This window comes from Sphingobium cupriresistens LL01 (assembly GCF_001046645.1).
Taxonomy (GTDB): domain Bacteria; phylum Pseudomonadota; class Alphaproteobacteria; order Sphingomonadales; family Sphingomonadaceae; genus Sphingobium; species Sphingobium cupriresistens.
The window spans coordinates 2160933-2217507 of sequence record NZ_KQ130434.1; the positions used below are offsets into that span (position 1 = coordinate 2160933).

The window sequence follows — 56575 nt, forward strand, 5'->3', positions numbered from 1 at the left end:
GCTTGCCGCCGATATAACCGGCAGCAGGCGCGACGGGATTGATTTTTTCAAGTGACATGTAGGAAATTCGCTCACAGATGAACCACCGCCCTGGCGAGGGCGGGGCGGCCAGGGTGGCCGGTTGGTTGTGGCGAGATGCATCCTCGTCGGTGGCCGCGTTGCAGCGCGATCATCCCCGCTTAAATTCAATTCGAAAGGTCCGGCACGAAATTTCTCGATATACCGGGCACATCTTCTTACTTAAAATGCAATCAAATCGGAATCCAATATCGTCATATTCGATATTTTCGATGATATTTGAATCATGAACTTATAGTTCATTCCGATATCAAATGACATTTCTTCTATTCTTCCACAGACAAAATGATTTCCATCCTGAATTTTTTCCTCGAATAAAAACTCTTTATCTATCTTATACGCAGATTTTGTTTCAGAACCAACAATTGCTATCCAATCCAGCTTGTTGCCATATGGTATAGCGCCATCAGTAATCAGATTAAATTTCAAACTACGCGGGCTTTTCGCCAATTCTTCTGTCACGACGATATCTTGCGCAACGCGGATCCTTTCAATATCTGAAGGCCACGACATTTCAAGCCACCCATGTCTTGACACTAAAACCTCTCCACCCTGCGTATAACCTTTAACGGAAATCTCCCAACATGATGCGATCAATCCATCTTCCAGCAAGAAACGTTGGTCATGGTGATCAGTCGATACACCTTTAATCAGATTTATAGCGCTCATAACGGCATTTTCACCCAAGGCATTCAAGTAAGCATCTGAATTTTTTCAGTATTACTTTCTCATTAGCTTAACCCACTATGCCCGTCAAACGGTTGCGTAATCATTCCCTCAATTCGAATCTGACCGCCTCCTCCCCCAGTTCGTCATTCACCTCCAGAAACTTCGCCTGGATCGGCTCGATCTCCAGTTCGTGGAACCCGTCACGCGCGTCGGCCGGGCTGCCAAAGCCGCCGGCATTTTGCGGCACGATGCCGAGCAGCTGCGGCGGCACGCGATGCGCGGCCAGCACATCGTCACGCGTCGTGTTCTTGATCCCCAGAAATTCGTCCTTCGCGCCCACCTCGGCGATCGGCAGCAACTTGATGCCGCCTTCCTTGCCGCTGGGCGCATGGACGAACAGATTGCGGAAATTGCCCGGCCCCTTGGATTTTTTGAGCGCGTCACGCATCGCATCCACGTCGCCCTCGGCAAAATCACCGGTGGCATAGAGGATGTAGCCGGCATGGCTGCCATTCAGATAATAGCGCCGACGGAACAGCGTCGCGCTCTCATTGAGCAGGGCCGACTGCAGGGCCGAAAGATATTCAGGGATTCCATAGATCTCCTGATTGACGTCGGGCGCCATGATCTGCAGCACGCTCCCTGCCGCAAACTCGCTTTCATTTCCAAAGCCCGGCACCCACCAGAAGCTGCCCGGCTTCACGCCCCGCCGCGTATATTTGGCCAGGCTGTGATCCAGACGTAGCAATCCGCCCAGGCGGTTCTGCCGGCCCTCGAAATAGGCGTTTCCAAATACGAGATAGTCTTGGACCGCCGCCGTGAAGGCCTTGCGCGACAGAAGCTGCGTCGGCTTGAAGCTAGCCTCTCTTATTCACGACGCTCGGTTTCGGGTCCGCTCTGGGCATTTGCTGCGGCTGGCTGTATTGCGCGGACGACCGGCATCGCTGGCGTTTGTTTCACCGCATTCGGATTGATGGGCTTTTCGGGTTGAAGGGCTGGGCTCGGAGTTCTGCGGCGCTGCCGCATGGGCTACGTCGGCGCAGGCTTCAGCCGGAGAACGAGGGCGCGGAACAGGTCGGCATCCGGACAGGCGGAAGCGAAGGCAATGCGGATGCGGCTAGCACTTTCTACGACGCGCGCAGCGACCTTGAGCAGCCGCAGGCGCAAGGTGGTAAACTCCGCGCTTGCCAGAGCAGCGGTCCTGGGCATCGCCTGCTGGATGCGCCATAGCAGCCAGTATGCGGCAGTGTGCAGTATCAGGCGCATCTGATTGGCATTGGCCGAGCGGCACGAGGTTCGGTCGCTGGCGAGCTGGGACTTGTGGCGCTTGATCAGGTTCTCGGCCTGACCACGCGCGCAGTAGAGCGTGTCGTAGATGTGCTCGGCCGATCCTGTTGCCAACGAGGTGACGACATAGCGGATGTCCATGCCCAGCGTGCTGGCCTCGATCCGTGCAACGACGCGACGCTGGCACTTCCAGGTCTTTGCCCCATAGCGGGTCTCGGCATAGTTGCGCAGGACGGGACACTGACGCTGGGCGCGCTTGACCGCGCAGGCATCGGCGACCGCAACAATGGCGGGATCGGCGCGCAGCGCTGAATTGGTGGGCAGGCCGAACACGTAATCGACGCGGGCCGCATCGCAGTAGGCCATGACCTCGGGTCGACCATAGTGCCCGTCGCCGCGGATAGTGATGTGGGTATCGGGCCAATTACGGCGCAGGTGACGCACCAGGCGTCGGATGTGCCCCGCCGCCTCCTTTCCAGAAGGCGTCTTGCCTGTGCGCAGCAGCATGGCCACCGGCCTGCCGGTCGCGGTGTCGTAGATATGGATCGGTAGGAAGCAGCGCTCCCCATGATGCCCGTTCCAGAACGAGAGCTGTTGATAGCCATGCACGACGTCGCACGTGTCGTCGATATCCAGCGTGACCGCTGTCGGAGGGGCGGGATAGCTGGCGCAGTAGATGTCGATCATCGCGGCCATCATGCTGGCCAGTTCGCGCGTAGTCGGTGCATTTTCCCACCGGCTCATCGTCGGTTGGCTGGCCAGCCCCGCGCCCGATTCCGGCAGCTTGCCGAGCGCCAGGCGGAAGCCTGGATCGTCGCGCAGAGCATCGAGATCATCGGCATCCTCATAGCCGCACGCAATCGCGAACACACGGGCACGCAGAATGTCATCCAGGCGATGGATCACCCGCGCTGGATCGCGCGGATCGGCAATACAAGCCGCCAGGCGCTGGCAAATCCCCATCGCGCGCTCGGCCTGTGCAAGCAGTAGAACACCGCCATCCGAGGTAAGCCGGCCACCGTCGAACGCAGCTGTGATTTTCTTGCGGCCGACTGCTGGGAATCCAAATGAGCTTGCGATATCATCGTTCATGGCGGGTGTGGCCCGTGGCATTTTCTGCCCTGCGGCAGGTTCGGCTTAGACACCCAGTTCCTAATTCAGATCAGAGGCTTACGCCACTCCCGCCAACCCTTCAGGACACTTTTGGTGAATAAGGCGGGCTAGCCGCCAGGATGTTGCGCTTGAGGATGATCGCGCTGCTATGGTGCGGACTGGCCCGAAACGCCCGCGCCAGGCCGTCCAGCGGCAAGGGCGGCTCGTACCAGCGCTGATTGTGCCAGCACTCGACCATATCCATCAATGTCGCCCGGTCCATCACCGGTTCGGGGTCGCCAAAGGCGAAGGCTTCCACGCCGGCCTTCTGGCTGCTGGCGACGATCACCCCCTGCGCGGCGCGCTGCGCCTCCGCCCTGTTCATGCGGCGCGCGCGCTTGCTCATAGGATCTCCATTGTTGCTTTGGGGGCTTCTTTGCCGTCGAGCGGCTCATTCATCAGGACGTGCATGACCGCCCAGGCGAGGTCGGCATGGCCATCGCCGCCGCCGCGACCCGCCTTGAAGGTGACGTTGCGGCCGCTGGTGGTCAGCGTCTTCTTGATGCTGATGAAGGATGAGACGATGTCGATCCAACCGGCCTCGAAAGACAGGCGACCCCGGCGCACGACATTCTGCGCCTTCATGACCATGCCCGCCTTCACCTCCAGCGAATATTCGATCTTCACCACGCCCTTTTCGGTCTTGGCGAGCAGCTGATAGACGCCGGCGCCAACGCCGGTGGCATCGACGCCGACATAGGTGCAATTGTAACGGGACAGCACGGCGCGGATAAATTCGGCCTGTTGTTCGAAGTCCAAGCCGCGCAGCTGATGCTTTTCAAGGATGCGGAACGTGCCGCCCTCGCGATCGGGCGGCGCCATGATGACCAGGGCTGCATTGTCGCCGCTCTCGCTGTCCTGCGGATCATAACCAGCCCAGACCGCGCGATAGCTGAACGGCCGCGCGGCTTCTGGATTGAAGTCCGCCCATTCGACCAGGCTGTCGCAACCGCATTTGACCAGGTCGTTGAAGCGGAAGGCCGACAGGCTGTCGTCCACGAAATCGCACAGGAACAGATTGGCGAATTCGTCGGGCGCATATTCGTCTTCCAGTTCCTCGATATCGAACAAGTCGCACCCGCCCGCCTCGGCATCGCGGATGTTGACGATATGGCGCCAGATGCGATCCGGGCCGACCGACCCGATCGCCAGCGCATTATGGCTGACGTCGATTTCGATCCGGTCGGCCTTCTTGCGCCGCCGGTTGCGACGCTCGCCCGTCCAGTATGGATAGGCCGGATGGGCGACGGTCGATGGCGTCGAAAAGTAGGTTTTGCGCCATTTCTTGTGGGTCGCCATGCCAGAGGCGACCTTGTTCAGTTCCTCGAACGAATGGACCCAGAAAAATTCGTCGAAATAGAAATTGCCATGGCGACCCTGGGCGGTGCGGAAATTGGTGCCCAGGAAATGCAGTTCGGCCGCCGCTTCTTCTGCCGGGCGCAGATCCGACGTGATCAGCATCGGATCGCCGGTCAGCGCCACACCAACCAGCTTGGCGAAGCTGACGATATAGGACCGGAACTGGTGGGCCTGCGCCTTGGACGCGGACAGGAATATCTGGTTGCGGCCCGTCTCGATCGCGTCGATCAGCGCTTCGAAGGCAAAATAATAGGTCGCGCCGATCTGGCGCGACTTGAGGATCATGCGGGTGCGTTGATCCTTCGCCTGCCACCAGCGATGCTGATAATCATAGAGGCCGTCGAGGAAGATGCGCTTGAGTTCGGCTGCCTGATCGGCGGTGAAGTGGTTCTTCTTCGCCTTCTTGCGCGGCCCGGCGTTGCGATTGCGGACCTTGTCGTTGAGATCGCCGGCATGGCCGCCAGGCGCATCATGGCGGCGGACACGCGCCAGGCTCTCGACCTGGCGGCGCAGCGCGTCCAGTTCGACATAATCGGCGCTGGTCTTTTTTTCCTTGGCGATCAGCGTCAGGAGGCGGATTTCTAATCCGTCCTCGATTTTGCGGATCGACGGCGCATCATCCCAGCGGTCGCGTTGCTTCCACGCCTCGATCGTCGCGCGCGGGATCGGCCCGCCCTTGTCATTGACGACAGCATGCAGCGCGAATTCCTCCGCGATCTGCGTCACGCCCCACCCGCGCCAATACAGGCTGCGCGCATGACGACGCGGATCGAACTGCCATAGGGCAGATGGCGCGCCGGGCTGGGGGGATGCTTGTGTCATCGCGGCGGACCATGCCGCGCGCATCCGCCGGGAAGCACCGGACTCCATTTGTAGAGGCCGCCTCTACAAATGCAACATCTTGAGCCGATGCCTCTTTGCGTCCCTTTCTGCGCTCAACAGGGGCTTGCCGCCCCGCCAGCACGGGAACCTGGACCAACCATGGCCAAGAGCAAATTTTTCCGCGTCTTCGTCGAAGGCTTCACCGTCAGCGACGGCCGCAAGATCGAGGCCTCGTGGATTGACGATATCGTCGCGACCTTCAACACCGCCAACTATACGCCGCGCATCAACGTCGAGCATATCAAGGGCTACAGCCCGGAGCCGCCGTTCAACGGCTATGGCGATGTCGTCGCGGTCAAGGCCCAGACCGACGAATTCACCATCGACGGTCAGACGCAGCGCCGTCGCGCCCTCTATGCCCAGGTTGAACCCAATGACCAGCTGATCGCCATGCGCGCCAAAGGTCAGAAGCCCTATCCCTCGTTGGAAATCTCCCCCGACTTCGCGGGCACCGGCAAGATCGGCATGACCGGCCTTGGTCTGACCGACAATCCCGCCTCGCTCGGTGTCGAAGCGTTCAACTTTGCAGCTTTCAAGCCCATGTTCGACGCGCGCAAGTCCGCGCCGGGCAATCTCTTCTCCGAGGCTTTCGAGGCCGTCGATATCGACATGGAGAGTGACCAGGTCAGTTCGACCAGCATCAAGGATGCCATTATTGCCGGCTTCTCGGCGATGGCGGCCAAGTTCGCGCCCTCTGAACACAAGTTGAAGGAAGAACCCAAGACGCCCCCGCCCGCGAACGACAACAGCTTCGACGTCGCGGCCTTCAGCACGGCGCTGGGCGAACAGGTTGCCGCCGCCATCAAGCCGTCCACCGACGCGCTGGCGGCCCTGCAGGGCGAATTCACGACGCTCAAGACCAAACTGGAAACGACCGAGCAGACGAACAGCTTCCACCGGCAGCCTGCCACCGGCGGCGGCGCCACGGTCCAGACCGACTGCTGATCAGACCGCAACTCTCGCCCGCTGCCCTTTCCGCCCAGGAGCCTCCCCATGCATCGTGACACTCGCATCGCCTTCAACGCCTATCTGGCCCAGATCGCCCGTCTGAGCGGCGTCCCCAATGCGACCGACAGCTTCTCGGTCGCCCCGTCCGTCCAGCAAAAGATGGTGGAGCTGATCCAGAAGTCGAGCGCCTTCCTCCAGAAGATCGCGTTCGAAACCGTCGTCAATCAGGAAGGCGACAAGGTCGGCGTCGGCGTCACCCGCCCGCTGGCGGGCCGCGTCAACACGCGCGGCGGCACGCGCCGCACGCCCACCGATCCGACCGATACCAGCGATGGCGGCCGCTATCGGTGCGAACAGACCTTCTACGACCATGCCATTTCGTGGGAACGGCTCGACGCCTGGCGCCATAAGCCCGAATTCCAGCAGTTGGTCCGCGACGTCATCCTCAAGCGCCAGGCGCTCGATCGCATCACTATCGGCTTCCACGGCACCTCGGTCGCCGCTGCGACCGATCTGGTTGCCAATCCCCGCCTGCAGGACGTCAACAAGGGCTGGCTGCACAAGATCCGCACCTTTGCCCCGGCGCGCGTACTGGACGATGGCGCGCTGTCGGGTGCCGGCAAGGCGATCTATGTCGCCGACAGCAGCGACGCCACCAAGCGCGACTATGTCAATCTGGACGCACTGGTGAAGGACGCCAGCACCCTGCTCGATGACTGGCATCAGGATGCCGATGATCTGGTGGTGATGATCAGCCGCGACCTGGTCCACGACAAATATATGCCGATCATCAACAAGGCGGGCGACACCGCGACCGAGCAACTGGCGCGCGACGCCATCCTGCGGGCGGCCAATCAGGTCGGCGGCTTCCCTGCCGAGCGCGTGCCCGACTTCCCCACCTCGTCCATCCTCATCACCAGCTACAAGAATCTGGCGATCTACGAACAGGAGGAATCGCGCCGTCGCTACCTCAAGGACGAACCGGAACTGACCCAGATAGCCAACTATGAAAGCGTCAATGAGGCTTTCGTGGTCGAGGATTACGGCAAGACCGTCCTTATCGAAAACATCGTCATGGGGCCGAAGCCGGCCTGATCGCCGGCAGCCGCCCCCACGCCAAACCGCCCCAATTGACAGGACACGCAATGAGCCTCGCTCGTCGTCACCGGGAAAAAATTCTCGCTGCCCAACATGCTGCGGCCGTCCTCGATTTTGTGGCGGCCGTCCCCGATGCCGCTCCTCTCCCGGCATCGGGGATCAACGTCTCCAGCGCGGCCGATCGCGCCGCCGCGCAGATCGCGCTGCGCCTCACCCATGATCTGCGGCGCTTGAAGGAAATTAAGTCGATCGACCTCAAGATCGCGGCCAAGCGCGAGATGCTGCCTGAATATCGGGACTGGGTCGCGGGTCTGATCGCGGCCGACGCCGGCGTAGGCACCGGCACGGCCGCCGAAGTGCTGCCCACCGTCATGGTCTGGCTGATCGACACTGCCTCTTATGCGGATGCGCTCGACCTGGTCCCCTTCATGTTCGCTCATCGGGTCGCCATGCCGTCGCGCTATCAGCGCGACCCTGCCACGATTGTGGTCGAGGAAATCGCGGACGCCGCCAACAAGGCTCAGGGCGCCGGGGCATCCTTCCCGCTCGACATCCTCGATCGTGTCGCGGACCTGACCGAAGCGCATGACATCCATGACGAGGTGCGCGCCAAGCTGTTCAAGGCGATCGGCACCGAGGAACTGACCATCGCCGAGGATATGGAAGCCGGGCCGGCGGCGCGCGCCCGCCTGACGGTTGCCCGCAACAGCCTGCGTGAAGCGCATCGCCTGCACAGCCGCATCGGCGTCAACACCAGGATCAAAAAGGCGGAAAAGCTGATCGCGGCCAATCTGGCCGCCTTCCCGCCCGAATACGAACAACGCGGCGACGATGCCGCCTGACAAGCTCGCCCCCGGCGCTCAGGGGCGGATCGTGCAGAGCGGGAGGCCTTCGGGCCATAGGGCCGCTCTCTGACCCGATCCCCACCCCTGTAAGCCGGCGCGAGGATTGGAGACAACATGACCATCGCTCTCGCTATCTGGCTCATTTTCAAGACGATCGCGCTTTCGCTCGCGAGCCTGATTTTCGCAGTCATCGCTGCATGCCTGCTGATCGGCGGCGCCTTGGCTGCGCATGAAGATGTGCGCCCCCGCTGGCTTCCCGCCACCTTGCTCGCCTTTGGCCTGGTCTTTGTAGGCGGCGGCATTCTCACCATGAACAAGCTGGCGCAGGTCATTCTGGCATGAGTTTCGTCGCGCGCCCGCCATCGTCGGAGATAGAAGCACCGCCGGCGGCGGAAGCCATCGTCGTTAATGACGGCTTCTTTCCTGATATCGGTCCGGCCCATGTGCGGGACGTCGCGCGCATCCCGACCAGTATCAGCGCGCCCCGCCTGCGCGGCGCGATCGTCGGCGCGATCATGACGGCGCGCAACGATCTGCTGGCCTTCGCCACCGCCTCGATCGCCGCCGGCCATGTCACCCTTGCGGCCGTACCGGCGGCGCAGATCGATGGCGTCAGCGTCCGCGTCCAGGGCTATCAGCGCGCCGTCGCTTTGTTCGCCAAGGCCGAACTGATCGAGCGCCACCGCGATTTCGATACCACGGCCGCCGGCGCCAACCAGGCCAGCGAACTGGAAGGCTCGATCAACGATCTGCGCCGCGACGCGCAGCATGCGATCCGCGATATTCTTGGCCGTACCCGCACCACGGTCGATCTGATTTGATGGCGGCGGCGCAGCGCCTGGTCGCCAAACAAGGGGACACGCTGGATCTGCTGATCTGGCGCGAGGCCGGCCTTGGCCCCAGCGAACTGACGCGCATTCTCGATGCCAATCCCGGCCTGGTCGATGACGGCTCCATATTGCCGCTCGGCGCCGCCGTCATCATCGCCGCCACCACTGCCGCCGCCGATGCCGCTAATACGCGCGTCCTCCCCCTCATCCAACTCTGGGACTGACATCCATGGATCTGCGCACCCTCATCCCCTCGGTTGCCGAAGTCGTCGCCTCGCTCACCCCTTCGCTGATCGGTTCGGCGGTCGCCCAGGCCTGGAAGCCCGCTTTGCCCTTCAGGCAGCGCTTCGTGCAATGGATCGTCGGCTCCACGGTCAGCTATTATGCGACGGTCGGGATTATCGCCGTGACCGGCTGGAATGGCTTTGTCGCCCAGTCGATCGCCTTTGCCATCGCCCTGATCGCCTTCGACGCCACGCCCCGCCTGATGCGCTCCGCCGGCGACTCGCTGGCCACGTTGCCCGCGCGCGTGATGGATCGCTATTTCCCGAAGAAGGACTAAGCCCCATGCGGCTATCGCCCAATTTCACCCTGGCCGAATTCACCGCATCGGCGACCGCGATTGCCCAGCGGATCGGCAATACGCCCAACGCCGCGCAGATCGCGTCGATGAAGATGCTATGCATCAAGGTGCTGGAACCGCTGCGCGCGCAATTCGGTCGCCCTGTCCATCTGTCGTCGGGCTTCCGTACCCCCAAATTATGCCTGGCGGTAGGATCGAGCGTCGATAGCCAGCATGCCAGGGGCGAAGCGGCGGATATCGAGATCCCCGGCATCGACAATGTCACGGTCGCCCGCTTCATCCGCGACCGCATGGCCTTTGACCAGCTGATCCTTGAAAACCATGTGCGGGGTCAGCCCAACAGCGGGTGGATACATGTCAGCTATCGCGACGGGCGACTGCGCAAAGATGTGCTGACCTATTCGCGCCGGACCTATTTCAAAGGGTTGCTGGTATGAAGCTGCGCATTATGCATGTCGCGGCCGTCGGCGCGCTGATCGCCTGTGCCGCTGGCATCGGCGGCTATGCCCATGGCGTCGGCGTGGGCCGCGCTCAGGAACAGGCGGGCCAGCATCGCGCGGACCAGGCAGCCGACAAGGCGCATCGCCAGCTACAGGAGAAGATCGACCATGCGGCCCAAGCCTCTCAGCAGCGCGAATATTCCCGCCAGTCCATTGTCAGGGAAATCCACCATGAAAGCCAGAAAGTCATTGAGCGCCCGGTCTATCGCAATGTCTGCGTTGATGCTGATGGCGTCGGCCTGCTCGACCGCGCAGCCGCCACGGCCAATGCCGACGATCTCTGGGGCATATCTGGCGACACCCGCCCGATTGCCGATGGTCCGGCGGACTGATGCTGGCCAGATGACCGGCGCGCAGTGCCTGGGCAGCCTGGGCAGCCTCTATGATGTCGCCGGCCAGATTCGCGCGACCCTGATCGCATTGCAGGACCAGGTCCGCTTGGCGCGGGGCGGCAACTGAGATGCGCAAGGCCGACAGTCTGCGGCAATGGCTTACGGCCTATCTGCCCGATCTGAAAATACATCCCGATCGCCTGCAAATCTATGTTGAGGGCGGCCGCGTCGCGGCCCGCCGATCGCGCACCTTGTCCTTCGTCTACCGCTATACGCTCAAGGTCGGGATCTGGGATTTTGCGGGCGACCCCGATCATATCACGGTCCCCATGCTGGCCTGGATCGAGAAGGAACAGCGTGAGTTGCTACGCCGGGAGGATAGCGACCCGTTCGAGTTCGAGGCGGAACTGCTCGATGGTGACGTGTCGGACATCCTGCTGTCAATCGACCTGATCGAACCTGTCCTGGTCCTGCCCCGCGACGATGGCAGCGGTTATGACATCCAGCATCCGCCCGAACCGGATATGACGGATGCCTTTGCCGGCGTCTCCGCCTCGTTCCAGCAGGCCTTCGCCAATGATGAACAGCTTTTGCCGTGAGCGATGACCTGGCCGAACTGGAGCGGATCGCCGGCACCCTGATCCGCAACCTGTCTTCGGCCCAGCGTCGCACCCTGATGCGTCGGATGGCGCGCGACCTTGCCTTGTCTCAGCGCCAGCGCATTGCCGGCCAGAAACAGCCGGACGGATCGGGCTTCGCCCCGCGCAAACAGAAGAAAGCGCCCATATCGGGGCGCGGCGCGACATGCTTCCTCTATCCTTCGGGTGGCGGCGGCGAACCGCGCCGCGTCATCATGAAAAGCTTCACCTGGGCGACCGGCAGGATAATGACCGGCTTCGATATCGAGGCCGGCGCCATCCGCTCCTTCGACTTCGACAAGATCATCAAATGGATGCCGGTGCCCGATGAATATCGCAACACTGGTGGTGGCACGCTCCGCCGACGCGGCGGCCTGCGGCGCAAGGCGATGTTTCGGCGCCTGGCCTCTGCGCGCTATCTGCGGTCGCAGGCAACCGACCAGGACTTCTGGGTTGGATTTTCGGGCAAGGCGGCCGCCGTCGCAAATGTCCATCATTATGGCCTGCGGGATAAGCCATCGCTGCGCTCCACAGCCGTGCCCTATCCCGAACGCCAGTTGATCGGTGCGACCGCCATCGATCGCGAAGCGATGCTGGATCTGCTCTACAACCATATGGCCGAAGATTGAGGCTAACCGTCCATTTGTAGAGGCGGCCTCTACAAATGCAGTCGATGGCGCGGGCCCGTCCGACCGGATGACAAGGCCGCGATGGCCGATACCACCTTCACCGCTGTAGATCTTTCGCGTCTGCCCGCGCCCGACGTGGTCGAGGCGCTCGATTTCGACACCATCCTGGCTGACGCCATCGCGAAGATGAAGGCGGAAATGCCGACCTTCCAAGAGCGTGAAAGCGACCCCGCGACAAAGGTTTTGCGCGTCGTCTCCTATATGGTCCAGCTGATCCGGCAGCGCATCAATGAAGCGGCGCGCGCGGTGATGGTCGCCTATGCCAATGGCGCGGATCTGGACAATCTGGGTGCCCTGTTCGGCGTCACCCGCTTCACCGTCACGCCGGCGGACGACGGTCTGGGCATCGCCGCCGTCATGGAAAGCGATACCGACTTTCGCCGCCGCATGGTGCTGGCTCCCGAAGGCTATTCGGTCGCCGGTCCCGAAGGTGCCTATATCTTCCATGCCTTGTCGGCCGATGCCGACGTTCTGGACGCCAGCGCCACAACGCCCAAGCCCGACAGCATCCGCCAGTTGGTCCAATCCGTGCTGATCTCGCATGGCGCCTCGGCCGAACTGCGGAACGCCATGGCCGCTGCACTCAATGCGGCCGTTTGGCCTGGCCAAGTCATTCTGTCCGTCCTGTCGCGCACAGGCGATGGCGTGGCGCCGCCGGATCTGGTCGAAAAGGTCGAAACATATTTGTCGGACGAAACGCGCCGCCCGCTGACGGACGATGTGACGGCTCAGTCCGCCACTGTCGTCCCCTATGCTGTCGTCGCCAACGTCACCACCTTTCGCGGACCGGATGCGTCTCTGGTCCTTGCAACGGCGCGCGCCAGGCTCGACGCTTATGTGGCCGACAGCCATCGCCTGGGCCGCGACATCACGCGATCGGCCATTCTGGCCGCCCTGCATGTCGAAGGCGTTCAGAACGTGGCCCTGACCAGCCCCGCAACCGACATCATTATCACTCGCCAGCAGGCGCCATGGTGCATCGACATCATGGTCACCCACACGGGCGATGGCGAATGACCTATCCCACCTTGCTCCCCTCCGGATCGACCCCGCTGCAGAAGGCGCTGGAGCAGACCGCCGCCGGCCTGCTCGATATCGATGTGCCGCTGCGCGATGAATGGTCGCCGGAAAATTGTCCGATCGAGGATCTGCCGTGGCTGGTCTGGGGCCTGTCGATCGACATTTGGAAATCGTCCTGGTCTGAACAGCAAAAGCGCGATGCTGCGGCCGACGCCATCGCCTCTCAGCGTAGCAAGGGCACCCGCGCCTCGCTCCGCACCGTCCTCGATCGCTTCGACCAGTTGATCGAGATTGTGGAATGGCATCAGGATCGCGAGACACTGGACCCATTCAGTTTCCGCCTGGAACTGCCGCTGCTGGCACAGAGCGACGTCTTCTATGACGAAGCCCTGGTCGGTGAGATCATGCGCGATATCGCCCAGGTAAAACCCGCGCGTGCGCACATGCTAGCAGTCTACCGCGTCCGCGCCGAAGCGCAGGCCTGGCTGGTGTCCGCCGCCCAGGCCGGCGGCCTCGCCCGCCTCGACAGCCTGGCCGACCAGACCAGCGCGCTCGATCCTGTATGGGACAGTTTTCTGCAGACGCGAGATGGCGAGCCGATCCTTGCGAGGGAGGGCGACTATCTTGTGGTGAACCCCGGCCCCCTCAATCGCACAGCCATTCAGCGCGTCGAGCGGGTCGCATGATCCCCCGCGCTCCCTTTCATTTCTGAACCCGGAGGCCAGCCATGGACCCCATCATTTTCATGATTACGACCGCCGGGCTGGATGCGCTGGTCAACGCCCAGGGCGGATCGACCGAGCCGATCGAGGTCGTTTCGGTGGGCATCACGGCGAACGCCTTCACCATGGCGCCCACCATCTCCAGCCTGCCTGGCGAATTGAAGCGCATTGAAGCCGTGTCGGGTCAGGCTGTTAGCGAAACCGTCATCCATATGACGGCGCAGGATGCCAGCACGGACATTTACGAACTGCGCGGGCTTGGCCTCTATCTGGCCGATGGCACGCTGTTTGCCGTCTACAGCCAGCCCACGCCGCTCTTCCGCAAAGTCTCGATCAGCTTCTTCCTGCTGGCGCTGGACATCGGCTTTTCGAGTGGCGTCGCCGGTGCCATCACCTTTGGCGATACGACCTTCCTGCTGCCGCCCGCGTCGGAAACGGTCAAGGGTGTGGCCGAGATCGCTGATGCAGCGGAAGCCGCCGCCGGTGCGGACGATCAGCGCATCATCTCGCCCAAGAAGCTGCGCCAGGTGCTTGACGCGCTGGGCGAACTGATCGCGCCGGGCAGCCCCAATTTCTCGGCCGCCTTCACCGCGTTGCTCGCCCGCACCATCACCGGCGCCGGGTTGGCCAGCGGCGGCGGCAATCTCACCGCGAGCCGCGTCATCAGCGTGCTGGCCGCCAGCGCGGCCGACGTCGTAACCGGCACGGCTGCTGACAAGGCAGTGACGCCGGCGGCGCTGTCAGGTCTGGCGCGCAGCCTGGCGCAAAATGGCTATGTCACGCTGCCCGGTTGCGGTGGCCTGATCCTGCAATGGGGACGCTTCAGCGCCGCCAGCAACGCCACGTCCAGCACGCTCTTTCCGACAGCCTTTCCCAACGCCTGCTTTTCCGTCGCGTCCGCCGGCGGCGCGAGCGGCGGCGCGGACAGCCAAGACAATCCGCCCGTGCTGGTCACCAGTAGCATCAGCCAGACCGGCTTTTCCGTCTTCTCGGCCGACGACAGCAGCGCCGGCCACGCCTATCTTGCGATCGGAAACTGACCATGGCGATCTATTATTCCGCCCTCGCCCATGGCTTTTTCGACGATGCCATGCACCACACGCTGCCGGCGGACGCCGTGCAGATTTCCGACGATCGTCATCGCGAACTGCTGGCCGCCCAGGGGGACGGCGCCACGATCGATGCAGACAGCGACGGCATCCCCCGCGCCAGGCGCCCCAGCCTCACCATCATCGCGCGTCGCGCCATGGCGGTTCGCCAGGTGAAGCGCGAAGCCGCACGCCGGATCGAGGCGATAGCGCCGGTCTGGCGTCAGCTGAATGACCAGCGCGCGCCCTCCGATGCCAGCGTCGCGCGCTTTGCAGCGATCGACGCGGTGCGCGCCGCCTCCGACGCGATCGAGGCGGAAATCTCCGCCGCCGCCAAGGGCGTGCTGGTTGGCCTCGACATCCCCCATCATCCCCTCTGGCCTGCGGAGTAACCCATGCCCAAGATCGCAGACCTTCCCGAACTTGAAGGCGAATTGACCGGCGCCGAATCGATCATCGTCGAAGATGAAGAAGGGACGAAGGTCGCCCCGGTATCGGTGCTGGCCACGCGCGCCCAGCTGCTCAGCGTCGCGCTGGCCGGTGAAAACGCACGCGCGGACGCGGTACGGCAGGCCGTGGGCACGATCGATGGCACCGGCGCGCGCATCGGAACCCGGCTCAAATCCGGCAATTTCGCCAGCATCGCCGCCGCGCTGATGCAGGCGACCTTGCTGGCCAGCCCCGGCGACATGGCCGCCGTCATCGTGCCTGAAGGCGATTTTGCGGAAAACTCGCTGGGCCTGACGGGCAGCGGCACCGATGGCGATCACATCGCCCTGCGCGGCGCGGGCATCGGCCGCACGAACATCATCGCCCGTCTGCCCGCCACGACGGACCAGGCGACGATCGTCCAGACCAGCGCCCTGGACTTTAATGCGACGCAGGAGATCGAGGGTCTGACCGCGATCGTCCGCAACGGCCGTTATGCGATCCATGTCGATGCTGTGCAGTTCGAGCCGGATAGCCGGCTTGTCTTCCGCAACGTGGAGGGCATCCACGAAGGCAATGACGAGGCTGATGCCCACCACGCCACGTCCGTCTGGCTGTCGCAGCACGCCTTTGCGGTCGGCACCTGTTCGGGTTCCCACTATCTGTTCGATGGCTGTCGCGGCACCGCGCCACGCGCCGCCTTCTCGGCGCACAACCAAGTGGACTTTGCCGATCCGTCCGTCGTTGAACTGGCCAACGGTCGATGGACCGCGACGAAGGCCGGTGGTTGGTCGGTGCGGCTTGAATCGATCGGCTCGCGCGTCATGGATCGCTGCATCCTGCGCGGCAACATGTTGTCGGGCGAAATCAGCCTGGCCGTCACGCCTTGGTATCCGACCGCCCTGACGGACCAGCCCGCCGATCGACGCGAATGGGAAATTGTCGGTTTCGGCAACAGCCCTGCCGTCTTCCGCCCCGAAAGCTGGAGCCGCGCGCTCCGCATCGTCTCCGCCACCACGGGCCTTGCTTCCAAGGTCGAGATCAGCGGCACGGCCGAACTGATCCTGTTCACCCGCCAGGCGATCGAGCGGGCGGGTGACGTCGGCCTTGCCGGCGATGCGTACAGCTGGGGGTGTATCCAGGACCAGGTCGGCGTCGGCCCGGCGCGCGACCTGTTCATAACCGGGCTGGGAAAGCGGCTGGGCAATCGCACCGGCGCGCCTGTCACTCTGACGGTGCGCGTCAATGGCGGCGCGGCGATCAACATTGTCTTCAACCAGGACTTCACCACCTGGACGAACGCGCAGGTGCTGGACTTCATCAATGCGGCGCTGGGCGGCGCGGCCGTCGCCAGCGAATATGATGTCGAAGGTCTGTATCGGCCCTTCCTGATGGACGAAGAGTCCAGCCTCCAGAACACGTCCGGCACCGCGATCCTTATGGGGATGGCGCTCGCCTATGATGAAGGCGGCAAGCGCACCGTTCGCGCCATGACGTCCACCGACAGCTATTCCGCCTTCGCCGGCGTCGCCTGGGAAACCATCCGCCCCGGTGCCTATGGCCGGGTGAAGACCAAGGGCTGGCTTCCCATCACCGACATGCTGCGCGGCGATGGAGCGGGCGTTGCGGTGGGCGAGCGGTTCGGCATCGATCCCGCCCAGCCCGGCTATATCCGCGCGGGCAGGCTCGACGGGACCGGTATCCTGCGCGTGGCGCGGCCGTCGCTATCTGCTGGTCTGTGGACGCTGGAGGTCGGCGCTGGCGTCGATGTGCCGGAGCGTTTGGCGATCGTCCAGGGCGCCCGCATGCCGGTGACTGGCGGCGCTTTGCCTCTCCAGACCGATGAAACCGGCCTGGCTTCGCTTATCATGACGCCTGACGGTCTGGACGGGCATTTCGCGCGCCCCGGCTCGCAGCGCACGCCCGTCACCAACGGCATCCGCCCGGTGATGATCGATCAGGATGGAGCCATGCCGCTCGCCACAGACGAAAATGGCAGGATGATCCTTGGCCCGCTGGCGTCAGAGCCGGTTGTGCGGACGCCCATAACCAGCGGCATCCGCCCGATGATGATCGACCAGGATGGCGCCATGCCGTTCGGCGCCGATGAAAATGGCAGGATGATCCTTGGCCCGCTGGCGTCGGAGCCAACGGTGCGCATGCCGGTGACCGGCGGTATCCGCCCACGACGCCAGACGGACGATGGCGAAGTGCACAGCGCCGACTATGACGGCGTCGGCTATGATCCCGGCGCCATCGCCCGTTCGGTCGCCGATCCCGCCGGCGAAGCGCAGCTCGGCCGCAAGCAGCTCGCGGTCTATGACGTAGCGCCGGGCACGATGATGCCGACGCGACGTGTTATCAGTTTGTCGCAGCAGGGCGATCTGGAAGCGTTGGCTGTCGTCGCCCCCGGCATGCTGCGGGTGAAGGGCCTGGATGCGCTCTATCCAATCGGTGTGGTGACCTGGCGGCGGCTGATGTCCACGACTGCGCTGTCCGCGCAATTTCTGGATATCATCATCAAGGTGGGGCAATCCAACGCCGGCGGCTTTGACGGGGATGCCCTGGGCGGTTCTACCAATTCGAAATTCACGCTGTTGCCCCCGCTGCCCGGCATCTGCCTGACCTTCAATGGTGGCGCGCACCCTCACCAGTCGGCAGGCGGGTCAAGCGATGCCAGCACGCCGATCACGGCAGACCGCTACACCAGCTTCGTGGACATGGTGGTGGGCGAGCGCGAAGGGCAAGGGCTGGGCGCGGCTGAGGCCTATGCGATGGCCATGGGCCTGTCGTCCAAGGTGCTGCTCATCAACCAGTCCTTTTCCGGCAACAGCTTCACCAACCTTGTGGGTGCATCGGTTGGGAGCGATGCGCAGCCGTGGGCAGATTTCCGCACGATGATTTCCGCAGCGGCAAGCCTCGCGACCGCGCTCGGCATGACCCCCCGCGTGCGCGGTATAATCTGGAACCAGGGCGAGAATAACGACAGCGATACCGTCGCCCAATATCAGGCGCGGCTCGATATCCTGCGCGCCAAGACGGATGCGCTGATGGCGCTGACTGGCCAGACCGAGGCCATTCCGATCGTCCTGTGTCAGCCGGCGTCCACGAAGGATTTGAACAGCGGCCTGCCTCAACCCGCAGCGCTGGCCATGAGCAATTGGGCGGCGATCAAATCCAATTTCGCCGACGCCATGCCGCTCTACTGGAGCACCACCAACGACGTGCCGACAGTCCATCATCTGGCGCAGGCCCACCGCTATTTTGACGAACTGGCGGGCCACATCATCTGGGAAATGGTGACCTATGGCCGTTTCCGCTGGCCCTCGGTCATCTCGGCCAAACGGGTCGGGCGCGTGGTGACCGCGATCCTGTCCGAACCGTGGACGATCGACACCGATGGCGTGTTGGATCCCGGCGCATATGGCATCAGCTATCGCGACAGCACCGCGTCCCGCGCGGTGTCCGGCGTTCGCGTCGATGGCAATATCATGACCTTCCTCGTTTCCGCCGACGCGACTGGCGCGGGTGAGGTCATGTCGGTCGGGTGCCATGGTGCCAAGGTCTACAGCGAAGCCGCGACCGACACGCCGAACCGCAACGGCATGGGGCGTCAATATGGCCTGCGCGCCTGCCTCCGATCGCTGCGCTTCTTTGGCTCTCACACCACCGGCCGCCCGCTTTTCCTGTGGGCGCAGCAGCAAGAACTCTCCGTCACCGTCTCAGCTTAACGAAAGGAATTAATCATGGCACTTCCCCCCACTCGCGGCAGCACCCTCATCTCCCGCTCGTCCGGCGCCAAGGGCGGCCAGTATCTCGACATTACCCAGCCGGAAATCGACTTGGTCAATTTCGAGGGCCTCGATCTGTGGGTCGATGGCAAGAGCCTGGTCGTCGGCAGCGCCACGGATATGCGCGACCGATGCAACGGCGTTCCCGGCACTGTGGACAACGGCGTCACCCGCGCGCCCTCGGGCGGATCGAAGGACAATATCGGCTATGTCTGGTCGGCGGCGGAAAACCAGCAGCGTCTGGCTTTCCCGACCTATGCGGTGCCGGCAACCTACACCTTCATCTTCGCGCTCAACCCCGCCAACGTTGCCAATGGCTCCAGCACCATCCGTGCGCTCGCCTATGAAATGCCGGCGACCGAATCGCTCGCGAGCTGGCTGGAGCAGACCAACCTTAATGAGGGGCTGGATCTGCGCTGGCGCCATGGCAGCACTGGCGGCTTCAACGTCGACCAGGCTGTGCCGCACAGCACGCGCTCGATCCTGACCGTCCACTATGATGCGGAGGCGGGCCGCATGGCCGCGTTCCTGGGCAAGACGATGATCGGCGCTGCGCTGCTGGAGAATGTGAAGGAAGCGGGCGTTGGAATCTGGTTCGGCGGTCGCCCCGGCAACACCAATGCCGCGCATAAATTCGTCGGCATGATGGAGGGCGTGGCCATGGTGCGCGATCTGAAAATGTATTCGTCCGATCCGGCCTCCGCCGCCAACGTTCGCCGCAACGCCTTCATCGATACCTTCGCGGCGGTCTACGGCATCTTGGCTTGAAGCGAGTTGGCGGCCGATCAATGATCAGCCGCCAACTTTTTTTACCAAATACCGTCAGTCAGAGCACATTAATCCACTACATCATATCATATTCACTGACTAACAAGGGACTCTCGACGCCCTATTAAAGGAACATACCCACGCTGATTTTCCGAAAACAACTTTGCCGAGCGCATTTCACTACGCATCCTAGCCTCTTTAGACGGAGGAATTACAATCTCTTCGAATTCCCACCTAGGGATACTATTAAACACATGGACAACATCAAGACCGAACCCCGAAGCATCAGTCGTGGTGCGTTTTGGATCAGCGAGCGGCAACAAAAGCACCCTACCACCCGGTGATACAAGTTTATCAATTGCGAAAAAATATTCGTAGATGTTGATATCCGGCATGATACTATCGCAGGTAAATACGAAATCAAATGGTTCAGCCGCCACCTCTGACACGTCTGACATCTGGAACATTTGTATCCCAAGGCCGTCAGCGAGATCTGAAGGTAGTTTAAAACCTTTCTCAACAAAAGCGCTCCGATCATGAGCGCCAATTTGCTCCAGCGCATAAAAAAACAATAAACGATGGCGCTCTAAAGAACCGCAACTATCGCAGTGAGATTTCTCTCGACCCCGGTGGTCAGAAAAATTGTAACCAGAGCAGAGAGGGCAGAAAGCTTGAATAACTTCGGTCACGCAATAATCTCCAAATTGCGCTTTGGAATCGATCGCATGGCTTGATGAGGACTCTCAAACAACTTGAAATGACTCAAATCATTTTCAACATCATTATCCAAGCAAGGCAAATCCAAACGGATATTCACGCTACCACACAACGCCCTCAGCTTTTGGACGGAGTAGCTAGAACTTTGCAAAAAATTATCTGCTACCGGCATCGTTATTGATCTTACAGAGTAATCTTCTGCAAACATGATAGCTACACCTAGGCGTGCAAGCTGGGCCGAATCTGTGCCAATCCGATAAAGCGCTCCGACATTGCTAGCAATTGCCAGAAGCCGCACCGATAACGAACTTCCGAATGCTTGGTCATTGACAAAATCCATTTGCAAATCTGCTAAACCGTTTAGCGAAGCATATGCAGCAGAGGAGCCAAGCCAGAGATCACGCGTCCCTAAAGGCAATGCCTTCGCGAGCAACTCTAAGCTTTTGACATCCACTCTACGCGGTAGGAAAAACGCTTCTATCCGCGCACCCACGGATGGCGAACATGAATTCACGAACTCCAATGGGCCCGACAAGAAACCGTGGTACACAAGAGCCAAAGCCACCGCTTCACGATCCCGATTGAGTGCTCGAAACCGGGCATTGACGTGGACATTTGGTACCGGCGGTATACCATCATATGCACCAGCCTCCCAGCTCAAATGAGCATGGCGGCCTGTCACGCCGAGTTTCGTCGAAAGCTTCACAGTGATTTCTCCGACTTTATCGAAACAGCTTCCAAAATCTCAAATCGCTTTGAAATTTTCATAGATTTCGCTCTCATCTCCATATCCAAAATATATGGAATAGCGATGAAATAGCTTTCACCTTTCTCCCATATTAGGCAGACTTCACCCTTTGGAAGAAAATAATCATGGTTTAAATCTGGCCGACCGTTCAACCTCAAAACGAGTGCATTAGGACCAATTTCCTCGGTTATGGCCACATGATCCTCTATCGAAAACGGACGATCTTCCGACGGTGTATAAAAATCCACCGAAATTTCTCTAGTTTTGACGAAGTCATTTAAATCTATGATGTTGTAAGTGTAGCCCCGCATTTTGTGCCAGTGAAACACTACTCTGTGCTCCGGCGCTATACGGACCTTACGATCAAATACCGCATAAAGCGCAGGAACCGTCGACTTATCTAGATGATCTTCAATCGAGTGCATCGACTTCGGCAGCAATGCCGTAACCTTCTCATGCAATCCGTCTAGGATCAATTCCGCCGGCTTGGTTTCTCGCCCAATATGCCGAAGGTACTTTTCTTGCTCAGACGACATCTCATTCAGCAACAAAGCCGAAGTAACCGCAGAAGAAACTTTTTGATTGGCAGAGTTATACTTAGTCATGTTCGAATCATGTATTCTGCGAAGAATCAACACATGATTACAATGTCTCAGGTGAACTCCAGACGCCGCAATACGCGCCATCCAATTATAATCCGAACCAGATTCAAAATCCTCAAAATACTTATGTCGGACCGCGACATCGCGCCTGATTAAAACAGTGGGATGCAACAAAACTGCGGGGTTGAACAACATAGACGCTAATGAGAATGGCACCTTGCCGGCCTGAAGAGCCAAATTAAAACCTTCAAAGTCCACCCAACCGCCATAGGAACCCACATCGCCAGCCTGCAAAACGTCCAACTGTGCCGACAAGCGATTTGGCAGCATAATGTCGTCGTCGTCATGGACGGCGACATAAAGGCCGCGTGCGAGCTCGTTCGCTGCGTTGCGTGATGCAGCGACCCCGCGTCGCGTTTCCGAGCGATAATACCGAATGCGCTCATCTTCGAATTCACCAACCAGATCGCTGGTGCCATCGTCAGACGCATCATCCATAATAATTAATTCGAAATCAGAAAAACTCTGATTTAAACAACTCTCTATCGAATCCCGCAAATACTGACGACGATTGCATGTCGCAATGACGACGGAGACTAACGGACCGACCGGCTTAAATATGCAATCTCCGCTCGTATTGCGAATAATAGACTTATCATTTTTCAATATTTCTTTATTTGCGTCGAATATAACATGATTCGAGATCGATTTCTGGAGAAACGGAAGGTGCCAAATGTGATAAATTTGAACATCATCCTCTTCAATCCAGCAGACCGGAGCTCCGGTTCCCCGAACCCGCTGAACAAAATCATTATCCTCAGCCCCCCACACAGCCATGCGCTCGTCATAACCTCGAACGGCATCGTAAGTTTCTCGGCGGACGGCAGCCAATCCCCCCATTCCCCATCGAGGGCGAAGACTGGAATGTAGGAAAAACTGATCCCAATCGAAGGGCATCACGCTGTCTGCATTAAATATTTGATCAAGATCGCGACATTGAACCAGTTGAATAGAATTCGGCAGCACAGCAAGGCGCTTAGCGACAACCCTCAAGGTCGCAGGCGTAAATAGGATATCTGCGTCGGTTCCTACGATAATCTCTCCTCGCGCCACCGTTGTACCGGCGTTCAGCGCGCGAGACCTGCTCCAAACAGAAGATGGCGTGTACAAATAAGTACAACCAAACTCTAACGCAATCGCTTCGACTTCTTGCGCATTGTCGGAACCGAAGTCAGAGATAATAATCTGAACCGAATCGTTTTCGCTGACGAGATGGGACTGAATGGCCACTCGGAGCCGATCAAGTCCCCAATTTCGAATCCCGATAATTAATGAAATAGAAGCTTTTGCCTTCGATAGATCCTTATCGACCACCTGAATATCGCTAATTGCGCCAGGCTCCTTTACTTTATCGAGCACATCTATCTCCGATTTCTAGCTCATTCGCTCCCATTTAATGGGCGCAAATGATTCGGACAGACGATTTATCCTATTACGAGCCGAATGCAAATCTCGCGCTGCTTTAACAAACGCGCGCCCGACGAGCATTCCGCATCGGAATTCGGCCCATCAATTTTCCCGACTGCTGTTGGATCGGCGGCAGAAGAGAGGCAGTTTCGCTTCGGCGTCAAATTTTCCTCGAGCACTACCGCCATTGGTTTGTACTCAATTGCTTATGCGGCCGTCACTTGCACAATTCCACCGCACAGCGCGATAACGCGCCTCAGCCTGATTCGATTCATGGAATGAAAATGCCTGGAACCATTCTTTATGCCGGCGAGAACGTAATCGCCACTTATCACCCCGTTTTAAATCCCGGCGAAAATGTCGTGATAACATTCTCACATCTGTTCAATGACGGGGGTGAGCACAAACCGTTCGCCGAAAAATTTCTAAGCGATAATTCGATTTCACATATCTCCATAGTTCCAACTTGGGCGAATTGGTACCAGTCAAGCGATATGGAAGACTGCATATCGAGAGTACGAGATTTTTGGCAATCAAGGTTCAGGACAGCGTCGACATACGGCTCAAGCATGGGAGGATTTGGCGCGATCACATTCCGTGAGAGGCTGAAAGCATCTAGGGTTTTGGCGTTATCTCCGCAATACAGTGCTGATCCTTCAGTTCTGCTTTCAGCTGATACTCGATGGGAAAAGGAGAGATCGGGCATTGTTAACTTTCTTCAGCCGATGCCGTCCGGAAATGATTATCCAGTTTCTGCCATCATATACGACCCGTTTCATCCACAAGATCGCTGGCATGCTGAGATGATTAGCCGCAATCGTTCCGCGAAATTGATTCCACTTCCATTTGCCGGGCACAACGTTGCCCGCCATCTGGTAGAGACAAAGCAGTTATCTGACTTCGTCACAAAGTTCTTGACGGTCGCAGATGGAGAAGCAGGCCCAATTGCGAATGAGTTAATTCTGGGACGCAGACGCCTCAGGCGGATCAGCCAATCATATTGGGCCAATATGGGTCTGCAACTTCAAGCGAGGAAGCCGAAACTTGCTGGAAAAGCGTTGGAGGTCGCCCTAAGTTTCCAAACGGCGCAGAACCCTGAGATTATGGCTTACGTCAATCTCATCCTGAACGAGAAACCAGCAGAGGCATTGGAGTGGATATCAAAATTGCCACATGAAAATTTAAAAAATGTCGTTGCAAAGGCGTCTGCTTTAGCAAACATGGGCAACTATGCAGAAAGCGCTGCTATTCTGCTGGATAACAATGCTATTTTTGCGCAATATCCAACTGAAACATCTAAGGTAGCTGTTAAAATTTTGCACAGCGGAAACTATTCGGATGCAGCGAATATTTATGAAAAACTTTCAGTTTATTTGAATAAAAAAGATTACATTTGGATCTATTATCTTAAAAGCTTATCTAAGATCGAAATTGATAATCGTAGCGTTAATGCGGCGGTCGAGGCATTTGAACTTTTTCCTGAAAATCCTAATATTCTTGAACTCGCGGGATGGATTATATTAAAAGCTAAATACTTCCATAAAGCGGCTGAAATTCTCAAATTGGCGATAAAGCTGCGACCAGTAGCTTACACGACAAAGTACCTTGAAGAGGCGACATCAGGCATCTCATCCGGCGTCGGAAAAATTTGGAAGCATGACTATCTTCTTGATAGCGCACCGACTAAACTATTCCCAATCGGCAGTAGCAGGCTTCATGAGCCACTTGGAGAGTTGCTAAAATCAAAGCATTTAAATATTTTGTTTCCCCGAATGGGATATTTCCATTCCCCCAGACAGATTGAACATTTAGTAAAATGGCTCAATGGAACCGTAGAATTAGATGTCAGTTTGGCTGGTCTGTTTTTTAGGCGAGATGGCACATTTTGTAATAAGTTTGATGAAGATATATTTGATCCTGACAAGTTTTATTATTTTAGAGATCGCGTTCGCGCGCTTTGGAAAAATAGCGATGCGTGCATTTTAGAGATATCAAGCGATGTAAGCTTTTTATATGACACATTACCTCTTCAGGGAAATCCAAACTTCTTAAGAAATGTGCCATACTCTGAGGTCTGGAAGGGCGCGGGATACTATGACCGCTACGAACCAGAGATCGGAGTAAAGCCGTCTACTCCAAGTGTATTCGACGAGTTTGTCGATGATATTCAGTCTCTTGTGAATGAATGTAGTCCTAAGTGTGTTATATTGGTTCCACACCATAGCGATGGGACGATCGCTACTGCGAAACGTGAACGGATCAGAAAGGCAGTACTGAATGATTTTGGCTCGAACGTGTCGTCAATCGATACTCAGCCTATCGTAGCGAGGCACGGGTTCCGCATACTTGCAGATGGATCTCTCGACATACACCATCTTGCATGGGAAGGAGTAGCGGAGGAAAGTCAAGTCATCGGGGAATTAGTAAGTAGGTTGCGAATTTGAAGCGATTAGCTCGCACCGTCATTTGTTATCGATGTAACATTCAGACGAAGTTTAGGCATGGGCATGTGTAGAGCCCGCCTCTACACATGCAGTGCCACGCATCAGAGAGCATCCCGCGCCATGGTCGTCCCATGGCGCAAATTCCAGACACTGAACGGCTGACCGGCGAAGTTCTCCGCTATGGCGCGATCGCGTCCGTCGATCTGGCCAACGCTACCTGCACGGTCGAAAGCGGCGATATCGTCACCGGTGACCTGCCTTGGATCGCCCAGCGCGCCGGCGCCGTCATCACCTGGTCGCCGCCCACGTTGGGCGAACAATGCCTGTTGCTGGCGCCCGAGGGCGATCTTGCCTGCGGCCTCGTCATCGTCGGCCTCTATTCCGACGCTTGCCCCGCGCCGTCATCTTCGGCCGATATTACCTTGCTCAAATTCCCTGATGGCGCGATCATCTCCTACGATCATGCCGCACATGCTCTGGCCGCCACCCTGCCCGCTGGCGGCACCGTCGCCATCACCGCCGATGGTGGCGTAACGATCGACGGCCCGTTGCAGATCAATGGCAAGGTCACCGCGACCGAAGACGTCGTCGCCGCCGGCATCAGCCTCAAGGATCATAAGCACGGCCAGGTGCAGGCCGGCACGGCGCAATCGGGGAAACCCGTCTGATGGCCGGCATGGCCCGCCAGACCGGCGCCGCGCTCGATGGCGTGGATCATATCATCCAGTCGGTCAGCGATATTCTGTCGACGCCGATCGGCACGGTCGTTGGCCTGCGCGAATATGGATCGCAGGTGCCGGCCCTCATCGACCAGCCCATGACCCCGGCAAACCTTCTGCGGATCTTCGCGGCAGCCGCCACCGCGCTCGCCAAATGGGAAAACCGCATCCGCGTCCGCCGCATCGGCCTGATCGCCGGCAGCCGCCCCGGCGGCGCCACCATGGCGATCGAGGCGAAGCGCACAGACACCGGCGCTACCGCCGGCCTTTCCCGCCTTCTCGTCCCTCTTTCCCTCTGACCACAGGAGCCGTCATGGCCACGACCGCCTTCAAACATGGCATTACCGTCACAGAGGTGACCAACGGCGTCCGCACGCTGACGGCCGTCTCCACCGCGATCATCGGGCTGGTCGCCACCGCGACGGATGCCGACGCCACCGTCTTCCCGCTCGACACGCCCGCGCTCATCAGCGACGTGGAAACGGCCATCGGCAAGGCGGGCGTCACCGGGACGCTGGCGCGCAGCCTGCGCGCCATTGCCGATCAGACCCGCCCCATCATCGTCGTCATCCGCGTGGCGGAGGGCGAGGATGATGCCGAAACCGCCAGCAACGTCATCGGCACCACCGCCGTAGACGGCACCCGCACCGGCATGCAGGCGCTGCTCAGCGCTGTGGCGCAGTTGGGCGTCATTCCCCGCATCCTGGGCACGCCGGGCCTCGAAAGCCAGGCGGTCACCACCGCTCTGGCTATCGTCGCGAAGAAGCTGCGCGCCTTCGGCTATGCCCGTGCGCTAGGCACCACGGTCGCGGCTGCCAAACTCTACCGCGCCAATTTCTCCCAGCGCGAACTCATGCTGCTGATGCCCGACTTCCTCGCCTGGGACACGGCGCAGGATGAAAATGTCACCAGCTTCGCCGCCGCCCGCGCTATGGGCCTGCGCGCGCTGATAGATGAAAGCACCGGCCCGCAAAAGACCCTGTCCAATGTCGCGGTGCAGGGCGTTGTCGGCCTGACCCAGCCTATCCATTGGGATATCGAGGATCAGGATACCGACGCGGGCCTGCTCAATGCCTCGGAGATCACCGCGCTGGTCCGCAAAAGCGCGGGCTTCTACTTCTGGGGCAACCGTACCTGTTCCGACGGTCCTCTGTTCGCCTTCGAAAGCAGCGTGCGCGTGGCCCAGCTACTGGCCGATACGATCGCCCACGGCATGGACTGGGCGATGGACAAGCCGCTGACGCCCAGCCTTGCCAAGGACATTATCGAAACCGTCAACGGCCTGTTCCGCAATCTAAAAGCCGCCGGCGTCATCCTGGGCGCAGAGGCCTGGTATGACGAGGCGTCCAACCCGATCGATAGCCTCAAGGCCGGAAAGCTGCGCATCCGCTACAAATATACCGTACCGCCGCCGCTAGAGGATCTGGGCTTCTACCAGGAAATCACCGACGAATATTTCGCCGACTTCGCGTCCCAGCTGACCGACGCCGGCTGATCCGGCGCGCCCTCTCTTCCCCTTTCACCATAGGAGCCTGCGATGGGTCTGCCCCGCGTTCTCAAGGATATGATGCTGTTCAACGAAGGCTTCGCCTATTTGGGCGAGTGCGCTTCGGTCACCCTGCCGACCCTCACCCGCAAGATGGAGGAATGGCGCGGCGCTGGCATGTCCGCCCCGGTCAAGATCGACATGGGCATGGAGGGGCTGGAATTGGAGGCGGCCTTCGGCGGCCCCATGCGCGACATTCTGCGCCAGTTCGGCGTCACCACGGTCGCGGGCGTCTATCTCCGCTTCGCCGGTTCCTATCAGCAGGACGATACCGGCGGCGTCGATAGCGTCGAGGTCATCGTACGCGGCCGTCATGAAGAGATCGAGATGGGCGAGCAGAAGCCCGGCGAAGTCGGTGAATTCAAGGTCAAGTCGGCGCTAGCCTATTATAAACTGGTCTGGAACGGCCGCACGGAAATCGAGATCGACCCGTTGAACGGAATCGAGATCATCGGCGGCATCGATCGCACGGCCGAGCGCCGCGCCGCCATCGGCATCTTCTGATCATCCCGCCCGGCCTCACGGTCGGGCGGCCTTTTTCCCGTCCTAGACAGGCAGATTTTCCATGAACGACCAGCCCACCAGCCCGCAAATGTCCAGCGTCACCCTCGACGCGCCGATCGTCAGCGGCGACATCACGATAAGTGAAGTGAAGGTGCGCAAGCCCCAGGCGGGCGAACTGCGCGGCCTCAGCCTCTCCGCCCTGCTCAATCTCGATTATGCAGCGCTCGAAAACCTGCTGCCACGCATCACCATCCCGACGCTCACCAAGGCGCAGATCATCGCCATGGACCCGTCCGACTTCACCCAGTTGGGCAGCGAAGTGATGGATTTTTTGCTGCCGAAGGGCGCCAAGGCGGCGCTCTCCCCGAACGGGTAGATGATGCGATGGCCGATATCGCGGTCATCTTCCATTGGGGGCCGCCGGTGATGGACCCCATGGACCTGTCCGAACTGATGCAATGGCGCGGCCGCGCCGCCAAACGGGCGGGCGCCGACAAATAGAGGTGCCCCCGTGGACCGCAATCTCCGCATCCGCATGTTGCTCGAAGGGGCCGATCGGCTGACCCGCCCCCTGCGCGAGGCCGCCGGCGGTTCGTCCCGCCTGTCCCAGGCGCTGCGCATCACCCGCGATCGGATGAAGGAGATCGAGCGGGCGCAGGCCGATATCGGCGAATTCCGCCAGTTAAAGACCGGCTTGGCCAAAACCGCCCGGAGGATGCAGGAAGCCCAGGCGAAAAGCGCTCAGTTGGGCCGCGAGCTTGCCCGCACCGAAAATCCCACCAAGAAGCTGCGCACCGAGTTCGAACGCGCACGCCGGGAGGCCGCGCGCCTGTCGGACGAACATGGCCAGCAATCGAGCCGCCTACAGGCGCTACGATCGCGCATGGCCGCCGCCGGCGTATCGACCCGTGACCTGGCGTCGCACGAACGCCGCCTGCGCACCGACGCGGCCTCGACCAACGACACGCTGCGCGAACAGGAACGCCGGCTGCAGCAACTGGCCGACCGGTCGCGCCGCGTGGCGGCCGCGCGTAACCAGTTCTCGCAGATCCAGGGCACGGCCACCGGCCTGGCCGCTGGCGGTGCGGCGGCGGTCGGCACCGGCATGGTGATTGCCCGTCCACTTGAAGATGCTGTTTCCGGCGCGCTCGAATATGAATCGACGATGACGGACATCAACCAGAAGGTGAACCAGACCCGTGAAGCTGGTCGCCAGATGGGCAAGGATCTGCGCGTGGCGGCGCTGGCCGTCAATCAGATGCCGGCCGATCTGCAAAAGGGCGTCGATACCCTCACCGGCTTTGGCCTGGGCGCGCGCCAGGCGACCGACATGATGACGCCGATCGGGCGCGCGGCAACCGCGTACAAGGCGGAGATCGATGATCTTGGCCGCGCCACCTTCGCCGCCCATGACAATCTCAAAGTGCCGGTCGAGCAGACCGGCAAGGCGCTCGACGTCATGGCGCAGGCGGGCAAGAGCGGCGCCTTCGAAGTGAAGGACATGGCACAATATTTTCCCGAACTCACCGCCTCCATGCAAAGCCTGGGGTCCAAGGGCGTGCCCGCCGTCGCGGATTTGGCCGCCGCGCTGCAGATCACCCGCAAGGGCGCGGGCGATAGCCCCAGCGCCGCCAACAACCTGCAGAACCTCATTTCCAAGATCAACGCCGGGGACACGATCAAAAATTTCGCCAAGTTCGGTATCGATATCCCCGCCGCCATGAAGAAGGCGGCAAAGGACGGGCGCAGCCCGATCGAGGAGATCGTGCGCCTGACCCAGCAGGCCACCGGCGGCGACCAGACGAAGCTGTCATCGCTGTTTGGTGATATGCAGGTGCAACAGGCGCTCCGCCCGCTAATGTCGGCATTCAAGGAATATCAGGCGATCCGCACCGACGCGCTGGGCGCCAACGGCACCGTCAATGTCGATTTTGCAGAGCGCATGAATGACGGCGCGGAAAAGGTGAAGCGCCTGCAGATCCAGTCCAAGCTGCTCAAGGACACGATCGGTGAGAAACTGATGCCGATGACCAGCGGCGTTTCGGAAAAAATGTCGGAATGGGCAGACCGCCTCACAGACCTGGCGGAGCGGCATCCTAAGCTGACCCAAGGGATCGCCGTCGGTTTGGGCATCATGGCCGCGCTGTTTGTGGTCCTGGGCGGTGGAGCCCTGCTGATTGCAGGCCTGGTTGCTCCCTTCGCCCTGCTTGCTGGCGCTGCAACCATGCTGGGCATCGGCATGCTACCGCTGATCGGCATCGTGGCGGGCGTAGTGCTGGGTATCGCGCTGCTCGCCGGTGCCGCCTATCTAATTTACGCCAATTGGGGCGCCATCACCGGGTGGTTCAGCAATTTGTGGGAAGGCATCAAGGCGACCGTCTCCAGTGCCATTCAGGGGCTTATCAGCGCCTTCCTCAACTTCACCCCCCTTGGCCTGCTCATCAAGGCGTTCCTGCCAGCCTTGGCCTATCTACGGTCGATCAATCTGGTGGACGTCGGCCGCAACCTGATCACGGGTCTGATCAACGGCATCACTAATATGCTGGGCGCGCTCAAATCCACCATTGTCAATGCCGCAGGGTCGGCCGCCCGATGGTTCAAGGAAAAGCTGGGCATTCATAGCCCGTCCCGCGTTTTCGCCCAGTTCGGCGGCTATATGATGCAGGGCTTGGACGGCGGTATCCAGTCCGAGCAGCGCGCGCCGATCGACCGGGTGAAGGCGCTGGCGGCCGACATCAGCCGCGCCATGGCGGTGGGTGCGGCCACGCCCGCGATAGCCGCCGCCTCGACGGGCGCAGGCGCGCCGCCCGCGATGGCGCGGGGCGCGCCTGTCGGCACTGCACCGCCTGCCACCTACAACCTCCACTTCCATGGCGTCAGCGGCAGCCCGCAGGACATTGCCCAGGCGGTGAAGGACGCCATGGAGCAACTGGAACGCGAACGGCGTGGGCGCGGCTTTGGCGATGAGGGAGACGACTGATGTTGATGGCCCTGGGCATGTTTATCTTTGAGATTTCGACCCTCGCCCATGATGAAATGCAGCGCAAGGCGCAGTGGGTCCACGCCAAATCGGGCCGCGTCGGCGCGCGCGACGCCACCCAGTTCGTGGGACCAGGCGCGGAAACGATCAGCCTGTCGGGTGCGGTCTATACAGAGATCGCCGATGCCAGCCTGTCGATCGACCAGCTGCGCGCCATGGCCGATGAAGGCGATGCCTATCCCTTGCTCGATGGCACCGGTCTGGTGTTCGGTGATTTCGTGATCGAGGCGATCGATGGACGCCATGCCGCCATCATGGCGGACGGCCGCGCGCGGCGCATCGACTTCGCTATCGATCTGTTGCGGGTGGATGATCCGGCCTGCACCGATGGAGAAGCGGCGTCGTGAGCGACGGCATCAACAATGTCGCCGACTGGCGCGTCACACTCGATGGCAGGGATCTGACCGACCGCATGCGCCCGCGCCTGATCGGCCTGTCGCTATCGGAAAAGCGCGGGGACGAGGCTGACCAACTGGATATCACCCTGGAGGATGGCGATGGCCTGCTGGCGATCCCAAAGGAAGGTGCCATCCTCCGCCTGGCGCTGGGGTGGAAGCGCGGCCGCGATGTCATCATCGGCCTGGTCGACAAGGGCAGCTTCAAGGTGGACGACGTATCGCATGCCGGCCCGCCCGATCAGATCAAGATCCGCGCCCGCGCCGTGGACTTCACCAGCCAGATCCGCAATCGGCGCGAACAAAGCTGGAAGACCACCACTTTGGGCGCGGTCCTGGCCGATGTCGCGGGCCGCAACGGCCTCACCGCGAAGATAACGCCCGCGCTTGCCGCCATTGCCCTGCCCACGATCAGCCAGAGCCGGGAAAGCGACATCGCCTTCATCCGCCGCCTGGGCCGCGAGAATGTCGCCGTGGCGACCATCAAGGACAAGATATTGATCTTCGCGCCGATCGGGGCGGGAGAGACGGCCAGCGGCAAGACATTGCCCACCATCACCCTGCGCCGACGCGATGGCGACGGCCATAGCTGGCAACGCCAGACCCGCGACGGGCAGGAGGGCGTGACGGCCAGTTGGCACGATCGCAAGGGTGCCAAGCGTCAGACCGTGACCGTGGGCAAGGAGGATGGCGCCAAGCGGCTGCGCAAGACTTATGCGGACGAGGCGTCGGCAAAGCGCGCGGCCGTGGCGGAACGCGACCGGCTCAAGCGCGCGCCGGCGACACTGGATATGAAACTGGCGCTCGGCCGCGCCGATATCTACCCCGAATTGCGCGCGACCGTCAGCGGGATCAAGGTCGGGATCGATGGCACCTGGTTGATCAGTGAGGTGACGCATAGCCTGGACAGAGGCGGCGGTTTCATAACCGCGCTAAAGATGGAAACAACGACCGCTGCGCAGAATTCTCATCAGGCCTAACTACAGCAGAAAGTCGCCCAGAAGCAGGAAGGCGAATGCCCAAAGAGGTATCCAAACCCATAGACTTCGTGTCTGCCAGTTCCAAATTCGCCTCAACATCGCCTATGCGCCTTGCTTTTAGGTGCCAAGGTTCAGTCGCACCGTTTGCCGACCGGCGCGCACTCCTTGTGGTGTTTCACCTGACGGACCGTCCCATCCAAACCACTCGACCGGTAATGTTCACTAAAGCCGGATCGATGTCGAGCCAGTTTGGATAATGCGGATTGTCGCATAACAAGCTGAACCGGCCGCGCTTTGGCCCGATAGATATCCGCTTGACCATCATCACTCCGTCGAGTTCCAGCACATATATCCCGTTGCGTAGCCGCCCGACGCCATCATCATGGTCAACCATCACGACATCGCCGTCACGAATGTCCGGCGACATGGCCTCGCCGTTCATCCTTGCTATCGCTACCCTTCCAGGTTGCACTTCCAGATCTCGCAGCCATCGTGCGTCAAAGGCGATCTCACCCATTACGCGCCCTTTTCCATTCACTGCTCGACTATCGGGAGGGGTACCCAATGATAGCCACGGAACGGAAATAGCCCCATAGATTGGCCTAGGCGACGTCGACTGGTCGGCCGGCATTCCACCCAGCAATTGCTCCGGCACACCGAAATGGCTGGCCAGCAAACGGCGATCTCGTTCGCCTAGTTTGCGTGGTATGCCCCGCTTGATGAATTGCTGGATATAGGCGGCATTGCGACCGATCATCCGGGACAGATCAGCGTAATTCGCGCCGCGTGAAACGATCAGCCCTTCCAGGGCAGCACGGACATCTAACGCTCCGTCCTCCATACTCACATCAGTCCCTGCTCGCGGAAACTGAATATGTTGTGGGCGGCGACAATCAGGTGATCCGAGCAACTGATGCCCACCATCTTGCATGCCTCGATAATCCGCAATGTTGACGCGACGTCTGCACTGGACGGTTCCGGCCGCCCGCCAGGATGGTTGTGCGCCACCACGATCGAACTCGCGTCTCGCAGTAGCGCTGATCGCAGCACCAAGGCTAGATCGAACTGCGCCGCGTTGATGCAACCGTCGAAATAGAGATTGCCCCTCGCCTCGCCCCGCTCGTCAAAGAACAGAAAATGAATGCGTTCATGCCGCAGGCCTGTGAACAGGTTGAATACCCCCTCCAACCATCGTCTACGGCGCTCTCTTGCCAGCGCCTCGACAATATGCGGGGCAGGCACTTCCCTACGCCCGTTTCTCTTCCGATTTGCAGAACCCCCTATCGACCGCTGACCAGCTGGCCGCGTTGCAAGCGGGTGCATCCGCCCGCTTGATCGTAAAGGGGTTGAACGAAGAAGGCGTTCCGGCACCAGGAGGCAAGGCTTGGCGCACATATTCAATCCACGGCAGTCGAGGCCGAGCCACAGGCATAATCCGCAATAACCTCTATCGGGGCGTCATGGTCTATGGCCGAACCCGTCGTTACCATCATCCAAAAACGAGGAAAGTCCTCGCGCGCGTGCTTCCCATTGAAGAATGGCGATCTGTAGACGTCCCTCATCTGCGCATAATTTCTGACGAACAATGGGCTGCGGTTGCGGCGATTTATGCTACACACCCTAATAAATCAGTCAGGCGGCAGCCCGGACCACCACGGCCTAAGCGACTTCTCTCCCAGCTAGGCAAATGCGGCGAATGCGGCGGCACTTGGTCGGTACTCGGCTCGAACAAATGGGGCTGCACAAATCGGCGCGACAAAGCCAATTGCTCGAACACGCGCATCATAAGCACCAGTGTCTATGAAGCACGGGTGTTGGGTCAGCTAAAAGATGCATTACTCAACGAGGAAGCAATTACGCTTTTCGTGGAGCGCTACAACGCTGGCATCAAAACCCGTAAGGCCGAAGCCAACAATATTCGCGCACCTTTAGAACGAAAAGCCACATCACTTGCCAGCAAGATCACCCGCTTGGTCGACGCGATTGAAGACGGTGCCGGCGAATTCGCGGAATTCAAGGACAGACTCCGAACGGCCCGCGCCGAACTTGCTGATACCCGCCAACAGATTGCCGCCATCGACGAAGAAGCCCCGCTCGAATTATCGAACGGGGCTGTCGATCGCTATCGCGACTATGTAGCTCAACTTGACGCTGCTCTCAGCGCTGGTGGCGTATCCGGCGCCCGCGCCACAACTGCCATACGCGGACTGATCGACACCATCATCGTTAGCGCCAGCCCTGAAAAGCGGGGCGTAATCATCGAAGTTTCCGGCCGCATGGCCAACATAATCAACCTAGCAAAGCATTCAGGCGACTAGGTATCAAACCGTTGGCCTCAGTCTATCGCGTCCTTAATGCCCTTGCCAGCCAATAGTCCCAGCACGAGGAACAGCACAAATACGGCGATCGCGATGAAGAACAATATCTTGGCGATGCCGACGAACGTGCCGGCCGCGCCGCCAAAGCCGAGCAGGGCCAGCACGGCGGCGATGACAAGAGAGATGATGGCCAGCTTGAGCATGGGACGTCCTTTCGTTTCGTATCCGGTCTATGCCAGCATCAACCGACGGAGACGATGCTTGTTCCGCTCCACCGCAACTATGGATAACGCAGGATTAAGGTTTATTGTCAGATGGTTGAATGAACAATCGCGCCCGATCGGCCGTTCTTCCCCCGCCGCATCAAAGGAGAAGGCGATGTCGAACAATCATGCCATCAGCAAGCTGGACGATCTGATCACGACGCTGATCGATAGCGTGAAAGGCTATGAACATAGCGCCGACAAGGTGAAGTCGGAGGCGTTTCAGACCCTCTTTCGCGATCTGGCGGCCGAACGCGCCAAGGCGATCGACCTGCTACAGGCGCGCAGCCGTTCTCTGGGCGGGAAGCCCAACGAGTTCGGCTCCGTGGCGGGCACAGTGCACCGCCGGATGGAGGACATCTTCGTAGCGCTGGGCGGCGGCGACAAGGCCGTCATTCAGGCGATCGATCGTGGCGAGGATTATCTGCGCGAAGAATTTGAGCGCGTGCTCAAGGACGAGGCGATCGACGCGGACACGCAGGATGTGGTGCGCCGGGCCCATGAATCGGTGGCGCATGGCCAAGTCGTGGTGAACGGTTTGAAGGACCAGCTCGCCACCGCTTAAACGATCAGACCCAGCCTTCCAGCACTTGGTTCGGCGGTCGATGGCCATCGACCCAGGTGCGGATGTTGGCGATCACTCGCGCGCCGGTTGCGTCGCGCCCCTCGAACGTCGCGGACCCCATATGCGGCAGCAGCACGACGTTGGCCAGCGCCAGCAGCCGCGGATCGACCGCCGGTTCATGGGTATAGACGTCAAAGCCCGCACCGGCGATCCGCCCGTCGTCCAGCGCCGCGATCAGCGCCTGTTCGTCGGTGATCTCCGCCCGCGATGTGTTGATGAGATAGGCGTGCGGCGGCATCAGCCCGATCCGCCGCGCGTCGATCACCCCGCGGCTGTCGGCGTTGAGCGGGCAATGGATCGATATTATGTCGCTCGCCCTCAGCAGCGCATCCAGATCGCCATGCCATTCCGCCTCCAGTTCCTGCTCCACTTCGAAGGGCAGGCGATGCCGGTTATGATAGGCGATCGAAAGGCCGAAGGCGCGAGCGCGACGCGCGACGGCGCGGCCGATCCGCCCCATGCCGATAATGCCGAGTTTCTTGCCGCCGATCCGGTGCCCCAACATCCCCGACGGGCTCCAGCCGCGCCATTCGCCGGTGCGGACCAGCTTCTCGCCCTCGGCCAGGCGGCGCGGCACCGAGAGGATCAGCGCCATCGTCATGTCGGCCGTATCTTCGGTCAGCACGCCGGGCGTGTTGGTCACGATGATCCCCTTCGCCCGCGCGGCCGACAGGTCGATATGATCCACCCCGCTGCCGAAACTGGCGATCAGTTGCAGCCGCTCCGGCGCGGCCGCCAGCAGCGCGGCGTCGATCTGGTCGCTGATGCAGGGCACCAGCACGTCGCACTGGGCCATGGCGCGGGCGAGATCGGTGCGGTTCATCGCGACATCGCCGACATTGAAGCTGGCGTCGAACAATTCGGCCATGCGCGCCTCCACATTGGGCGGCAGGCGGCGCGTGACGATGACGCGCGGCTTTGCGGGACGCTGCTTCTTGGCCATGGCAAAGCCGCTATGCCCGCCCGCGCCGCCGGTCAAGCGGATATGGCGACAGGTGACATCAACGCTTGTCGGGGCGGACCAGCCGGGCGTATGGGAAGGCCATGGGTGACTATGGGTTCGGGTCTGGAATGAAGCGTCTTTTGCTGGGCGCGGGCGTGGTCGCGTCCTTGATGGCGGCGAGCGCCGCATGGGCCGGGCCGGGCAAGCCGGTCCCCTATTGGGCGTCGCTGTCGCAGGACGAAGCGCGGATGCGCGTTGGGCCGAGCCTGGATTACCCGTCCAACTGGATCTACCGCCGCCGCGACCTGCCGGTGAAGGTGGTGCAGGTGCTGGGTCTGTGGCGAAAGGTGGAAGACCCCGACGGCGCGCAGGGCTGGATGCATGTCCGCCTGCTGAGCGATACGCCGACCGCGATCGTCCGGTCCGAAGTCGCGCCGCTGCGCGAATCGCCGCGCGATGGCGCGCGGGCGCTGTTCCGGGCGGAACGCGGCGTGGTCGGGCGGCTGGGCGATTGTTCGGGCGGCTGGTGCAATTTCGACGCCAAGGGCCAGCGCGGCTATGTGAAGGCCAGCGACGTGTGGGGCGCTACCGGTAGCTAGGGTCCAGCCATGGACATGCGCTTTGCGGTGTGATTTTCCGGGCTTTCGGATGGGACCTGCTCGCTTCGATCTTTTCGATTTCAACGGACTGGTCGCGGAACTTCTCTAACCTCCCGCATATCGCGCATGAGAGTCACGCTTGGCGCCGGATCGACGCAGCCGCGCGACTGCGTGGAAAGGGGATTGGCGGCAAAGGGTGGTTTGCGGAAGGTCGGCTTTGTAAAAGCTATCGTCTCAAACAGACATGATGACCTGAAATATCTATCACTATGTGATCCAAGTTGGCGCTGCGTATGTGGTTTCCCAATGGCTGTCGTGAGCAGATATTCGCTCTCGTCATGCTGGAGCTCAATCAGGCATCCCGCGCCCTTCGATGCGCGAAAAAAAGCGCCCCCCCCCCCCCGATCAAGCCTGTCCTGGGCCTGTCGAAGGGTCCGCGGTGAAGCTATAGAGCGGCTCGCGCCGACAACCGCAACATCAGGCCCAAAGGCGAAGGAGGCCGAAGCCCTCTCCCCCTCACCATTCATACGCCTTGGGCAGCGCCCCTTCGCCCGGCGTCGCGTAGCGGTCGCGCAGCTTGGTCTGGCGGTTTTCCAGCGGCTGCTGCACGCCGTCGATCCAGACCGCGACCGGGGCCGACGTCATTTCCAGCGGGTCGCCGTCCCAGATCACCACGTCGCCCGCCTTGCCGGCCTTCAGCGACCCGATCCGGTCGCCCAGCCCGATCGCTTCGGCCGGGGCCGATGTGATGGTGCGCAGCGCCTGCCCCCAGCTCAGCCCGGTCGCGCCCGGAACCTTCAGCAGCGCCACCATATTGCCCGCCTGCTGCGTCGCCGCCCGCAATTGCAGCGCATCGTCGCCGGTCAGCATTCCCATCGACACGGACACGCCCGCCTTCACGAGACGGCCGACATTGCTCTGGGTCGCGGCCAGCTTCTCGAAGCTCGACGGCAGGTCTTCCAGACCCGCGGTGATGACCGGCACCTTGGCCGCCGCGATCTGCGGCGCGACCATCCAGCCTTCAGTCGCCCCGGCCAGGATCAGCCTCAACGCCGGAAAATCCTGCCGGAGCGCCAGCACCGCCAAGATATCGCGCGCGCTTTCGGCATGGACCATCAGCGGCATCGCGCCGCTGACGACCGGCGCCAAAGCCTGCGCGTCGACGCGGTTGAGCAGCGCGTCCTTAGACCGGCCGTCATAGCTGGCGGGCGCCTTCGCATAATCCTGCGCTTGCGTAAGCATCATCTTGAAGGTCAGGATCATCGCCGCGCGGCTGCCGCCCGCTTCCGCGACGCCCGCTTCGCCCATTTCGACATATTGAAAGGCGCGGGCCTTGGTGATCGGGCTCATGTCCGCGCCCAGATCGATTACTGCGCCTTGTCCGGCGAAGATGTTCGTGCCGGTCGCGGGTGCGACGACGGCGCGGGTGACGCCCGCGGTGCGGCTGATCGCGATCGGGTTGGCGAGCGGGTTGATGACCGGCGCGACGTCGATCGCGGCGGAGAAGGGCGAGCGGGCGCTGGTGTCGTTGGTTTCCTTGACCGCCGGCACTTCGGCCAGGCCGACGCGGGAAAAGCCCGACATGATGCCGGGCGTCACCCATTTGCCGCCGGCGTCGATCGTCTTGACGCCCGCCGGCGCTACCACGCCTGCGCCAGCCGCGACGACCTTGCCCGCGCTGATGACCACAGTGCCGTTCTTGATCGGCTCCGATCCATCGCCAATGGCCAGCGTCGCGCCGGTGATGGCGATGGATTGGGCCAGGGCAGGAGTGGTCGTGGCGGCGAGCAACATGGCCCCCAGGACCGTTCGGGCTGAGCCAGTCGACGCCCCCTTCTGGCTTTTCAACAAGCAAGATGGAGAGCCCTTCGACATTCGAACGAGACCAGTGGCTCGTTCGAACAGGGCGAACGGCGTTCTATTGGTGGGATAGTTCATTTCACGTCTCCCGCGCCGATCTGGCCCAGTTCGAAATCGACCACCGGCCGCAGCTTGGGATTGGCGCTGTCATACAGCAGCGCGCCGTCGATCCATACTTTTTCCGGCCGCGTATAGGTGCTGAACGGGTTCCCATTCCACAGCACGACATCGGCCATCTTGCCCACTTTCAGGCTGCCGGTCTGCTGATCGATGCCCATGGCGCGCGCCGGGTTGATGGCGAGCCAGGTCCAGGCGACCTCGTCCGAAATGTCGATCCCCATGCGGCGGCCCGCGCCCAGCGCCTTGGCCGCTTCCTGATTCAGCCGCTGAATGCCATCCTGATCGTCGCTATGGACGATGGCGCAGGCGCCCGCGCGGTGAACGAGCGGAATATTCTCCTTGATGCCATCATAGGCTTCCATTTTGAAGCCATACCAGTCGCCCCACAAAGCCGCGCAAATGCCATTGTCGCGCAGCAGGTCGGCGATTTTATACGCTTCGACCGCATGGTGGAAGGCGGCGACCTTATAACCGAACTCCTTGCTCATATCGATGACATTGGCCATCTCGTCCGCGCGGTAGCAATGGTTGTGGACCATGATCTTGCCTTCGAGCACGTCCGCCAGCGTTTCCATGCCCAGGTCGCGGGTCTGGTCCTTTCCGGCGGCGCGCTTCTTCTGATACTCCCGCGCCTTGATCCAGGTCTGGCGATTGACCGCCATATTGCCCATGCGGGTGGAAGGTTCGCGGCCCTTGCTGCCATAGACGCGCTTGGGATTTTCGCCGCAGGCCATTTTCAGGCCATAGGGCGCGCCGGGGAATTTCATCCCCTGCATGGTGCGGGCGGGCACGTTCTTCAGCGTCACGCTGCGCCCGCCGAACAGATTGGCCGAACCGGGCAGGATTTGCAGCGAGGTCACGCCGCCATTGGCGAGCGCGCGGGAAAAGCCCGCATCCTGCGGCCAGATGCTATGTTCGGCCCAGACATGCGGCGTCACCGCGGATGTCGCCTCATTGCCGTCGCTATTGGCCTCCACGCCGGGCGAAGGATAGTCGCCCAGATGGCTGTGGATATCGATCACGCCCGGCGTCACATATTTGCCGGCGCCGTCGAACACGGCGATGTCGGCGGGGATCGGCGTGTCCGGGCCGCCGATCGCCGTCACCTTGCCTTCGGACAGGAATACCACGCCATTGTCGATGCGGCCGCCCTCCCCGTCGAAGATGGTTGCGCCCCGGATCGCCGTGGGACGGCCCGGATAGGCTTTGTAGGTCGATGGATAGGGATTGTCCGGCTCGGCGGACGATCCCTGATTCTGGCCCTGCGATATAGGCGCTTCGCCCTTGTCCTTGCGCGCGACGGCGGGTCCGGCGACCCCCGCCAGCAGCGCCGCGATCAGCAGCGCGCGTCCATATGCCTTCATGCCTTTTCCTCCGCGCCAATCAGGTCGAGATGCATCAACCGCTTGATATAAGGCGACACGAGTAGCACCAGTCCGCCCACCACGATCGCGAACCAGCCGATGCGGCTATACACGTCCAGCACCTGGGTCACATCGCCCGCCTCCCCGCTGCCGGTGGCGCGGGCGATCAGGCCGGCGATGAAATTGCCCGCCGCCATGGCCAGGAACCATGTGCCCATGACCAGCCCCACCATGTTCGACACCGACAATCGCGTCATCGCGGACAGTCCGACCGGCGAGAAGCAGAGTTCCGCCATGGTGTGGAGCAGGTAAATCAGGAAGACGAAGATCACCGGGGTCAGATTTTCCCCCGCCATCGCTGCGCCTGCGACCAGCACCAGGAACCCCGCGCCGCACAGCACCAGACCGATGCCGAACTTGGCGGGCGAGGATGGCTCCAGCCGCCGTTTGTCGAGGAAGGTCCACAGGAGGGCGAACAACGGCGCGAGCAGGATGATGAAGACCGAATTGACCGACTGGAACAGCGACGCAGGCACCTCCCAGCCCAACATAGCACGGTCGACATTGCGGTCGGTGAAGATATTGAGCGACGACCCGGTCTGTTCGAACAGCCCCCAGAAGAGCGGATTGAGCGCGATCAGGAACAACGCGGCGAACATCCGGTCGCGATCGATCTTCCCCAATGTCCCGACCGTGCGCCACACTATATAGACCACCGTCAGCGCCGCAAAGCCGAGCAGCGCATAGCCCAGCAGTTCGGCATAGCGGATCACCAGCCAGATCGCGGCGACGCCCAGCGCGGCGGCCAGGTAGATGGTCCATTCCTGGCTAAGCCCGGTCGCGGTCCGAGCGCGCAACTGTTGCGGAGCGGGCGGCTCGCCCTTGCCCAGCAGCCAGGGTTTGAGCCAAACGAACATGACCAGACCGGCCAGCATCCCGACGCCCGCCGCGCCGAAGCCCCAGCTCCAGCCCCATAATTCGCCAAGCAGACCGCAGACGATCGGGCCGAGCATCCCGCCCATGTTGATGCCCATGTAGAAGATGGAGAAGGCCGGATCGCGGCGATGATCGTCGCGGGCGTAGAGTTCGCCCACCAGCACCGAGATATTGGCTTTCAGGAATCCAGTGCCCACGATGATGGAGGCGAGCGCGAAGTAGAAGCCGTTGAGGAACAGCGGGTCTTGGCCCCCCGGCCCTTCGGTGATGGCGATCAGGAAATGGCCGATGGCGATGAACACGCCGCCGACCAGCACCGCCTTGCGCGGCCCCAGGAACCGGTCGGCCAGATAGCCGCCGATGACCGGCGTGATATAGACCAGCGAGGTATAGGCGCCGTAGAGGAGGTAGGCCTTGTCCTCGCCAAAGAGAAAATGTTTGGTGAGGTAGAAGATCAGGATGGCGCGCATCCCGTAGTAGGAAAACCGCTCCCACATTTCCGCGAAGAAGAGCAGGTACAGCCCGCGCGGATGGCCGAGCCAGGTCTTGCCTGCCTCGACCGCGTTCATGTCCGAAATCGCCATTCGGCACCCTTTGCATATTTGTGTCCGGCCCGCCGATCGGCGGCCGCTTATGGCGCGCAGCCTAGAACCTATGGGTTCCTCCTGTCAAAAGGGCCTGCCGCCCTTGCGTCCAGCCGAGTGACGCGCCATCTGTCGGCGCGATGTTCAACGACCTTTCCTCCCCGCTCGCCCTCCTCCAGACCCGTCGTTCCGGCAAGCCGCGCGACCTGATCGCGCCCGGCCCCGACGACGCGCAACTACGCCGGATATTGGAGGTCGCGCTGCGCACCCCCGACCATGGCAAGCTGGCGCCCTGGCGCTTCGTGATCGTGCGGCAGGATCAGCGCCCAGCGCTCGCCGATCTGCTGGAGACCGCCTATCGCGCCGAAAAGTCCGATGCCGGCCGGCTGGAGATAGAGGCGATGCACCAGTTCGCGCATCAGGCCCCGACTCTGGTGGTCGCCCTGTCCGTGCCGGTGGCGGGCAGCAAGATTCCAGTCTGGGAACAACAATTGTCCGTCGGCGCGGCGATCATGAACCTGCTGCACGCCACCCATGCGCTGGGCTTTGCCGGCGGCTGGCTAACCGGATGGCCGAGCTATAATGCGGATGTGCGCGCCGCCTTTGGCGGACCGGGCGAATCGATCGCCGGATTCGTTTTCATCGGTACTCCAGCCAAGGCCCAGGAAGAACGCCCACGGCCAGAATATGACGCGATCGTTTCGACCTGGGACAGATAATTGCGAACGCAAAGCTTTGCGGAGCGAGCATGTCAATTGACCCGCATGGCTGTATTATGGCACTGATGCACTATGGCCGACGAATCCAAACCCGTCTATCTCCGCCTGCGTGAGATCATCGCCGCCTCCATTCTGGATGGGGAATTTTCCGACGGCGACCTGCTGCCATCGGTGCGCGCTTTCGCCGCGACGCAGGGGGCCAACCCGCTGACCGTGGCCAAGGCCTATCAAAGCTTTCAGGATGACGGGCTGGTGGTGGTGAAGCGCGGCGTCGGCATGTTCGTCGCCGACGGCGCGACCCGCCGCCTGCGCGAAGCCGAACGCGAACGCTTCCTCGACAGCGTCTGGCCCCCGGTCGCGGCGCAGATCAAGCGTCTGGGCATCCGGCTGGACGATCTGGATCTGGCGACGGCGTAAATAAGCCTACATCCGTTCGCCCTGAGCCTGTCGAAGTCTGTCCTGAGCGCCTGCCGCAGGCGGGCAGTCGAAGGGGCTATTCCTGTCTTTCGACGGTGAAGAAAAACGGGGCTTCGACAGGCTCAACCCGAACGGATATTCTTCTACAGCGCGGCCAGCGCGTCCAACGCATCCTGCCTCCCCGCAAAGCCCCGCTTCGCCGCCGCCCGGCCCAGCGCCAGCTTCGCTTTCCCCTTGCGCCCCGCAGCGGCATAAGCCTGCCCCAAATGCATCTGGAGCGCAGGCGCCTGCGGCGCCAGCGCCACCGCCTTTTCCAGCAGGTCGATCACCACCGGCCCCTTTTCGCCGGTCTTCATCAGCACCCAGCCGAACATGTCGACGGTCAGCGGATTGCCCGGCATCAAGCGATAGCCATGCGCCGCATAGGCGCGCGCACTCGCGCGATCGCCGCTTTCCAGCGCCGCGCGGGCCAGGTCCGCCATCAGCACCGCGTCATTCTCGCCGACCTGCGCCTGCACCGCGCGCAACATCCGCAGCGCGCCACGCCAATCCTGCGCCTGTATCGCGATGCCCGCGGCCAGGCGCTGCGCCTCCACATCATTGGGATTTTGCGTCAGGAATAGCTGCACGATCCGCCCGGCGCGCGCCGGGTTGCCGACCCGCCCCCACGCCGCCGCCAGCCGCAGCGCGACGGCGCGGTCGAAGCGGATATTGGCCGCCGCCTCATAAGCGCGCACCGCCTCCTGCGGAGCACCGTCCGCGCCCAGCGTATCACCCAGGATCAGCCAGGCGTCGGGCGCGCCGGGATTGGCCCGGCTCAGCAGGCGCGCCCGCGCCACCGCGTCACCCGTCCGCCCGGTGCTGAGCAGCGCGCGGATATAGGGCACGTTATCGCGCGCTGTGGCGGCGCTGCCGGGCGCAGGCCCGTTCGCCAGTTCGCCATCCGCTGCGCTGGCGAAGACGTCCGCCGACGCCCGCACCGGCCAGTTGGCCCGCGCCAGCATGTCGTCCGCCATCGCTCGGTTGCCCAACGCTTCCTGCGCGCGCGCGGCGAGCGTCAGCACATAGGGATCGGCGTCGCGCTGCGCCACCATCGGGGCCAGGGTGGAGGCGGCGGACGCAAAGTCGCCATTACTATAATAAGCCCGCGCCAGCAGCGTGCGCGCGCTGCGATTGTCCGGCTGCGCCGCGACCAGCGGGCCAAGCGCATCGGCAGCCAGGACCGGATTGCCATCCTGCAATTGCAGCACGCCACGCAGCAGCCGGGTCGCCGGTTCGCCGTCCAGCCGCCCCTGCGTTCGCCCCAGTAGCGTGCGCGCGAGATCGCCCTCCCCTGCCCGTGCCGCCATCACCGCTTGCATCATCCAGGCGCGCGGATTGGACGGATCGATCGCAATCAGGCGACGGGTCAGGCTCAGCATCGCACTCGCCTGCCCGGCATCCGCCAGCGTCGCGGCATATTGCTCCAGCGTCGATACCGAATCGGGATTGGCGGCCAGCGCCCGTTCGAACCAGGGCAGCGATGCAGTCAGGCCATATTGCGCGCGGACCAATTCGCCGCGCAGCGTCAGCGCCTTCGCATCGGACGGAGCCAGCGCCACCGCCCGGTCGGCCGCGGCGATCGCGCCGGCCTGATCCCCGGACAGGATGCGCAAACGGCCCAGTTCGACCCAATTGTCGGGATCGCGGGGCGCAGCCGCCAGCGCTTGCTCCAGCGCCACGCGCGCGCCGCCCAAATCCCCCTGCGCCAATGCGGCGCGCGCCACGACCCGCGCGGCCGGCACGGCGGATGCGACCGGCAGATCCGCCGCCCGCGCTTCCCGCCGCGCGCCGTCCAGATCGCCTTGCAGCAACAGGGCCTGCGCCATCACCGCGCGCGTCTGCCCCGGCGGCGCCCCCAGTGCGCGGGCGCGTTGCACCGCCGCCTGCGCGCCCACGCCGTCGCCCAGTTCGGCGAGCGTCCGTGCCTGCGCCTCGTGGGCCGCAGCGGAACGCGGATTGCCCTTGATCGCGTTCATCAACTCGATCCGCGCGGTGCGCGCGTCGCCCTTGTCGAGTGCGGCCAGACCGCGCGTCAGGGCGGCGCTGCCGTCGCGCTCACGCGCGCGCCATTGCCAAAGGCCTGCGCCTGCAAGCAGCAGCAGGACCAACAAGGCCAGGATGATCAGGCGGGACCGGCGCATCGCGATTAGCCCTGGATCTGATATTGTTTGAGCAGATCGTACAGCGTCGGGCGGCTGATCCCCAGCATCTTGGCTGCGCCGGAGATATTGCCGTCGGTCCGCGCAATGGCGCGGCGGATGGCGCGACGATCGGCCATTTCGCGCGCCGCCTTCAGGTTGACGAGGTCGCCGCCCTCGGCGCGCTCGTCGTCCAGATCGAGGTCGGCGGCGGTTATCAGCTTCCCGTCGGCCATGATGACCGCGCGCTTGATGCGATTTTCCAGCTCGCGCACATTGCCCGGCCACCCCCAGGCGTCGAGCGCCGCCAGTGCATCGGGGGCCAGCCCCTTCACCTGCGGGTTCATGTCGCGCGCGAAGCGGGTGAGAAAATGGCGGGCCAGCAAGGCGGGGTCGCCCGCCCGGTCCTTGAGCGCGGGGATGCGCACGACGATCTCGGCCAGGCGATAGAATAAATCCTCGCGGAACGTACCCGCCGCAATCATCTGCTCCAGATTCTGGTGGGTCGCGCACACGATCCGGGTATCGACCGCGATCGGCTGGCGTCCGCCGATCCGTTCGATCACCCGCTCCTGCAGGAAGCGCAGCAGCTTGACCTGCAACGCCAACGGAATGTCGCCCACTTCGTCCAGAAACAATGTCCCGCCCTGCGCCTGCTCGATCTTGCCGGGCGTCGTCTTGATCGCGCCGGTGAACGCGCCCTTCTCATGGCCGAACAGTTCGGATTCGAGCAACGTCTCCGGGATCGCCGCGCAATTGATCGCCACGAACGCCCCGCCACGGCGCGGACTGGCGTCATGCAACCCCTGCGCCAGCAATTCCTTGCCGGTCCCGCTCGCGCCCAGCAACAGCACCGACACCTCCGCCGCCGCCACCCGCTCGATCGTGCGGGCCACCTTCATCATCTCCGGCGCGCCCGAAATGAGGCGGCCCAGCACCCGACCATCTTCCGGTGCGGTTTCGGCCAGCCGGGCATTCTCCCGCTCCAGCGCATGGACGTGGAAGGCGCGGCGGACGATCAGGCCCAGTTCGTCGATATCGACCGGCTTCTGGTAAAAGTCGTAAGCGCCGCCGGAAATCGCATCCCGTGCGCTTTCGCGCGCGCCATGGCCGGACGCGACGATGATCTTCGTGTCCGGCTTGATCTTGAGCATCTCCGCCAGCGTCGCAAAGCCTTCGCTGGTGCCGTCCGGGTCTGGCGGCAGGCCCAGGTCCAGCGTGACGACATCGGGCGTTTCCGCCCGGAGCATCTCGATCGCTTCCTGCCGATCACCGGCGATGAACAGCTGATAATCCTCATAGGCCCAGCGGAGTTGGCGCTGAAGGCCCGGATCATCCTCCACAATCAGCAATTTGGGACGGGTGTCGCTCATCAGGCGGCCTTTTCTTGTCTGTCTGTTCGGGGCGCCAGCGGCAGGCGAAGCGTGAAACGGCTGCCCGCGCCGGGCTTGCTCTCCACCTCGATCCGCCCGCCCATGGCCAGCGCCAGGGATCGCGCCTCGAACGCGCCCAGGCCAAAGCCCGCCGCCTTGCTGGAGGAAAAGGGCTTGAACAGGTCGCGGCGGACATATTCGGCGCTCATGCCCTTGCCCCGATCGACGATCTCGACCACCGCCTCGCCGCCATCGGCGGACAGGCGCAACTCGACGGGGCTGTCGGGCGCGCTGGCGTCGATCGCATTTTGCAGCAGGTGGGTGATGATCTGCTCGACCCGCGCCGGATCGGCCAGCGCCAGCGGCGCATCGCCCGCGACATGCACGGGATGCAGGCGCGCGCGGGCGCGGGCGACCTGCTGCAACAGGTCGATCAGCGCCATCGGCCGCGGCTCTTCGGCCCGGCCCTTATTATGCTGCGACAGGCGGGCGAGCATGTCGTTCATCTTGCCCACCGATTCCTTGAGCGTCAGCACCATGTCGGCGCGAAATTCCGGGTTGTCGGCATGGCGTTCGGCATTGCGCGACAATAGCGACAACTGGCTGACCAGATTCTTGACGTCATGGATGATGAAGGCGAAGCGACGGTTGAATTCCTCGAACCGCTGCGCATCGTCCAGCGCCTGCTGGCCCTGCGCCTCGCTGATATGGGTCGCGGCCTGCCGCCCGGCGGCGCGCAGCATGTCGAAATCCTCCCAGTCCAGCCGCCGGTCGATCGGCGGGCGCGCCAGCAGCAGCGCGCCGATCAGCCGGCCATAATGGATCAACGGCACCAGCGCCCAGGCGCGGCGATCCTGCGTCATCCAGCCAGGCAATATCAGCGCGCCGTCGCCGGTCTTCAGCCGCGCCAGATCGACGATCCAGCCGCTCTTCTCGATTTGCAGCACCGTGGCCGGCGCGACCGCATCGACTTGCGCCAGGTCGCCGGTCCAGTTCCAATGCGTCTCGAACGATAGGGCGTCCCGCTCGTCGCGCAGCATCAGGATAGCGGCAGGCGAATCGGTGATGTCCGCCATCGCCTTGGCCACCCGCCCGCCCAGCGGCGCGGCATCCTCGCCGGGGCGGCCGATCGTGTCGCCAAAGCGCATCCATTCGGTGCGATAATCATAGCGATGCTGGAAGAAATGCTTGGCGACCTGCACCTTCCACAGCGCGCGGACCTGTGGCGATGGCAGCAGCACCAGCGCGGTGACCGCGGCGAAGAATACCGCGGCGATCTCCACCACCCGCGCATAGGGGCCGGCGATCAACTCGATCAGCACGGCGGCGGCGGTCAGCACAACGACATAGAGGCCGACCGCGACGATAGAGAGCGACTGGAAAGTGATGGCCCGCGACAATTGCAGCCGCCCCGCCATACCCTTGCGCATACCCACCGCGATCACCGGCGCCAGCAGCGCCATCAGAAGGCCGCGCAATGCGTAGAGTTCGCTCACCCGATGCGGCGCGAAATAGCAGATCACATAGAGGTTCAGATCATAGGTCCACATCGCCGCCAGCGCGCCGAGCAGCAGCGCCACCCCGCCCCGCTCACGCGATGGCCAGGCGGTGTAAAGCTGATGCACCAGCAGCAGGCTGCCGATCGCGGTCATCATCCGCAGAATCAGCGAGCAGGTGACGAGCGCGTGATGCAGGTCGCTGGCCGGCGACAATTGCCGCCAGGCGAGGTCGGTGAAGGTCTGGAGCAGGATCAACCCCGCGACCGCGGCATAGACGGCGCTGATGGCGACGGCCGGCGCGGCGCGGCCCACTGGCCCGCGCCGCAGCATGACGAACATCGCCAGCAGCCATGCGGCATTGCGGATGCTTTCGCCGATCCCCGACAGCGGCTTGGACACGCCGCCGAACGACACATAGAGCGCCCAGCAGGATGTCAGCAGCAACGCGGCCGACAGCAGGCGCGGTTCGGGCGCCTCGTCGCGGCGGCGCAGCAGGAAAATCCCTAGCGCGGCGAACAGCACCGCCGCAAGCGCATGGCCCCAATCGCCGACAAATTGCAGGAGCGCGCCCATGCCCGCTATCGCCTCAACGCGCGCCGTCGGGCCACAGCACGACCCGCAACGTCTGGATCAGGATCAGCAGGTCCAGAAAGGGCGTGTAATTTTTGGCGTAATAGAGATCATATTCCAGCTTGTGCCGGCTGTCCTCGATCGACGCGCCATAGGGATAGTTGATCTGCGCCCAGCCGGTGATGCCGGGCTTCACCATATGCCGTTCGGCATAATAGCGCAGATGCTGTTCCAGATCCTCGACGAACTGGCGCCGTTCGGGACGGGGGCCGACAAAGCTCATCTCGCCTTTGAGCACCGTCCAGGTCTGCGGCAGTTCATCGATGCGCAGCTTGCGCAGCCAATAGCCCAGCCGCGTGATGCGCGGATCGTCCTTTTCCGCCCACACCGCCTGGCCGTTGACTTCCGCGTCCAGCCGCATCGTGCGCAGTTTTACGATCCAGAATTCCTGGCCGAACAGGCCGACGCGCTGCTGGCGGTAGAAAGCCGGCCCCTTGCTATCCAACTTCACCAGGATTGCGGCGAGCAGGATGATCGGGCCGGTCAGCGTCAGCAGGATCAGGCTGGCGATGATATCGAACAACCGCTTGGCGATGCTCGACAGGCGGCGGCCGGCGGAAAAGCCGTCGGAAAAGATCAGCCAACTGGGATTGACGCTGGCCAGGTCGACCCGCCCCGTCTCCCGCTCAAGAAAGCTCGACAGGTCGTTGACATGTACCCCGGTCGTCTTGATCCGCAACAGGTCGGACATGGGAATGGCGTTACGCCGTTCCTCCAGCGCCAGCACGACTTCGCTGGCGTTCAGCCGCACGACGAAATCGGACAGGTTGAAAATAGCGTCGCGGTTGATCGCTTCGGGGATCACCTGCGGCCCGTCATTCATGGCGATGAAACCCACCACCAGGAAACCCGCTCCGCGCTTCTGCTCCAATTCCTTGATCCGGTTGGCGCGGTTGCCCGCGCCCAGCACGACCAGCCGCCGCTTGAACGCCTCGCCGCCCAGCATCGACCCCAGCAACAGCCGAACCGCGACCAACAAGGCCATGGCCAGGCCCATGGCGTAGAGCGAGTTGGACCGCCACAGCGTCATGCCGGGCATCAAGAAATAGATCACCGACAGGAAAATGACGCCCAGCGACACCGCGACCAGCAGCCGCGCGAAGGCGAACCGGATCGATTGCAGCGCTTCGACACCATAGACGCCGACCGCGATCATCCCGGTCTGAATCGCGAAGGCGAAGCTCAGCAACGGCCCGATCCGCGTCATCACATGATCGACGTCCATACCGATCTGACGCGCGCGCAATATCCATCCGCCCTCTGCCGCGCACAGCAACAGCACAAAATCGAGCAGCCCCAGCAACAGCACCGCATGCGGCACATAATGTTTGAACAGCCTGATCATCGTCGCGCATATCCTGCTGGCCGCCGCGATGGCGCGCCTTTTCGGGAGCGAATTTCCTTACGATGCCTGTAAGATAATCCGACAGTGGGCGCACCCTGCCTCAAAATGGCAAAGAAATACTGAATCGCGCACGCAGTCGTAGCCGATCAACGCGGGTGAAGCCGCGGAACGCTGTCGCTAGATAAAGTGGTTATACAAGACCCGTCGAAGATCATGGACGGACCGGATCGCAGGCCAAAGCTAATTTCCGTCGCGCAGCGTGTCCGCCGCATTCTTGGCGGCATCACCCACGACGCGCGCGGCATCGTCCACTGATCCAGCGGCCTGGGTCACCTTGTCGGCCTGGCGGTCGCCGCGCCGTTCGTTCGTCATGTAGAAAAAGCCGATGGCCAGGATCAGCGCCAACGCCACCAGAGCAAACACCACGCTGCTCCCGCCTGATCTTTCGACAGTCGTTATCGGCGGTGGCCGGTCTTCCTCCCGGCCGGAGGGCATGTCACCCATGATCCGTCTCCTATGTTCAGGAAGAACGGACGGGACGACAGGATCGTTCCGGTCATTTATGCCCGTCATGGTTCGGGCGACCGCGGCTCAGGCGATCGACATCCTCCATGATCTCGTCGAGCACGGCGGTTTCGGTCGTTTCCTGTGTCCGGCGAGAAGGCAGGTCGCCGCTTTCCAATATTTGTTCCAGCGCAGCACGGCCGCGCGCGACGCGGCTCTTGATCGTACCGACCGCCACACCGCAGATTTCTGCGGCTTCTTCATAGGCGAATCCGCCCGCCCCGACCAGGATCAGCGCTTCGCGCTGCGGCTGGGGCAGTTGCAGCAGGGCGCGCTGCATGTCGGATAATTCGACATGCTTGTCCTGACCGGCCGGCGCCGCCAGAATGCGATCGGCGGTCAGATCGTCCCAATCGCCGCGGAAGCGCGAACGGCGCATCTGCGAGAGATAATGGTTGCGCAATATGATGAAGGTCCAGGCGCGCATATTCGTGCCGGCCTGGAAGCGATTGCGCGCCGCCCAAGCCTTCAACAGCGTTTCCTGCACTAGGTCGTCGGCCAGATCGCGATTGCCCGACAGCGACCGGCCAAACGCGCGAAGATGCGGAATGACGGCCGCCAATTCTCGCTTGAAATCCGAATCGGACAGCGCAGCGCGCTCCTCGATCCCGCTGATTTCGCCAACGTCATCATCCATGGGAACAACCCCCGTGCCCGAAACCGCACTCGCCGCATGAACCGACGTCGTCAAAGCCATATATATATCCGTACCCTAAACCGATCACCGCCAAAGACCAACCTTCCGCATAGCGCTCTATCGCCAGATCACCAGCAGCATGGCGACAACTGCCAACGCCAGCGAAATGGCGAGCACATAACGCACCACATGGGGCGTGGCGCCAGCGCGCGCATCATCGGTGGCGATATGCTGTTCCTGCTCGACCATGACGGATCTCCCGATCGTTACGCATCATTAACGCAGCGCACCGATCGGGGTTCCGTGACTTTCTGGTCACCGCCTTCAGGCGGGGGCAGTCGCCTCGTCAAAGAATAGAGCCTGCGAAATCGCAGCCTTGACCGTCGATCGCTGGAACGGCTTGGTGATGAGGAAGGTTGGTTCGGGCCGCTCGCCGGTCAGCAGCCGTTCGGGAAAGGCGGTGATGAAGATCACCGGCACCGAAAATTCGGCCAATATGTCTTTGACCGCATCGATGCCGCTGCTGTCGTCGGCCAGTTGGATGTCGGCCAGCACCAGGCCGGGACGATCGGCCAGCGCTTCGCGCACCGCATCCTCGCGCGTCACCGCTATTGCGGTCACATCATGGCCCAGATCGCGGACGATGGTTTCGATATCCATCGCGATGATCGGCTCATCCTCGATGATCAGCACCTTGGCGCGGGTCTGCGCCTCGATCTCGCTCAACGCTTCCTCGACCAGCGCCTCCACATCGCTGCTGTCCATATCGATCAGATAGGATACGTCATCGACGGTGAAGCCTTCGAGCGCGGTCAGCAACAGCGCCTGGCGCGGCAGGGGCGTCAGTCGGGCCAGGCGCGCCTGGGCGATCGCCTCGCGACCGCTCCCGCTCACCGGCACATCTTCCAGATGGGCGGACGACCAGATGGCGTGAAAAGTCTTGTAGAGGCCAAGACGCGGATCGACGTCGCTGGGGAATTCTTCCGGCGCGGCGACGATCGCTTCCAGCGCGGCGCGGACATAGGCGTCGCCGTGATTCTGGCTGCCGGTCAACGCCCGCGCATAGCGCCGCAGGAACGGAAGGTGGGGGTGTAGTTGCTGTCCAAGCGACATCGTCAAGTCTTCTCCCTGCCCGTCAGGGCCACATTGTCCCGAAGCATGGGAACATGGTGGAAGGATGGAATGTCCATGTCAGGATGACAACCCCCCGCCGCCCCATCGCCGTGCAAAGTTGCGCAGCGTAAAAAATGCTTCGATGGGCGGAACCATCGACAACCGGATTTGTTTCGCACCCACATGGTTTTTTAGACGATATCGTGAATTTCCCATGAATTGCATGATTGTGCGAATTGACGTCATGACGCAAACCCGCGAAACGGGCGTGCCGACATGGCGGAAATGGCTGTAGAGGGGCTGATTTTGGTTTCTTCAACGACGGAGCGGGGCGTGGCCGATGACGACAAAAGTGCCGACGCCGCAACCCGGAAAGCAAAGATGACGGGTTCCGCCGCTAAGCAGAAAAATCCGCCGCCCGCGGACAAGGAGGACGCGCATGTCTCCCAGGCTCTGCGCACCGTGTACCAGCGCGCCGTGGATGAGGATATTCCGTCCGAAATGCTGGACCTGCTGAGCAAATTGGACTGACGCACAGATGATCGGGGGCAGCCTTCCTCCGGCAGCCCGCTCCATGGTTGAGCCTCTGCTGCAATTTCTCCGCTCGACCGGCGTCAAGATGTTCCTCATCCTGACGTTGGCCCTGTTGCCGCTGGGTCTGATCGCGCTTGTCGCATCGCTTCAGGCCATCCGCACCGCCGACCTGGAAAAGGAAGCGTTGCTGCGCGTCGCGGTGACGCAAAGCGCGCGCAAGCTGACGGCCGATCTGCAATCGGACCGCACCGCGCTCGAACTCGTCGTCAACGCCTTGGCCAATAATGCCGCGGACAAAGGCATGTGCCGGCGTCTCGCCTTCTTCCTGACGTCCCATGATGCCGAAGGCGGCCATTTCTATATCTACGATCGCGCGGGCAACCGCTTGTGCAATTCGCCCGAACCCGAACCGGCCGGCATAGCGCCCGCCGATCGCTTCGCCCGGCCGATGGCGCAATTGCTGCCGACCCATCTGGTAAGCCGCGTGCGCAGCGGCAACGGCCGACTGGTCGCGCTGTCTTATTATTCGCGCGGGCATCTCGAAAGCATCGCCGATCCCGCCACTGCGCTGCAAAACCGCCAGCTCAGCCTGCGCCAGGGCGCCAGGCAATTGATCGTCAGCCGTCCGGGCGCCGACATAGACGGCCATAGCAACAGCCTGTCCGCCCGGCTCGACCCGCCCGACATATTGCTGACCATGACGGTGCGCGAACCGCCCGCCACGCTGGCGCGGATGCTCTCTCTGTTCCTGCCAATGGTGATGTGGTTCGCCGCTGCGGCGATCGGCTGGTTCGTGGTCAACCGCCTGCTCATTCGCCCGCTGGTGCTCTTGCGCCGGGTGGTGGCGGACTATCAGCCGGGCGAAGTGCTGCAACCCTTGCAGCGCATCCGCACGCCTGCGCAGGAGATCGTGGCGCTCGGCGAAACCTTCCATGAAATCAGCATGGACGTCGCCACCCATGAGGCGGAGATTTCCGAAAGCCTGGAAACCCAGCGCAAGTTGACCCGCGAAGTCCATCACCGCGTCAAGAACAACCTCCAGATCATCGCCAGCCTCATCAACTTGCACGCGCGATCCGCCCATGACGCCGAAGCGGTCGAGGCCTATGCTTCGATCCAGCGCCGGGTCGACGCGCTGTCGGTCGTTCACCGCAATCATTTTGCGGAGTTGGAGGAAAATCGCGGCGTCGGCGTCCGCCCGCTCATCAGCGAATTGTCGGCCAGCCTGCGCGGCACCGCGCCTGCCGCCGCGCGCCGCTTCGCGATCCAGATCGACAGTGACAATCTACACATCAGCCAGGATGTGGCCGTGCCGATCGCCTTCCTGTTGACCGAACTGGTCGAACTGGCAATGATGCTTGCGCCTCAATCGAAGATGCAGATCGCTGTGCAAGTGGAGCAGGACCGCGACGATCGCGCCCGACTGATGGTGCGATCGCCGGGTCTGAAGGCGTCCGAAGCGATGGCCAGCCGGCTGGACGAACGCTATGGCCGCGTCCTGACCGGCCTGTCGCGCCAGCTGCGCGCGCCGCTGGATTATGACGGCGAAGCGGGAAGCTACGCCATCACCATCACCGTCATGCCCTGATTCCGCTCAGACCCGCTGGTAATCGCGGCGAAAATCGGCGGTGAAGCGGGACAGCGTGCCGGCCGCGATGTTGTCGCGCAGCCCTTGCATCAATTCCTGGTAGAAATGAATATTATGCTGGGTCATCAACATCGCCCCCAGCATCTCGCCCGCTTTCACCAAATGATGCAGGTAGGCGCGGCTCCAGGTCGCGCACACCGGACAGCCGCACCGCGGATCGATCGGCCCTATATCCTCGTTGAATTTGGCGTTGCGGATGTTGAGCGGCCCGGCCCAGGTGAAAGCCTGACCGTTGCGGCCCGATCGCGTCGGCAGCACGCAATCGAACATGTCGATGCCGCGCTCCACCGCGCCGACGATGTCGTCGGGCTTGCCCACCCCCATCAGGTAGCGCGGCTTGTCCTGCGGCAGCATGGCGGGCGCGAAATCGAGCGTGGCGAACATCGCCTCCTGCCCCTCGCCCACCGCCAGCCCGCCCACGGCATAGCCGTCGAAACCGATCTCGATCAGCTTTTCGGCCGAAATACGGCGCAGTCCCTCGTCTAGCGATCCCTGCTGGATGCCAAACAAGGCGGCCCGCTCGGCATGGTCGCCGCCCGCGTCGAAGCCTTCGCGCGACCGCTTGGCCCAGCGCATCGACCGCTCCATCGACCGGCCCGCCTCGTCATGGGTGCACCCATTCTTCGTACATTCGTCGAACGCCATGACGATGTCGCTGTCCAGCAACCGCTGGATTTCCATCGATCGCTCCGGCGTCAGCATATGCTTCGACCCATCGATATGGCTGGAAAAGGCGACCCCCTCTTCGCTCATCTTGGTCAATGCGGACAGGCTCATCACCTGATAGCCGCCGCTGTCGGTCAAGATTGGCCGGTCCCAGCCCATGAAGCCATGCAGCCCGCCCAGCCGCGCCATGCGCTCGGCGCCGGGACGCAGCATCAGATGATAGGTGTTGCCCAGGATGATGTCCGCGCCGGTCGCGCGTACCTCGGCCGGGCGCATCGCCTTGACGGTCGCGGCGGTGCCCACGGGCATGAAGGCGGGGGTGCGGATTTCGCCGCGGCGCATCTGGATCGCGCCGGTCCGGGCCTTGCCGTCGGTGGCGCTGATGGCGAAAGAAAAACGAGGCTTGGTCATCGCCGCGCCTTAAGAGCGAACGGCCGCGCGCACAAGGATCGGTGCAGGAATCGGTGCCGGGATCGGCGATCCAGCCGGATCAGCCCGCCTTGCGGACCCCGTCGAACAGCGCCATCGCGTCAATGTTGAAGCCTTCGACTCGCCGATAGGGACCGATGAAGCGCAGGCAGTCTGCCGACAGGCGCAATGGCCATGGCGTACCGTCCGCATCATGCAGGGCCAGTGTGACGCAAGGGGTGGCTGGACGCGCGCTGTTCATACCGATCAGGCTAATTAACAAAGGTTAACAAAGCCCTGATCGTCCAATCTTGCTGCTGGTCGGCAAGGGCTTTTGTGGCATTCGCGCCACATCGACGT

The 56575-nt window shown here is 61.9% G+C and carries 60 protein-coding genes (1 of these 60 running past the window's edge); 34 read left to right on the forward strand and 26 right to left on the reverse strand.

Features of this window, described 5'->3' with window-relative positions; all coding sequences use genetic code 11:
• The 6 genes from V473_RS10380 to V473_RS10400 form a co-directional block, all read right to left on the reverse strand.
• Positions 1 to 58, reverse strand: the start of a protein-coding gene (locus V473_RS10380; RefSeq protein ID WP_066603501.1) for a DNA adenine methylase. The gene continues 746 nt to the left of window position 1, outside the view; 58 of the gene's 804 nt are visible here — the first part of the coding sequence; its start codon is at positions 56 to 58; the stop codon falls past the left edge of the window.
• Between the two features lie 182 nt (positions 59 to 240).
• Positions 241 to 765: a hypothetical protein gene (locus V473_RS23540; RefSeq protein WP_216628553.1), complete on the reverse strand. Its 525-nt coding sequence runs from the start codon at positions 763 to 765 to the stop codon at positions 241 to 243.
• An 82-nt stretch (positions 766 to 847) separates the two neighbouring features.
• Complete coding sequence (locus V473_RS10385) at positions 848 to 1618, reverse strand: phage portal protein (RefSeq protein WP_082679060.1); 771 nt, start codon at positions 1616 to 1618, stop codon at positions 848 to 850.
• Between the two features lie 158 nt (positions 1619 to 1776).
• Positions 1777 to 3126 carry an IS1380-like element ISSp1 family transposase gene (locus tag V473_RS10390; RefSeq protein ID WP_013039775.1) on the reverse strand — a complete coding sequence of 450 codons (1350 nt, stop codon included), beginning with the start codon at positions 3124 to 3126 and terminating at the stop codon, positions 1777 to 1779.
• Positions 3127 to 3226: 100 nt separating this feature from the next.
• Positions 3227 to 3532 (reverse strand): hypothetical protein, encoded by a 306-nt coding sequence (locus V473_RS10395; RefSeq protein WP_066603504.1) that lies wholly within the window; start codon positions 3530 to 3532, stop codon positions 3227 to 3229.
• Positions 3529 to 5367 carry a terminase large subunit domain-containing protein gene (locus V473_RS10400; protein ID WP_066605484.1) on the reverse strand — a complete coding sequence of 613 codons (1839 nt, stop codon included), beginning with the start codon at positions 5365 to 5367 and terminating at the stop codon, positions 3529 to 3531. Before V473_RS10400 ends, V473_RS10395 begins: the two co-directional genes overlap by 4 nt.
• Positions 5368 to 5526: 159 nt before the next feature.
• Here V473_RS10400 and V473_RS10405 point away from each other — a divergent pair, with 159 nt between their 5' ends.
• The 17 genes from V473_RS10405 (at position 5527) to V473_RS10490 (ending at position 19708) form a co-directional block, all read left to right on the forward strand.
• On the forward strand, positions 5527 to 6372 hold the full coding sequence (locus tag V473_RS10405; protein WP_066603509.1) for a GPO family capsid scaffolding protein: 846 nt from the start codon (positions 5527 to 5529) through the stop codon (positions 6370 to 6372).
• A gap of 48 nt (positions 6373 to 6420) precedes the next feature.
• The gene (locus V473_RS10410) at positions 6421 to 7470 is read left to right on the forward strand and encodes a phage major capsid protein, P2 family (protein ID WP_066603513.1); all 1050 of its coding nucleotides are present in this window, start codon (positions 6421 to 6423) and stop codon (positions 7468 to 7470) included.
• A gap of 50 nt (positions 7471 to 7520) precedes the next feature.
• Positions 7521 to 8315 carry a phage terminase small subunit gene (gene gpM / locus V473_RS10415; protein WP_066603516.1) on the forward strand — a complete coding sequence of 265 codons (795 nt, stop codon included), beginning with the start codon at positions 7521 to 7523 and terminating at the stop codon, positions 8313 to 8315.
• A 117-nt stretch (positions 8316 to 8432) separates the two neighbouring features.
• Complete coding sequence (locus V473_RS10420; protein WP_066603518.1) at positions 8433 to 8660, forward strand: hypothetical protein; 228 nt, start codon at positions 8433 to 8435, stop codon at positions 8658 to 8660.
• Positions 8657 to 9139 carry a head completion/stabilization protein gene (locus V473_RS10425; RefSeq protein ID WP_082679061.1) on the forward strand — a complete coding sequence of 161 codons (483 nt, stop codon included), beginning with the start codon at positions 8657 to 8659 and terminating at the stop codon, positions 9137 to 9139. The genes V473_RS10420 and V473_RS10425 overlap by 4 nt, the downstream gene beginning before the upstream one ends.
• Positions 9139 to 9372 (forward strand): tail protein X, encoded by a 234-nt coding sequence (locus tag V473_RS10430; RefSeq protein ID WP_066603520.1) that lies wholly within the window; start codon positions 9139 to 9141, stop codon positions 9370 to 9372. Before V473_RS10425 ends, V473_RS10430 begins: the two co-directional genes overlap by 1 nt.
• Positions 9373 to 9377: 5 nt before the next feature.
• The gene (locus tag V473_RS10435; protein ID WP_066603528.1) at positions 9378 to 9710 is read left to right on the forward strand and encodes a hypothetical protein; all 333 of its coding nucleotides are present in this window, start codon (positions 9378 to 9380) and stop codon (positions 9708 to 9710) included.
• A 5-nt stretch (positions 9711 to 9715) separates the two neighbouring features.
• Positions 9716 to 10168 carry a D-Ala-D-Ala carboxypeptidase family metallohydrolase gene (locus V473_RS10440; protein ID WP_082679062.1) on the forward strand — a complete coding sequence of 151 codons (453 nt, stop codon included), beginning with the start codon at positions 9716 to 9718 and terminating at the stop codon, positions 10166 to 10168.
• Complete coding sequence (locus V473_RS10445) at positions 10165 to 10563, forward strand: hypothetical protein (RefSeq protein ID WP_066603530.1); 399 nt, start codon at positions 10165 to 10167, stop codon at positions 10561 to 10563. The genes V473_RS10440 and V473_RS10445 overlap by 4 nt, the downstream gene beginning before the upstream one ends.
• A 128-nt stretch (positions 10564 to 10691) precedes the next feature.
• Positions 10692 to 11162 (forward strand): phage tail protein, encoded by a 471-nt coding sequence (locus V473_RS10455; RefSeq protein ID WP_066603532.1) that lies wholly within the window; start codon positions 10692 to 10694, stop codon positions 11160 to 11162.
• On the forward strand, positions 11159 to 11830 hold the full coding sequence (locus V473_RS10460) for a phage virion morphogenesis protein (RefSeq protein WP_066603535.1): 672 nt from the start codon (positions 11159 to 11161) through the stop codon (positions 11828 to 11830). Before V473_RS10455 ends, V473_RS10460 begins: the two co-directional genes overlap by 4 nt.
• An 81-nt stretch (positions 11831 to 11911) precedes the next feature.
• Complete coding sequence (locus V473_RS10465) at positions 11912 to 12907, forward strand: baseplate assembly protein (RefSeq protein WP_066603537.1); 996 nt, start codon at positions 11912 to 11914, stop codon at positions 12905 to 12907.
• Positions 12904 to 13596, forward strand: coding sequence for a phage tail protein I (locus tag V473_RS10470; RefSeq protein WP_066603539.1), 693 nt, complete (start codon positions 12904 to 12906; stop codon positions 13594 to 13596). The genes V473_RS10465 and V473_RS10470 overlap by 4 nt, the downstream gene beginning before the upstream one ends.
• Before the next feature lie 41 nt (positions 13597 to 13637).
• On the forward strand, positions 13638 to 14672 hold the full coding sequence (locus V473_RS10475) for a gp53-like domain-containing protein (protein ID WP_066603542.1): 1035 nt from the start codon (positions 13638 to 13640) through the stop codon (positions 14670 to 14672).
• A 2-nt stretch (positions 14673 to 14674) separates the two neighbouring features.
• Positions 14675 to 15112, forward strand: a complete 438-nt coding sequence (locus tag V473_RS10480; protein WP_066603545.1) for a hypothetical protein — start codon at positions 14675 to 14677, stop codon at positions 15110 to 15112.
• 3 nt (positions 15113 to 15115) lie between these two features.
• Complete coding sequence (locus tag V473_RS10485; protein ID WP_066603548.1) at positions 15116 to 18880, forward strand: hypothetical protein; 3765 nt, start codon at positions 15116 to 15118, stop codon at positions 18878 to 18880.
• A 15-nt stretch (positions 18881 to 18895) separates the two neighbouring features.
• Entirely contained in the window at positions 18896 to 19708 is an 813-nt protein-coding gene (locus V473_RS10490) for a hypothetical protein (protein WP_066603550.1), read from the forward strand.
• A gap of 92 nt (positions 19709 to 19800) precedes the next feature.
• Here V473_RS10490 and V473_RS23550 read toward each other — a convergent pair whose 3' ends face one another.
• From V473_RS23550 to V473_RS22915, 3 genes are read right to left on the reverse strand one after another with little or no spacing between them, the layout of a single operon-like run.
• A complete protein-coding gene (locus V473_RS23550) occupies positions 19801 to 20397 on the reverse strand; it encodes a hypothetical protein (protein WP_148648359.1) in 597 nt (198 codons plus the stop codon).
• The gene (locus tag V473_RS23555) at positions 20394 to 21131 is read right to left on the reverse strand and encodes a hypothetical protein (protein ID WP_148648360.1); all 738 of its coding nucleotides are present in this window, start codon (positions 21129 to 21131) and stop codon (positions 20394 to 20396) included. Before V473_RS23555 ends, V473_RS23550 begins: the two co-directional genes overlap by 4 nt.
• On the reverse strand, positions 21128 to 23194 hold the full coding sequence (locus tag V473_RS22915; RefSeq protein ID WP_082679064.1) for a glycosyltransferase: 2067 nt from the start codon (positions 23192 to 23194) through the stop codon (positions 21128 to 21130). The genes V473_RS23555 and V473_RS22915 overlap by 4 nt, the downstream gene beginning before the upstream one ends.
• Positions 23195 to 23463: 269 nt before the next feature.
• On the opposite strand from V473_RS22915, the gene V473_RS23560 reads away from it, so the two are divergent.
• The 10 genes from V473_RS23560 to V473_RS10540 all read left to right on the forward strand — a co-directional run bounded on the left by V473_RS23560 (position 23464) and on the right by V473_RS10540 (position 32870).
• Positions 23464 to 25686 carry a hypothetical protein gene (locus V473_RS23560; RefSeq protein WP_148648361.1) on the forward strand — a complete coding sequence of 741 codons (2223 nt, stop codon included), beginning with the start codon at positions 23464 to 23466 and terminating at the stop codon, positions 25684 to 25686.
• Between the two features lie 131 nt (positions 25687 to 25817).
• Positions 25818 to 26354, forward strand: coding sequence for a phage baseplate assembly protein V (locus V473_RS10505; protein WP_066603557.1), 537 nt, complete (start codon positions 25818 to 25820; stop codon positions 26352 to 26354).
• Positions 26354 to 26704 carry a GPW/gp25 family protein gene (locus V473_RS10510; RefSeq protein ID WP_066603559.1) on the forward strand — a complete coding sequence of 117 codons (351 nt, stop codon included), beginning with the start codon at positions 26354 to 26356 and terminating at the stop codon, positions 26702 to 26704. The genes V473_RS10505 and V473_RS10510 overlap by 1 nt, the downstream gene beginning before the upstream one ends.
• A 14-nt stretch (positions 26705 to 26718) precedes the next feature.
• Entirely contained in the window at positions 26719 to 27900 is a 1182-nt protein-coding gene (locus V473_RS10515; RefSeq protein ID WP_066603561.1) for a phage tail sheath subtilisin-like domain-containing protein, read from the forward strand.
• A 42-nt stretch (positions 27901 to 27942) separates the two neighbouring features.
• A complete protein-coding gene (locus V473_RS10520; protein ID WP_066603567.1) occupies positions 27943 to 28455 on the forward strand; it encodes a phage major tail tube protein in 513 nt (170 codons plus the stop codon).
• A gap of 61 nt (positions 28456 to 28516) precedes the next feature.
• Positions 28517 to 28831, forward strand: a complete 315-nt coding sequence (locus V473_RS10525; protein WP_066603572.1) for a phage tail assembly protein — start codon at positions 28517 to 28519, stop codon at positions 28829 to 28831.
• 8 nt (positions 28832 to 28839) lie between these two features.
• The gene (locus tag V473_RS22920; protein ID WP_082679065.1) at positions 28840 to 28956 is read left to right on the forward strand and encodes a GpE family phage tail protein; all 117 of its coding nucleotides are present in this window, start codon (positions 28840 to 28842) and stop codon (positions 28954 to 28956) included.
• A gap of 10 nt (positions 28957 to 28966) precedes the next feature.
• Positions 28967 to 31435, forward strand: a complete 2469-nt coding sequence (locus tag V473_RS10530; RefSeq protein ID WP_244884368.1) for a phage tail tape measure protein — start codon at positions 28967 to 28969, stop codon at positions 31433 to 31435.
• Positions 31435 to 31842 carry a phage tail protein gene (locus tag V473_RS10535; protein ID WP_066603577.1) on the forward strand — a complete coding sequence of 136 codons (408 nt, stop codon included), beginning with the start codon at positions 31435 to 31437 and terminating at the stop codon, positions 31840 to 31842. The genes V473_RS10530 and V473_RS10535 overlap by 1 nt, the downstream gene beginning before the upstream one ends.
• Positions 31839 to 32870 (forward strand): contractile injection system protein, VgrG/Pvc8 family, encoded by a 1032-nt coding sequence (locus V473_RS10540; protein ID WP_082679066.1) that lies wholly within the window; start codon positions 31839 to 31841, stop codon positions 32868 to 32870. The genes V473_RS10535 and V473_RS10540 overlap by 4 nt, the downstream gene beginning before the upstream one ends.
• Positions 32871 to 33045: 175 nt before the next feature.
• Here the strand turns inward: V473_RS10540 and V473_RS10545 are convergent, their stop codons facing one another.
• Both V473_RS10545 and V473_RS24070 read right to left on the reverse strand, forming a co-directional pair.
• A complete protein-coding gene (locus tag V473_RS10545; RefSeq protein WP_066603580.1) occupies positions 33046 to 33711 on the reverse strand; it encodes a S24 family peptidase in 666 nt (221 codons plus the stop codon).
• A gap of 2 nt (positions 33712 to 33713) precedes the next feature.
• Positions 33714 to 34112: a JAB domain-containing protein gene (locus tag V473_RS24070; RefSeq protein ID WP_216628554.1), complete on the reverse strand. Its 399-nt coding sequence runs from the start codon at positions 34110 to 34112 to the stop codon at positions 33714 to 33716.
• Between the two features lie 65 nt (positions 34113 to 34177).
• Between V473_RS24070 and V473_RS22930 the strand changes: the two genes are divergently transcribed.
• Positions 34178 to 35188: a recombinase family protein gene (locus tag V473_RS22930; RefSeq protein ID WP_269076445.1), complete on the forward strand. Its 1011-nt coding sequence runs from the start codon at positions 34178 to 34180 to the stop codon at positions 35186 to 35188.
• Positions 35189 to 35205: 17 nt separating this feature from the next.
• Here the strand turns inward: V473_RS22930 and V473_RS10560 are convergent, their stop codons facing one another.
• On the reverse strand, positions 35206 to 35391 hold the full coding sequence (locus V473_RS10560; RefSeq protein ID WP_066603588.1) for a DUF1328 domain-containing protein: 186 nt from the start codon (positions 35389 to 35391) through the stop codon (positions 35206 to 35208).
• Positions 35392 to 35566: 175 nt separating this feature from the next.
• Between V473_RS10560 and V473_RS24075 the strand changes: the two genes are divergently transcribed.
• A complete protein-coding gene (locus V473_RS24075) occupies positions 35567 to 36016 on the forward strand; it encodes a ferritin-like domain-containing protein (protein ID WP_165363570.1) in 450 nt (149 codons plus the stop codon).
• A 4-nt stretch (positions 36017 to 36020) separates the two neighbouring features.
• Here the strand turns inward: V473_RS24075 and V473_RS10570 are convergent, their stop codons facing one another.
• Positions 36021 to 37019: a 2-hydroxyacid dehydrogenase gene (locus V473_RS10570; RefSeq protein ID WP_066605499.1), complete on the reverse strand. Its 999-nt coding sequence runs from the start codon at positions 37017 to 37019 to the stop codon at positions 36021 to 36023.
• Positions 37020 to 37120: 101 nt separating this feature from the next.
• Here V473_RS10570 and V473_RS10575 point away from each other — a divergent pair, with 101 nt between their 5' ends.
• Entirely contained in the window at positions 37121 to 37618 is a 498-nt protein-coding gene (locus V473_RS10575) for an SH3 domain-containing protein (protein ID WP_066603591.1), read from the forward strand.
• A 516-nt stretch (positions 37619 to 38134) separates the two neighbouring features.
• Here the strand turns inward: V473_RS10575 and V473_RS10580 are convergent.
• From V473_RS10580 to V473_RS10590, 3 genes are all read right to left on the reverse strand, one after another.
• Complete coding sequence (locus tag V473_RS10580; protein WP_066603592.1) at positions 38135 to 39412, reverse strand: amidohydrolase family protein; 1278 nt, start codon at positions 39410 to 39412, stop codon at positions 38135 to 38137.
• A gap of 140 nt (positions 39413 to 39552) precedes the next feature.
• Positions 39553 to 40962 carry an amidohydrolase gene (locus tag V473_RS10585; RefSeq protein WP_066603594.1) on the reverse strand — a complete coding sequence of 470 codons (1410 nt, stop codon included), beginning with the start codon at positions 40960 to 40962 and terminating at the stop codon, positions 39553 to 39555.
• Positions 40959 to 42482: a peptide MFS transporter gene (locus tag V473_RS10590; protein ID WP_066603596.1), complete on the reverse strand. Its 1524-nt coding sequence runs from the start codon at positions 42480 to 42482 to the stop codon at positions 40959 to 40961. Before V473_RS10590 ends, V473_RS10585 begins: the two co-directional genes overlap by 4 nt.
• A gap of 140 nt (positions 42483 to 42622) precedes the next feature.
• Between V473_RS10590 and V473_RS10595 the strand changes: the two genes are divergently transcribed.
• Both V473_RS10595 and V473_RS10600 read left to right on the forward strand, forming a co-directional pair.
• A complete protein-coding gene (locus V473_RS10595; RefSeq protein WP_066603598.1) occupies positions 42623 to 43201 on the forward strand; it encodes a nitroreductase family protein in 579 nt (192 codons plus the stop codon).
• Positions 43202 to 43273: 72 nt separating this feature from the next.
• Entirely contained in the window at positions 43274 to 43618 is a 345-nt protein-coding gene (locus tag V473_RS10600) for a GntR family transcriptional regulator (RefSeq protein ID WP_066603599.1), read from the forward strand.
• Between the two features lie 143 nt (positions 43619 to 43761).
• Here the strand turns inward: V473_RS10600 and V473_RS10605 are convergent, their stop codons facing one another.
• The 8 genes from V473_RS10605 to V473_RS10640 form a co-directional block, all read right to left on the reverse strand.
• On the reverse strand, positions 43762 to 45801 hold the full coding sequence (locus tag V473_RS10605) for a tetratricopeptide repeat protein (RefSeq protein WP_066603602.1): 2040 nt from the start codon (positions 45799 to 45801) through the stop codon (positions 43762 to 43764).
• Positions 45802 to 45806: 5 nt separating this feature from the next.
• Complete coding sequence (prsR, locus tag V473_RS10610; protein WP_066603604.1) at positions 45807 to 47171, reverse strand: PEP-CTERM-box response regulator transcription factor; 1365 nt, start codon at positions 47169 to 47171, stop codon at positions 45807 to 45809.
• Positions 47171 to 49243, reverse strand: coding sequence for an XrtA/PEP-CTERM system histidine kinase PrsK (gene prsK / locus V473_RS10615; protein WP_066603617.1), 2073 nt, complete (start codon positions 49241 to 49243; stop codon positions 47171 to 47173). Before prsK ends, prsR begins: the two co-directional genes overlap by 1 nt.
• 13 nt (positions 49244 to 49256) lie before the next feature.
• Positions 49257 to 50645 carry a TIGR03013 family XrtA/PEP-CTERM system glycosyltransferase gene (locus V473_RS10620; protein WP_066603619.1) on the reverse strand — a complete coding sequence of 463 codons (1389 nt, stop codon included), beginning with the start codon at positions 50643 to 50645 and terminating at the stop codon, positions 49257 to 49259.
• Between the two features lie 240 nt (positions 50646 to 50885).
• Positions 50886 to 51149, reverse strand: coding sequence for a hypothetical protein (locus V473_RS10625; protein ID WP_066603623.1), 264 nt, complete (start codon positions 51147 to 51149; stop codon positions 50886 to 50888).
• Positions 51150 to 51201: 52 nt separating this feature from the next.
• On the reverse strand, positions 51202 to 51846 hold the full coding sequence (locus V473_RS10630; protein ID WP_066603625.1) for a sigma-70 family RNA polymerase sigma factor: 645 nt from the start codon (positions 51844 to 51846) through the stop codon (positions 51202 to 51204).
• 117 nt (positions 51847 to 51963) lie between these two features.
• A complete protein-coding gene (locus V473_RS24550) occupies positions 51964 to 52095 on the reverse strand; it encodes a regulator (protein ID WP_066603629.1) in 132 nt (43 codons plus the stop codon).
• Positions 52096 to 52170: 75 nt separating this feature from the next.
• The gene (locus tag V473_RS10640) at positions 52171 to 52959 is read right to left on the reverse strand and encodes a response regulator (RefSeq protein ID WP_066603631.1); all 789 of its coding nucleotides are present in this window, start codon (positions 52957 to 52959) and stop codon (positions 52171 to 52173) included.
• A 276-nt stretch (positions 52960 to 53235) separates the two neighbouring features.
• On the opposite strand from V473_RS10640, the gene V473_RS24380 reads away from it, so the two are divergent.
• Positions 53236 to 53490 (forward strand): NepR family anti-sigma factor, encoded by a 255-nt coding sequence (locus tag V473_RS24380; RefSeq protein ID WP_066603633.1) that lies wholly within the window; start codon positions 53236 to 53238, stop codon positions 53488 to 53490.
• A gap of 43 nt (positions 53491 to 53533) precedes the next feature.
• Complete coding sequence (locus V473_RS10650; RefSeq protein WP_244884369.1) at positions 53534 to 55081, forward strand: sensor histidine kinase; 1548 nt, start codon at positions 53534 to 53536, stop codon at positions 55079 to 55081.
• Positions 55082 to 55087: 6 nt separating this feature from the next.
• Here the strand turns inward: V473_RS10650 and tgt are convergent, their stop codons facing one another.
• Both tgt and V473_RS10660 read right to left on the reverse strand, forming a co-directional pair.
• Complete coding sequence (gene tgt / locus V473_RS10655) at positions 55088 to 56218, reverse strand: tRNA guanosine(34) transglycosylase Tgt (RefSeq protein ID WP_066603640.1); 1131 nt, start codon at positions 56216 to 56218, stop codon at positions 55088 to 55090.
• Between the two features lie 79 nt (positions 56219 to 56297).
• Positions 56298 to 56477 (reverse strand): hypothetical protein, encoded by a 180-nt coding sequence (locus V473_RS10660; protein ID WP_066603643.1) that lies wholly within the window; start codon positions 56475 to 56477, stop codon positions 56298 to 56300.
• Positions 56478 to 56575 lie beyond the last annotated feature (98 nt).

Bases quoted from the DNA above. Each gene is read 5' to 3' on its own strand.
- V473_RS10620 (WP_066603619.1), bottom strand. From the start codon at position 50,645: ATGATCAGGCTGTTCAAACATTATGTGCCGCATGCGGTGCTGTTGCTG.
- V473_RS10605 (WP_066603602.1), bottom strand. From the start codon at position 45,801: ATGCGCCGGTCCCGCCTGATCATCCTGGCCTTGTTGGTCCTGCTGCTG.
- V473_RS10640 (WP_066603631.1), bottom strand. From the start codon at position 52,959: ATGTCGCTTGGACAGCAACTACACCCCCACCTTCCGTTCCTGCGGCGC.
- V473_RS10515 (WP_066603561.1), top strand. From the start codon at position 26,719: ATGGCCACGACCGCCTTCAAACATGGCATTACCGTCACAGAGGTGACC.
- V473_RS10505 (WP_066603557.1), top strand. From the start codon at position 25,818: ATGGCGCAAATTCCAGACACTGAACGGCTGACCGGCGAAGTTCTCCGC.
- V473_RS24075 (WP_165363570.1), top strand. From the start codon at position 35,567: ATGTCGAACAATCATGCCATCAGCAAGCTGGACGATCTGATCACGACG.
- V473_RS10595 (WP_066603598.1), top strand. From the start codon at position 42,623: ATGTTCAACGACCTTTCCTCCCCGCTCGCCCTCCTCCAGACCCGTCGT.
- V473_RS10585 (WP_066603594.1), bottom strand. From the start codon at position 40,962: ATGAAGGCATATGGACGCGCGCTGCTGATCGCGGCGCTGCTGGCGGGG.
- V473_RS10395 (WP_066603504.1), bottom strand. From the start codon at position 3,532: ATGAGCAAGCGCGCGCGCCGCATGAACAGGGCGGAGGCGCAGCGCGCC.
- V473_RS10475 (WP_066603542.1), top strand. From the start codon at position 13,638: ATGGACCCCATCATTTTCATGATTACGACCGCCGGGCTGGATGCGCTG.
- V473_RS10425 (WP_082679061.1), top strand. From the start codon at position 8,657: ATGAGTTTCGTCGCGCGCCCGCCATCGTCGGAGATAGAAGCACCGCCG.
- tgt (WP_066603640.1), bottom strand. From the start codon at position 56,218: ATGACCAAGCCTCGTTTTTCTTTCGCCATCAGCGCCACCGACGGCAAG.
- gpM (WP_066603516.1), top strand. From the start codon at position 7,521: ATGAGCCTCGCTCGTCGTCACCGGGAAAAAATTCTCGCTGCCCAACAT.
- V473_RS10410 (WP_066603513.1), top strand. From the start codon at position 6,421: ATGCATCGTGACACTCGCATCGCCTTCAACGCCTATCTGGCCCAGATC.
- V473_RS10570 (WP_066605499.1), bottom strand. From the start codon at position 37,019: ATGGCCAAGAAGCAGCGTCCCGCAAAGCCGCGCGTCATCGTCACGCGC.
- V473_RS10545 (WP_066603580.1), bottom strand. From the start codon at position 33,711: ATGGAGGACGGAGCGTTAGATGTCCGTGCTGCCCTGGAAGGGCTGATC.
- V473_RS10465 (WP_066603537.1), top strand. From the start codon at position 11,912: ATGGCCGATACCACCTTCACCGCTGTAGATCTTTCGCGTCTGCCCGCG.
- V473_RS10420 (WP_066603518.1), top strand. From the start codon at position 8,433: ATGACCATCGCTCTCGCTATCTGGCTCATTTTCAAGACGATCGCGCTT.
- V473_RS10445 (WP_066603530.1), top strand. From the start codon at position 10,165: ATGAAGCTGCGCATTATGCATGTCGCGGCCGTCGGCGCGCTGATCGCC.
- V473_RS22920 (WP_082679065.1), top strand. From the start codon at position 28,840: ATGGCCGATATCGCGGTCATCTTCCATTGGGGGCCGCCGGTGATGGAC.
- V473_RS10625 (WP_066603623.1), bottom strand. From the start codon at position 51,149: ATGGGTGACATGCCCTCCGGCCGGGAGGAAGACCGGCCACCGCCGATA.
- V473_RS10520 (WP_066603567.1), top strand. From the start codon at position 27,943: ATGGGTCTGCCCCGCGTTCTCAAGGATATGATGCTGTTCAACGAAGGC.
- V473_RS10440 (WP_082679062.1), top strand. From the start codon at position 9,716: ATGCGGCTATCGCCCAATTTCACCCTGGCCGAATTCACCGCATCGGCG.
- V473_RS10405 (WP_066603509.1), top strand. From the start codon at position 5,527: ATGGCCAAGAGCAAATTTTTCCGCGTCTTCGTCGAAGGCTTCACCGTC.
- V473_RS10560 (WP_066603588.1), bottom strand. From the start codon at position 35,391: ATGCTCAAGCTGGCCATCATCTCTCTTGTCATCGCCGCCGTGCTGGCC.
- V473_RS24380 (WP_066603633.1), top strand. From the start codon at position 53,236: ATGGCGGAAATGGCTGTAGAGGGGCTGATTTTGGTTTCTTCAACGACG.
- V473_RS10435 (WP_066603528.1), top strand. From the start codon at position 9,378: ATGGATCTGCGCACCCTCATCCCCTCGGTTGCCGAAGTCGTCGCCTCG.
- V473_RS10660 (WP_066603643.1), bottom strand. From the start codon at position 56,477: ATGAACAGCGCGCGTCCAGCCACCCCTTGCGTCACACTGGCCCTGCAT.
- V473_RS10650 (WP_244884369.1), top strand. From the start codon at position 53,534: ATGGTTGAGCCTCTGCTGCAATTTCTCCGCTCGACCGGCGTCAAGATG.
- V473_RS10490 (WP_066603550.1), top strand. From the start codon at position 18,896: ATGGCACTTCCCCCCACTCGCGGCAGCACCCTCATCTCCCGCTCGTCC.
- V473_RS10525 (WP_066603572.1), top strand. From the start codon at position 28,517: ATGAACGACCAGCCCACCAGCCCGCAAATGTCCAGCGTCACCCTCGAC.
- V473_RS10575 (WP_066603591.1), top strand. From the start codon at position 37,121: ATGGGTGACTATGGGTTCGGGTCTGGAATGAAGCGTCTTTTGCTGGGC.
- V473_RS10430 (WP_066603520.1), top strand. From the start codon at position 9,139: ATGGCGGCGGCGCAGCGCCTGGTCGCCAAACAAGGGGACACGCTGGAT.
- V473_RS10510 (WP_066603559.1), top strand. From the start codon at position 26,354: ATGGCCGGCATGGCCCGCCAGACCGGCGCCGCGCTCGATGGCGTGGAT.
- V473_RS10590 (WP_066603596.1), bottom strand. From the start codon at position 42,482: ATGGCGATTTCGGACATGAACGCGGTCGAGGCAGGCAAGACCTGGCTC.
- V473_RS10485 (WP_066603548.1), top strand. From the start codon at position 15,116: ATGCCCAAGATCGCAGACCTTCCCGAACTTGAAGGCGAATTGACCGGC.
- V473_RS10400 (WP_066605484.1), bottom strand. From the start codon at position 5,367: ATGACACAAGCATCCCCCCAGCCCGGCGCGCCATCTGCCCTATGGCAG.
- V473_RS10480 (WP_066603545.1), top strand. From the start codon at position 14,675: ATGGCGATCTATTATTCCGCCCTCGCCCATGGCTTTTTCGACGATGCC.
- V473_RS10630 (WP_066603625.1), bottom strand. From the start codon at position 51,846: ATGGATGATGACGTTGGCGAAATCAGCGGGATCGAGGAGCGCGCTGCG.
- prsK (WP_066603617.1), bottom strand. From the start codon at position 49,243: ATGGGCGCGCTCCTGCAATTTGTCGGCGATTGGGGCCATGCGCTTGCG.
- V473_RS10535 (WP_066603577.1), top strand. From the start codon at position 31,435: ATGTTGATGGCCCTGGGCATGTTTATCTTTGAGATTTCGACCCTCGCC.
- V473_RS10455 (WP_066603532.1), top strand. From the start codon at position 10,692: ATGCGCAAGGCCGACAGTCTGCGGCAATGGCTTACGGCCTATCTGCCC.
- prsR (WP_066603604.1), bottom strand. From the start codon at position 47,171: ATGAGCGACACCCGTCCCAAATTGCTGATTGTGGAGGATGATCCGGGC.
- V473_RS10470 (WP_066603539.1), top strand. From the start codon at position 12,904: ATGACCTATCCCACCTTGCTCCCCTCCGGATCGACCCCGCTGCAGAAG.
- V473_RS10580 (WP_066603592.1), bottom strand. From the start codon at position 39,412: ATGTTGCTCGCCGCCACGACCACTCCTGCCCTGGCCCAATCCATCGCC.
- V473_RS10600 (WP_066603599.1), top strand. From the start codon at position 43,274: ATGGCCGACGAATCCAAACCCGTCTATCTCCGCCTGCGTGAGATCATC.
- V473_RS10390 (WP_013039775.1), bottom strand. From the start codon at position 3,126: ATGAACGATGATATCGCAAGCTCATTTGGATTCCCAGCAGTCGGCCGC.
- V473_RS24550 (WP_066603629.1), bottom strand. From the start codon at position 52,095: ATGGTCGAGCAGGAACAGCATATCGCCACCGATGATGCGCGCGCTGGC.